This is a genomic window from Streptomyces sp. TRM49041, assembly GCF_008271805.1.
Classification (GTDB): Bacteria; Actinomycetota; Actinomycetes; order Streptomycetales; family Streptomycetaceae; genus Streptomyces.
Map to the genome: position 1 here is coordinate 285,053 of NZ_VSRY01000152.1, position 56,237 is coordinate 341,289.

General features: G+C 71.3%; 61 protein-coding genes (2 of these 61 running past the window's edge). 41 read left to right on the forward strand and 20 right to left on the reverse strand.

The genetic code is table 11. From position 1 onward, the window contains the following. The 7 genes in view from FVS66_RS24350 to FVS66_RS24380 are tightly spaced (at most 16 nt apart) and all read left to right on the forward strand, a layout consistent with a single transcriptional unit that may run on beyond the window. Positions 1–154, forward strand: the final stretch of a protein-coding gene (locus tag FVS66_RS24350) for a hypothetical protein (protein WP_149183320.1). 383 nt of this gene lie to the left of the window's left edge; the window shows 154 of its 537 coding nt (coding positions 384–537); the start codon falls outside the window, past its left edge; its stop codon occupies positions 152–154. Next, positions 85–516 carry a hypothetical protein gene (locus tag FVS66_RS24355; protein ID WP_262387173.1) on the forward strand — a complete coding sequence of 144 codons (432 nt, stop codon included), beginning with the start codon at positions 85–87 and terminating at the stop codon, positions 514–516. Before FVS66_RS24350 ends, FVS66_RS24355 begins: the two co-directional genes overlap by 70 nt. A 9-nt stretch (positions 517–525) precedes the next feature. Next, positions 526–5,583, forward strand: a complete 5,058-nt coding sequence (locus FVS66_RS24360) for a phage tail tape measure protein (RefSeq protein WP_149183321.1) — start codon at positions 526–528, stop codon at positions 5,581–5,583. Next, positions 5,583–6,476: a phage distal tail protein gene (locus FVS66_RS24365; protein ID WP_149183322.1), complete on the forward strand. Its 894-nt coding sequence runs from the start codon at positions 5,583–5,585 to the stop codon at positions 6,474–6,476. Before FVS66_RS24360 ends, FVS66_RS24365 begins: the two co-directional genes overlap by 1 nt. Positions 6,477–6,492: 16 nt before the next feature. Then, the gene (locus FVS66_RS24370; protein ID WP_149183323.1) at positions 6,493–7,422 is read left to right on the forward strand and encodes a hypothetical protein; all 930 of its coding nucleotides are present in this window, start codon (positions 6,493–6,495) and stop codon (positions 7,420–7,422) included. A gap of 3 nt (positions 7,423–7,425) precedes the next feature. Continuing rightward, positions 7,426–8,514, forward strand: a complete 1,089-nt coding sequence (locus FVS66_RS24375) for a hypothetical protein (protein WP_149183324.1) — start codon at positions 7,426–7,428, stop codon at positions 8,512–8,514. A gap of 6 nt (positions 8,515–8,520) precedes the next feature. Then, complete coding sequence (locus tag FVS66_RS24380) at positions 8,521–11,463, forward strand: hypothetical protein (protein WP_149183325.1); 2,943 nt, start codon at positions 8,521–8,523, stop codon at positions 11,461–11,463. Positions 11,464–11,560: 97 nt separating this feature from the next. Here the strand turns inward: FVS66_RS24380 and FVS66_RS24385 are convergent, their stop codons facing one another. Then, positions 11,561–12,313: a hypothetical protein gene (locus FVS66_RS24385; protein WP_149183326.1), complete on the reverse strand. Its 753-nt coding sequence runs from the start codon at positions 12,311–12,313 to the stop codon at positions 11,561–11,563. Positions 12,314–12,736: 423 nt separating this feature from the next. On the opposite strand from FVS66_RS24385, the gene FVS66_RS24390 reads away from it, so the two are divergent. From FVS66_RS24390 to FVS66_RS24410, 5 genes are all read left to right on the forward strand, one after another. Continuing rightward, positions 12,737–13,612, forward strand: coding sequence for a peptidoglycan-binding protein (locus tag FVS66_RS24390; RefSeq protein ID WP_149183327.1), 876 nt, complete (start codon positions 12,737–12,739; stop codon positions 13,610–13,612). Between the two features lie 29 nt (positions 13,613–13,641). After that, entirely contained in the window at positions 13,642–13,908 is a 267-nt protein-coding gene (locus FVS66_RS24395) for a hypothetical protein (protein ID WP_149183328.1), read from the forward strand. 17 nt (positions 13,909–13,925) lie between these two features. Next, positions 13,926–14,171, forward strand: a complete 246-nt coding sequence (locus FVS66_RS24400; RefSeq protein WP_149183329.1) for a hypothetical protein — start codon at positions 13,926–13,928, stop codon at positions 14,169–14,171. 43 nt (positions 14,172–14,214) lie between these two features. After that, positions 14,215–14,421 (forward strand): hypothetical protein, encoded by a 207-nt coding sequence (locus FVS66_RS24405; protein WP_149183330.1) that lies wholly within the window; start codon positions 14,215–14,217, stop codon positions 14,419–14,421. A gap of 456 nt (positions 14,422–14,877) precedes the next feature. After that, positions 14,878–15,528 carry a hypothetical protein gene (locus FVS66_RS24410; RefSeq protein WP_149183331.1) on the forward strand — a complete coding sequence of 217 codons (651 nt, stop codon included), beginning with the start codon at positions 14,878–14,880 and terminating at the stop codon, positions 15,526–15,528. Positions 15,529–15,586: 58 nt separating this feature from the next. Here FVS66_RS24410 and FVS66_RS24415 read toward each other — a convergent pair whose 3' ends face one another. Beyond that, positions 15,587–16,081, reverse strand: coding sequence for a hypothetical protein (locus FVS66_RS24415; protein ID WP_149183332.1), 495 nt, complete (start codon positions 16,079–16,081; stop codon positions 15,587–15,589). A gap of 287 nt (positions 16,082–16,368) precedes the next feature. On the opposite strand from FVS66_RS24415, the gene FVS66_RS24420 reads away from it, so the two are divergent. The 22 genes from FVS66_RS24420 (at position 16,369) to FVS66_RS24525 (ending at position 30,712) form a co-directional block, all read left to right on the forward strand. Then, the gene (locus FVS66_RS24420) at positions 16,369–16,758 is read left to right on the forward strand and encodes a hypothetical protein (RefSeq protein ID WP_262387174.1); all 390 of its coding nucleotides are present in this window, start codon (positions 16,369–16,371) and stop codon (positions 16,756–16,758) included. A gap of 83 nt (positions 16,759–16,841) precedes the next feature. Further along, on the forward strand, positions 16,842–17,969 hold the full coding sequence (locus FVS66_RS24425) for a recombinase RecT (RefSeq protein WP_187645673.1): 1,128 nt from the start codon (positions 16,842–16,844) through the stop codon (positions 17,967–17,969). 49 nt (positions 17,970–18,018) lie between these two features. After that, complete coding sequence (locus tag FVS66_RS24430) at positions 18,019–19,062, forward strand: PD-(D/E)XK nuclease family protein (RefSeq protein ID WP_149183334.1); 1,044 nt, start codon at positions 18,019–18,021, stop codon at positions 19,060–19,062. Between the two features lie 88 nt (positions 19,063–19,150). Further along, positions 19,151–19,804 (forward strand): hypothetical protein, encoded by a 654-nt coding sequence (locus tag FVS66_RS24435; protein WP_149183335.1) that lies wholly within the window; start codon positions 19,151–19,153, stop codon positions 19,802–19,804. 6 nt (positions 19,805–19,810) lie between these two features. Next, a complete protein-coding gene (locus tag FVS66_RS24440) occupies positions 19,811–20,128 on the forward strand; it encodes a helix-turn-helix domain-containing protein (protein WP_149183336.1) in 318 nt (105 codons plus the stop codon). Next, positions 20,125–21,003, forward strand: a complete 879-nt coding sequence (locus FVS66_RS24445) for a helix-turn-helix domain-containing protein (RefSeq protein WP_149183337.1) — start codon at positions 20,125–20,127, stop codon at positions 21,001–21,003. The genes FVS66_RS24440 and FVS66_RS24445 overlap by 4 nt, the downstream gene beginning before the upstream one ends. A gap of 56 nt (positions 21,004–21,059) precedes the next feature. After that, positions 21,060–21,332 (forward strand): hypothetical protein, encoded by a 273-nt coding sequence (locus FVS66_RS24450; RefSeq protein ID WP_149183338.1) that lies wholly within the window; start codon positions 21,060–21,062, stop codon positions 21,330–21,332. A 96-nt stretch (positions 21,333–21,428) separates the two neighbouring features. Next, entirely contained in the window at positions 21,429–21,728 is a 300-nt protein-coding gene (locus FVS66_RS24455) for a hypothetical protein (protein WP_149183339.1), read from the forward strand. A 26-nt stretch (positions 21,729–21,754) separates the two neighbouring features. After that, positions 21,755–22,435: a hypothetical protein gene (locus FVS66_RS24460; RefSeq protein WP_149183340.1), complete on the forward strand. Its 681-nt coding sequence runs from the start codon at positions 21,755–21,757 to the stop codon at positions 22,433–22,435. Positions 22,436–22,532: 97 nt separating this feature from the next. Continuing rightward, positions 22,533–23,216 carry a SpoIIE family protein phosphatase gene (locus FVS66_RS24465; protein ID WP_149183341.1) on the forward strand — a complete coding sequence of 228 codons (684 nt, stop codon included), beginning with the start codon at positions 22,533–22,535 and terminating at the stop codon, positions 23,214–23,216. A 34-nt stretch (positions 23,217–23,250) separates the two neighbouring features. After that, positions 23,251–23,997, forward strand: a complete 747-nt coding sequence (locus tag FVS66_RS24470) for a hypothetical protein (RefSeq protein WP_149183342.1) — start codon at positions 23,251–23,253, stop codon at positions 23,995–23,997. A 21-nt stretch (positions 23,998–24,018) separates the two neighbouring features. Continuing rightward, entirely contained in the window at positions 24,019–24,738 is a 720-nt protein-coding gene (locus FVS66_RS24475) for a hypothetical protein (protein WP_149183343.1), read from the forward strand. Positions 24,739–24,743: 5 nt separating this feature from the next. Next, complete coding sequence (locus tag FVS66_RS24480; protein WP_149183344.1) at positions 24,744–25,286, forward strand: hypothetical protein; 543 nt, start codon at positions 24,744–24,746, stop codon at positions 25,284–25,286. Between the two features lie 77 nt (positions 25,287–25,363). Beyond that, positions 25,364–25,726, forward strand: coding sequence for a hypothetical protein (locus FVS66_RS24485; protein WP_149183345.1), 363 nt, complete (start codon positions 25,364–25,366; stop codon positions 25,724–25,726). Next, complete coding sequence (locus tag FVS66_RS24490; RefSeq protein ID WP_149183346.1) at positions 25,723–26,112, forward strand: hypothetical protein; 390 nt, start codon at positions 25,723–25,725, stop codon at positions 26,110–26,112. Before FVS66_RS24485 ends, FVS66_RS24490 begins: the two co-directional genes overlap by 4 nt. A gap of 95 nt (positions 26,113–26,207) precedes the next feature. Continuing rightward, a complete protein-coding gene (locus tag FVS66_RS24495) occupies positions 26,208–26,855 on the forward strand; it encodes a hypothetical protein (RefSeq protein ID WP_149183347.1) in 648 nt (215 codons plus the stop codon). Next, a complete protein-coding gene (locus tag FVS66_RS24500; RefSeq protein WP_149183348.1) occupies positions 26,852–27,835 on the forward strand; it encodes an N-6 DNA methylase in 984 nt (327 codons plus the stop codon). Before FVS66_RS24495 ends, FVS66_RS24500 begins: the two co-directional genes overlap by 4 nt. Beyond that, entirely contained in the window at positions 27,832–28,626 is a 795-nt protein-coding gene (locus FVS66_RS24505; RefSeq protein ID WP_149183349.1) for a phosphoadenosine phosphosulfate reductase, read from the forward strand. Before FVS66_RS24500 ends, FVS66_RS24505 begins: the two co-directional genes overlap by 4 nt. Before the next feature lie 28 nt (positions 28,627–28,654). After that, complete coding sequence (locus FVS66_RS24510) at positions 28,655–29,080, forward strand: hypothetical protein (protein ID WP_149183350.1); 426 nt, start codon at positions 28,655–28,657, stop codon at positions 29,078–29,080. After that, a complete protein-coding gene (locus FVS66_RS24515) occupies positions 29,077–29,808 on the forward strand; it encodes a hypothetical protein (RefSeq protein WP_149183351.1) in 732 nt (243 codons plus the stop codon). The genes FVS66_RS24510 and FVS66_RS24515 overlap by 4 nt, the downstream gene beginning before the upstream one ends. Before the next feature lie 72 nt (positions 29,809–29,880). After that, the gene (locus FVS66_RS24520; protein ID WP_149183352.1) at positions 29,881–30,381 is read left to right on the forward strand and encodes a hypothetical protein; all 501 of its coding nucleotides are present in this window, start codon (positions 29,881–29,883) and stop codon (positions 30,379–30,381) included. After that, a complete protein-coding gene (locus FVS66_RS24525; RefSeq protein WP_149183353.1) occupies positions 30,368–30,712 on the forward strand; it encodes a hypothetical protein in 345 nt (114 codons plus the stop codon). The genes FVS66_RS24520 and FVS66_RS24525 overlap by 14 nt, the downstream gene beginning before the upstream one ends. 193 nt (positions 30,713–30,905) lie before the next feature. Here FVS66_RS24525 and FVS66_RS24530 read toward each other — a convergent pair whose 3' ends face one another. Both FVS66_RS24530 and FVS66_RS24535 read right to left on the reverse strand, forming a co-directional pair. Continuing rightward, positions 30,906–31,247 (reverse strand): DUF5713 family protein, encoded by a 342-nt coding sequence (locus tag FVS66_RS24530; RefSeq protein ID WP_149183354.1) that lies wholly within the window; start codon positions 31,245–31,247, stop codon positions 30,906–30,908. Positions 31,248–31,914: 667 nt separating this feature from the next. Further along, a complete protein-coding gene (locus tag FVS66_RS24535; protein ID WP_149183355.1) occupies positions 31,915–32,850 on the reverse strand; it encodes an N-acetylmuramoyl-L-alanine amidase in 936 nt (311 codons plus the stop codon). Between the two features lie 927 nt (positions 32,851–33,777). On the opposite strand from FVS66_RS24535, the gene FVS66_RS24540 reads away from it, so the two are divergent. Together FVS66_RS24540 and FVS66_RS36940 are read left to right on the forward strand one after the other, a co-directional pair. Then, positions 33,778–34,173 carry a hypothetical protein gene (locus FVS66_RS24540; protein ID WP_262387175.1) on the forward strand — a complete coding sequence of 132 codons (396 nt, stop codon included), beginning with the start codon at positions 33,778–33,780 and terminating at the stop codon, positions 34,171–34,173. 553 nt (positions 34,174–34,726) lie between these two features. Then, positions 34,727–34,801, forward strand: coding sequence for a 50S ribosomal protein bL37 (locus FVS66_RS36940; RefSeq protein ID WP_099048249.1), 75 nt, complete (start codon positions 34,727–34,729; stop codon positions 34,799–34,801). A gap of 18 nt (positions 34,802–34,819) precedes the next feature. On the opposite strand, the gene FVS66_RS24555 is transcribed toward FVS66_RS36940, so the two are convergent. After that, a complete protein-coding gene (locus FVS66_RS24555) occupies positions 34,820–35,362 on the reverse strand; it encodes a flavoprotein (protein ID WP_149183357.1) in 543 nt (180 codons plus the stop codon). Positions 35,363–35,462: 100 nt separating this feature from the next. Here FVS66_RS24555 and FVS66_RS24560 point away from each other — a divergent pair, with 100 nt between their 5' ends. Further along, on the forward strand, positions 35,463–35,705 hold the full coding sequence (locus FVS66_RS24560; protein WP_149183358.1) for a DUF2277 domain-containing protein: 243 nt from the start codon (positions 35,463–35,465) through the stop codon (positions 35,703–35,705). Here the strand turns inward: FVS66_RS24560 and FVS66_RS24565 are convergent. The 4 genes from FVS66_RS24565 to FVS66_RS24580 form a co-directional block, all read right to left on the reverse strand. Continuing rightward, the gene (locus tag FVS66_RS24565) at positions 35,671–36,282 is read right to left on the reverse strand and encodes a VTT domain-containing protein (protein ID WP_149183359.1); all 612 of its coding nucleotides are present in this window, start codon (positions 36,280–36,282) and stop codon (positions 35,671–35,673) included. The genes FVS66_RS24560 and FVS66_RS24565 overlap by 35 nt on opposite strands. 120 nt (positions 36,283–36,402) lie before the next feature. Then, positions 36,403–36,846: a DoxX family protein gene (locus FVS66_RS24570; RefSeq protein WP_149183441.1), complete on the reverse strand. Its 444-nt coding sequence runs from the start codon at positions 36,844–36,846 to the stop codon at positions 36,403–36,405. A gap of 442 nt (positions 36,847–37,288) precedes the next feature. Next, a complete protein-coding gene (locus tag FVS66_RS24575; protein WP_149183360.1) occupies positions 37,289–39,040 on the reverse strand; it encodes an alkaline phosphatase D family protein in 1,752 nt (583 codons plus the stop codon). A gap of 108 nt (positions 39,041–39,148) precedes the next feature. Beyond that, a complete protein-coding gene (locus tag FVS66_RS24580) occupies positions 39,149–39,805 on the reverse strand; it encodes an HNH endonuclease family protein (protein WP_149183361.1) in 657 nt (218 codons plus the stop codon). Positions 39,806–39,992: 187 nt separating this feature from the next. Here FVS66_RS24580 and FVS66_RS24585 point away from each other — a divergent pair, with 187 nt between their 5' ends. Together FVS66_RS24585 and FVS66_RS24590 are read left to right on the forward strand one after the other, a co-directional pair. Further along, entirely contained in the window at positions 39,993–40,739 is a 747-nt protein-coding gene (locus FVS66_RS24585) for an ABC transporter permease (protein ID WP_149183362.1), read from the forward strand. A gap of 244 nt (positions 40,740–40,983) precedes the next feature. Beyond that, positions 40,984–41,568 (forward strand): TMEM165/GDT1 family protein, encoded by a 585-nt coding sequence (locus tag FVS66_RS24590; RefSeq protein WP_149183363.1) that lies wholly within the window; start codon positions 40,984–40,986, stop codon positions 41,566–41,568. A gap of 28 nt (positions 41,569–41,596) precedes the next feature. Here the strand turns inward: FVS66_RS24590 and FVS66_RS24595 are convergent, their stop codons facing one another. After that, positions 41,597–42,265, reverse strand: a complete 669-nt coding sequence (locus FVS66_RS24595) for an HAD-IA family hydrolase (RefSeq protein ID WP_149183364.1) — start codon at positions 42,263–42,265, stop codon at positions 41,597–41,599. Between the two features lie 426 nt (positions 42,266–42,691). Next, entirely contained in the window at positions 42,692–43,402 is a 711-nt protein-coding gene (locus tag FVS66_RS24600; protein WP_222946976.1) for a peptidoglycan-binding domain-containing protein, read from the reverse strand. Between the two features lie 360 nt (positions 43,403–43,762). Here FVS66_RS24600 and FVS66_RS24605 point away from each other — a divergent pair, with 360 nt between their 5' ends. After that, the gene (locus tag FVS66_RS24605; protein ID WP_149183366.1) at positions 43,763–45,808 is read left to right on the forward strand and encodes an MFS transporter; all 2,046 of its coding nucleotides are present in this window, start codon (positions 43,763–43,765) and stop codon (positions 45,806–45,808) included. Between the two features lie 234 nt (positions 45,809–46,042). On the opposite strand, the gene FVS66_RS24610 is transcribed toward FVS66_RS24605, so the two are convergent. From FVS66_RS24610 to FVS66_RS24620, 3 genes are all read right to left on the reverse strand, one after another. Then, entirely contained in the window at positions 46,043–46,516 is a 474-nt protein-coding gene (locus FVS66_RS24610) for a GNAT family N-acetyltransferase (RefSeq protein WP_149183442.1), read from the reverse strand. Between the two features lie 88 nt (positions 46,517–46,604). Further along, positions 46,605–47,288, reverse strand: a complete 684-nt coding sequence (locus tag FVS66_RS24615) for an O-methyltransferase (protein WP_149183367.1) — start codon at positions 47,286–47,288, stop codon at positions 46,605–46,607. Positions 47,289–47,315: 27 nt separating this feature from the next. Beyond that, positions 47,316–48,590, reverse strand: a complete 1,275-nt coding sequence (locus FVS66_RS24620) for a cytochrome P450 (protein ID WP_149183368.1) — start codon at positions 48,588–48,590, stop codon at positions 47,316–47,318. A gap of 235 nt (positions 48,591–48,825) precedes the next feature. On the opposite strand from FVS66_RS24620, the gene FVS66_RS24625 reads away from it, so the two are divergent. Then, entirely contained in the window at positions 48,826–49,995 is a 1,170-nt protein-coding gene (locus FVS66_RS24625) for a steroid 3-ketoacyl-CoA thiolase (RefSeq protein WP_149183369.1), read from the forward strand. A 77-nt stretch (positions 49,996–50,072) separates the two neighbouring features. Here the strand turns inward: FVS66_RS24625 and FVS66_RS24630 are convergent, their stop codons facing one another. The 6 genes from FVS66_RS24630 to FVS66_RS24655 all read right to left on the reverse strand — a co-directional run. Continuing rightward, the gene (locus FVS66_RS24630; protein WP_149183370.1) at positions 50,073–50,483 is read right to left on the reverse strand and encodes a transglycosylase SLT domain-containing protein; all 411 of its coding nucleotides are present in this window, start codon (positions 50,481–50,483) and stop codon (positions 50,073–50,075) included. Between the two features lie 244 nt (positions 50,484–50,727). Continuing rightward, positions 50,728–51,663 carry an ECF transporter S component gene (locus FVS66_RS24635; protein ID WP_149183371.1) on the reverse strand — a complete coding sequence of 312 codons (936 nt, stop codon included), beginning with the start codon at positions 51,661–51,663 and terminating at the stop codon, positions 50,728–50,730. Further along, positions 51,660–53,462: an ABC transporter ATP-binding protein gene (locus FVS66_RS24640; RefSeq protein WP_149183372.1), complete on the reverse strand. Its 1,803-nt coding sequence runs from the start codon at positions 53,460–53,462 to the stop codon at positions 51,660–51,662. Before FVS66_RS24640 ends, FVS66_RS24635 begins: the two co-directional genes overlap by 4 nt. Positions 53,463–53,472: 10 nt before the next feature. Then, positions 53,473–54,573 (reverse strand): CbiQ family ECF transporter T component, encoded by a 1,101-nt coding sequence (locus FVS66_RS24645; protein WP_149183373.1) that lies wholly within the window; start codon positions 54,571–54,573, stop codon positions 53,473–53,475. Continuing rightward, positions 54,570–55,220: an SCO2322 family protein gene (locus tag FVS66_RS24650; RefSeq protein ID WP_316248211.1), complete on the reverse strand. Its 651-nt coding sequence runs from the start codon at positions 55,218–55,220 to the stop codon at positions 54,570–54,572. The genes FVS66_RS24645 and FVS66_RS24650 overlap by 4 nt, the downstream gene beginning before the upstream one ends. 101 nt (positions 55,221–55,321) lie before the next feature. Next, positions 55,322–56,237, reverse strand: the 3' portion of a protein-coding gene (locus tag FVS66_RS24655; protein ID WP_149183374.1) for a prenyltransferase/squalene oxidase repeat-containing protein. Its footprint extends 377 nt past the window's final position; 916 of the gene's 1,293 nt are visible here — the last part of the coding sequence; its start codon lies beyond the right edge, outside the window; the stop codon is at positions 55,322–55,324.

The following is a 56,237-nucleotide window of genomic DNA, read 5'->3' on the forward strand; positions in this document are numbered from 1 at the left end:
CGCCGCCTCCAGCACGGACGGCATGAGCGAGGCCGAGGCCCGCGAGCTCCTCGACTCCTGGTCGGCGCCGGACGCGAACGCCCTGTGGGAGGCGGCCTGGGAGGTGCAGCAGGAGGGCCGGGCCGACAAGGCCGCCGACCTGGGAAAAGGCTGACGGCCGACCCGCGGCTGCGGGCCGAGCTGGAGCTGTGCGAGCGGTACGGCATCCCGCACTCGCAGTTCCTCGGCGGGGACGGCCGCTGGAGCGACCTGGACCGGGCCAAGGCCCATGCCTGGCAGCAGTGGCAGCGCACGCTGTGCCCGGACTGCCGTACGCGGGCGGAGGAGTGGGATCCGGCCAAGGGCGGCCACCAGCACGCGTACGTCACGGACACCGTGCGCTGCCCGGGCTGCGAGCTGATCGCCCAGGAGCGCGACCACGTACCCGAGGGCCGCCCCGGCTACGGCATCAAGATCACGCTGCTGCCGCGCCAGGCGTACGAGGCGCTGCACCGCGACAACGACACAACAAGGTGAGGCCGGAGAGTGGCGACGTACAACCTCACCGTCCAGCTGACGGCGCAGGCCAACAGCCTGATCTCCGGGCTGCGTTCGGCCGCCGACGCCGCCCGTGACCTGGGCCGCCGCACCCGGGATCTCGACCGTCGCCTCGCCGGTCTCGACGCGTCCAGCCGCCGCACCGCCCGGCAGATCGACCTTCTCGGCGCCCGTGCCCAGGCCACCGCCTCCCGCCTCACCGCCCTCGGTGCCCGGGGCGGCCAGACCGGCGACCGTCTGCGCCGCGCGGGCAGCGACGCCGGCGTCCTGGAACGCTCCCTCAAAGGCGCCGGCCGACAGGCGGGCGCGCTCAGCCGCCTCCTTGCCGGAGGCGCCCTCGTCCTGGGCTCCGGCCAGCTCATCGAAGAGGGCAACCGCTACCAGCGGCAGATGAACATCTTCCAGGCGGTGACCGGGGCCACCGCCGGGCAGATGCAGCGCGCCGCCTGGATGGCCAACCAGCTCGGCAACGACCTGACCCTGCCGACCACCACCGCGGCCGACGCCGCCGAGGCGATGGTGGAGCTGGCGAAGGCCGGTTTCCGTACCGACCAGGCCATCTCCGCGACCCGAGCCTCGCTACAGCTCGCCTCCGCCGCCGGGGTCAACGCGGCCGACTCGGCCCGCTACCTCGGCGACATCATGGACCAGTTCGGCCTTGGCGCCGACCAGGCCGCCCGCGCCGCCGACATCCTCGCCGCCACCGCGAACAACGCCTCCGGCGGCATCATCGACATCTACTACGCCATGCGGTACGCCGGTCCGGTCGCCGCTGGCCTCGGCGTGAGCATGGAGGACGCCGCCTCCGCGGTCGGCATGCTCGGCAAGGCCGGCATCCTCGGCCAGACCGCCGGCACCGCGCTGCGCGGCATGATGGCCAACCTCGCCGCACCCACCAAGGACATGCGCCGGGGGCTGAAGGCCCTCGGCATCGAGGCATGGGACACCCAGGGCCGGTTCAAGGGCCTGCGGTACGTCATCGGAGAACTGTCCCGCGCCCAGCACGAGATGTCGCAGCAGGACTTCACCGCCGCGGTGAAGAGAGCGATGGGCAAGCCCGCCATGTCCGGCGCCATCGCGCTCGCCCACCAGGGCACCGAGTCCTTCGACGCGCTCAACCTCGCCGTGCGCCAGACGGGGGCGGCCGCGCAGATCACCGCCGCCCGCGGCCAGGGCCTGGCGGGCGCGATGACGCTGCTGCGGAAGCAGACGCGGCAGACCGGGCTGGCGCTATACGACGCGATGGCGCCGGGCCTGGAGTACGTGACCCGGCTCATGACGAGTGGGCTGTCCGGCGCGACGCCGTATCTCGTCGCCGCGATCGAATACGGGCGCGACCTGGCCACCCTCTACGGGCCGGAGCTCAAGCAGCGGGCCCGGGAGGGTCTGGGCGGCCTGATCGACGAGGCGGAGCAGCTCCTCGGCCCACTGAAGGTGATCGGCGAGGACGCCTTGGCATCCGGGCTGAACCTGCTGATCAACGCGGGCCGCGCCCTGGGCGACGTCCTGGACAACCTCACCCAGGGCGCGGAGCCCATCGCCGACGCCCTCGGGGAGCTCGCGGACGGTTCCGATGGTGTGGCGAACGCCCTGGACGTCCTGGTCATCGCCGGGAACCTCGCCCTGTCTGCTGTGGCCGGTCTGTCGGCCGTCCTGGTGCCGGTGGGAGAGGTCGTCGGGGGTCTGGTGCGTGCCTTCGGCGCGCTGCCCGGGCCGGTGCAGAGCGCGATTGCCGCGATGTTCCTGGCCCGGCGGGTCGGGCCGATCCTGGGTGGGCTCGCCTCGACCGTGGGTGGCCGGCTGACCGGGGCGTGGCAGAGCTTCAACGGGCAGATGAGGGTTCAGCAGAGCCTCGCCGCCATGAGCAGCGCGCACATCGGAAGGCTCGGTGCGGCCTTCGCGGTGCTCCAGACCCGCGTCCCGATCGTCGGCCAGATGGGGGCCGCCTTCCGCAGCGCGCAGGGCCCGGCCGCAGGCTTCACCAGCACGCTCACGGGAATGGCCCGCGCGGCCGGTGTCGGACTGCGGGGCGCGATGTCCGGGCTGGTGGGATTCATGGGCGGCCCGTGGGGCGCCGCGCTGGTCGGCGTCACCCTCGGACTCGGGCTCCTCGCCTCGCACCAGGAGAAGGCCGCCCGCGCGGCTGCCGAGCACGAGCAGCGGGTGAGCACGCTGACCGACGCTCTGCGCGAGTCCGGCGGCGTGATCGACGACAACGTACGCCGAGCCGCCGCCCAGACCCTGCTGGACACCAAGGTCCGCGACGGCAAGGAGAAGCTCGTCGACGTCATGGAACGCGCCGGCGTCTCCATGACTGAGCTCACCGACGTCTACCTCGGCCAGGGCCGGTCGCTGGAAAGCCTCCAAGCGGAGCTGAACGCGACGGCCGAGGCGAACGTCAGGTGGATCGCGACGCAGGGCGGCGCCGCCAAGGCGTACACGGACACCGGGCTCAAGGCCGCGCAGGCCGCTGACGCGCTCGGAGAGGTCAAGGGCGAGATGGCGGAGAGCATCAAGAACGCCAAGCGCCTCGCCGACGCCAGCAGCGACACGAAGAGCGGGGCGAGCGCGTACGACCGGCTCAAGACCGCCGTCGGAGCACTCGCGGACAAGACCGCCGACGCCGACACCCGCACCCGCGCGCTCAGGGACGCCCTCGACCTGCTCTCCGGCGGCAGCATCTCCCTCCAGGCCGCTGAGGCGCGCGTGAACAGCGCCATCCTCAACGTGAACGAGGCCCTGGACGACGGGATCGACAAGGCCGACGGCTTCGGCGAAGCCCTGTTGAACAGCAACGGGACGCTGAACACCACGAGCCGCAACGGCCAGCAGCTCTACCAGTCCCTCACGTCCCTGAGCGATGCCGCCGCCGACGCCGCGGTCTCGGCGTACGCGCTCGCCCAGCAGAACGGCAAGTCGCTGCCCGAGTCCCTGGCCGCCGCCCGCGAGCAGATGGACAAGGCGCGCACGGCCGCGGTCAAGGCCGCCCAGGGCTACGGGCTGGTGCCCGAGCAGGCGGAGGCGGTCGCGGACAGTCTCGGCCTGCTGCCGTCCAAGGTGTCGCTGCTGCTGGAGACCGAGGGCATGGACTCCACGCTTGCGGATCTCCTCGCCGTGCAGGCCGAGTTCGACCGGCTGCCGAAGGCGACCACGATCCGTGTGGACTCGCTCAGCGAGGCGGCCCAGAAGAAGCTGAAGGACCTCGGCTTCACCGTGAAGACCGTCCCCGGCACCCGGGAAATCAAGATCACGGCTCCGACAAAGGGTGCTCGCGGCGACCTGAAGGCCCTCATCGACCAGCTCGGCACCGTCCCCGGCAGCAAGAACGTCAGGGTCAGCGCCGCCACACTGGGTGCCCTTGCCGCCCTGCAGGCCGTGCAGGACAAGCTGCGCAGCACACCGAACGCGAAGACGGTCACAATCAGCGCGCCGACCGAGGCAGCACGACAGCAGATGGAGGCCCTCGGTTTCAAGATCCGCACTCTGCCTGATGGCAAGGCCGAGGTCACCGTGCCCGTTCAGCCGCCGCTGAGCGCCCTCGGCACCATCCAGGGAGCGATCGACAGCCTGCGCGGAAAGACGGTCACGATCACGACACGCCGTGTCGAGCAGTACCTCGTCTCGCCCACTGGCGAGACCCGCAACCTCAAGAGGCGCACGCCGGGTTCCTACGCGGACGGCGCTGTCGTCTCGTACTACGCCGTCGGCGGCGTCCGGGAGAACCACGTCGCGCAGATCGCCCCGGCCGGCTCCTGGCGGGTGTGGGCGGAGCCGGAGACCCAGGGCGAGGCGTACGTGCCGCTCGCCGTGAGCAAGCGCCCCCGCAGCAAGGCGATCGTCGAGGAGGTCGTCCGGCGCTTCGGCGGCGACGTCACCTGGTACGCGGGCGGCGGCCTGTCCGGTTGGTCCTACGACCCCTCCGGCGGCGGGAGCGAGCTGGTGTCGGTGTCGTCGATCCGGTCGGACTCCATGCGCACCGTGAAGCGGAAGGGCAAGGAGGTCGAGGTCTTCGACCTGTCGAGGTTCGAGAAGAACCTCGACACGGCGGTGCGACGGACGGAGCGGTGGCGCAAGGACTTGCGCACCGTCGCCCGGCGCGCCGGCCAGGACGTGGCCGACGCGCTCGAAGCCATGGGCGAGGACGGCATCGAGCTGACTCACAAGATGGCCACCGGCTCGTCGAAGTACCTCAAGGAGATGGCCTCCGACCTTCAGCGGCTGGGCCTGGTCGCGAAGGCGACCCTCGGCGACTTCACCGCCCAGCTCCGCCAGGCCGTGAAGGACCAAAGCGCCTTCGAGCAGAACCTGGCCAAGCTCGCCGCCCTCGGCTACGGCGACCTCGCCGCGCGACTCGCCGAACAGGGCGACGAGGCGGCAGAGAAGCTGGCCGCCGAGGCCGTGAAAAACCCGAAGAGGGCGCGGCAGGCCAACGACGTGGCGAGGGCGGCCGCCAGGACCCTCGCGGCCGAGGACCTCACCGACCTGCTGACCATCATCAGCGCGATCAGGACGAGCACCACCGGCATCCACAAGGTCGCCGACGCGACCGGCCTGGAGGAGGACCGGATCATCGAGGTCGCCAACCGCGCCCAGTCCCGCATCAGGTCCGCGCTCGGCACCCGCGCGACCAGGTTCCTCTCCGACCTCGCGAAGGCCAACAAGGGCCTGGCGTACGCCAACGGCGGCATCTGGGAGCCCGGCATCTACTCCTCGCGCTCCGCCCTGATCAAGTTCGCCGAGGCGAGCACCGGGGGAGAGGCGTTCATCCCGCTCGCACCGGCCAAACGCGCTGCGTCGACTGCAGTCCTCACGGACGTCGCTCAGCGCTTCGGGTTCCAACTCGCCCCGGCGGACGTGGCTCCCACCCCCGTCCACACAGTCGACGCCTGCCCGGCAGAAACCGTTCAAGTCGTCGTCGTACGCGAGCGGCAGCCGCTGATCGGCACCATGCCCGTCACCGTCACTTCGACGCAGGCCACCCCGCAGCAGATCGGAGCCGAGGTCATGCGTCGCCTCCGCAATGCCCAGAGAGGAGGCCGACTTTGATGCTCGAGCTCGCCGATTGGCAGATCGAGGTCGCCGGTGTCGTTATCGGTCCTGGAACCGACATCCCAGTCGGAGATGTCGAGGGGCTGGGCGTCCCCGAACTCCGTACACAGGATGTGGACAACCCTGCCGGGGATGGCTCCTTCCCCGGCGTCGACCTGTACGGGCCGCGTGCGGTCCGCATCGAGGCGGGCATCCGTACGCCGGGGGATCCGGCACGCGCTCTCGATCTGCTCGCCCGCCTCCACCGCGCGGCCGACGACACGGCGGTGCGTACGGGCCCCGGAGCGCAGACGGTACTGCGGCTGCGCTGGCCGGGCCGGACGACGCGCCGCCTGTACGGTCGGCTGCGCCGCGTGGAGGCCGGCAGCACGTCGAGCACGCTGCACGGCTGGATCCCCCTGGACATCGAGTTCGCCGCGCTCGACCCGCGCTTCCACGCCGACGACGCCTCGGCGCTGACGCTGGCCCTGTCCGCCGACGGACTGGGCGGTCTCCGCGCGCCATTGGTCGCCCCGCTGACGACCGGCGTGGCAATCCCCGACGAGCGGCGCGGCCGGGTCCACAACGACGGAGACCTGCCGGCCTGGCCGTCGATCCGTATCACCGGCCCGTGCACCAACCCCCGCATCCGCCACGTGCAGTCCGGCCGCGTGCTCGAACTGGCCGTCTCCCTCAAGATCGGCGAGCACATCGACATCGAGACCCGTCCCGGCACCCGCTGGGCGCTGAAGAACGGCACCGGCAACCTCGCCCCCACCCTGTCCCCGGCCTCCCGCCTCGACACGTTCACCATCCCGCCCGGCAGCAGCGAGCTGTGGTGGACCGCCCGCAACTACACCAACGCCACCCGCCTGGCCGTGACCTGGCGCGCCGCCTACGCCGCCCTGTGAAACCGGAGAATCCCTCATGACGCTGATCAACCCGCCCCTGCTCACCCACGGGGGCACCCACGAGGCCAGGGCCTTCCGCATGATGGTCCGCGACCTGGCCCGCGGCTCCCAGGGCGTGACCGAGGGCGACGACCTCAAGGTCCGGCAGCTGTCCACTCCGGCGGCCGGTGTGCGCGTCGTGGACGGTTCAGCCGTCATCCGCGGTGCCGCATGGGGCCAAGGCTCCTACACGCAGTACAACGTCGGCGACGCCGTCGTACCCGTCGCGCCGACCGCCGCCAGCACCCGCTCCGACCTGGTTTGCCTGCGCGTGGAGGACCCGGAGTACGAGGGCACCCGCAGCCCGGAGACCGACGAGATCGGCTACTTCCACGTCGTTAGCAACGTCTCCGCGTCCACCACCACCGTGCCGGCCGGGATGACGGCGATCCCGCTCGCCCGCATCGACATTCCGGCCAACACGGCCGTCATCACCGACTCGATGATCAAGGATGTGCGGCGAATCGCGAACCCGCGCCGCGACCGCAAGCTGTACACGGCCTTTCCCAACACCCACTCCACCCTCAACTACAGCGACAACACGTGGCACGTCTGGCCGCCGGCCAGCCGCTGGAACGTCGCCGTACCACCGTGGGCGACGAGCGCCAAGCTCGTCACAACGATCACCGGTCTCGCACTGCGCCGGGCCGATGTCTTCGCCTGGATGAGGCAGATCATCGGCGGTACGACGGGCCAGCACATCTCCATCGACGACGACCAGGGCAACAACACCCGGCGGAACACGGTCGTCTTGGCCGACAGCATCCCAATCTCTGCCGCACAGCGTGGCACCACGGTGCCCATCCACACCGAGACGTACATGCACCGATCGGAGACAGGCGATCTGGTCACCGACGGCGCAACGACCTTCATCCTCGATGTCGAGTTCACCGAGGGCCCGGTGTGAGTCGTGCCCGCCTACCGCTACCGCACCTGGCACGCCCTGACCGGCACCGTGCTCGCCGCGGACCTGCCGCTGTCCGACGTGGAGTTCGGTCAGGCCCTCAACGGGGCCGGGGACCTCTCCGGCCGCCTCTCGCCGCGCTTCGCGCACCTCCTGCCCGCCCAGGCCGACCCGGGCAACACCCTGCTGACCTGCGAGCGGGACAACGCCCTGCTGTGGGGCGGCCTCATCTGGCGCGCGGAGCCCGAAGGCCCCGCGTACCCGATCGAGGCCGCGGGCTGGGGCAGCTACCTGCACCGCCGCCATGACGTCCACGGCAACCTGAACGGGCGCGGTCCGTACGTCAACGCCGACCCGTGCCAGGTCATCCGCGACACGTGGACCTACGCCCAGTCTCAGCCCGACGGGAACCTCGGCGTCACCGTGGACCCGGTCACCAGCCGGGCGAAGGCCGGCACCCCGGCCGAGCCGTACAGCACGGACTGGTGGGAGGCGCCGGTCCTCGGCTCCGTCATCGACGACATGACACAGATCGAGGGCGGTCCGGAGTGGACCGAGGCCACCGACTGGTCCAACGGCCGGCCCGTGGGGCGGATCCGGCTCGGCTGGCCCCGCCTGGGCACCCGCCGCACCGACATCGGCTTCGCCAGCGGCGTCAACGTGGCCGCCACCGTCCCGGTGACCTACGACGCCGATGCCTACGCCCAGGTCGTCATCGCCCTCGGCGCCGGAGAAGGCCGCGGACGTCGCCGCGCCATCGACGCCATCCGCAACGGACGCCTCCGCCTGGAGCACGTCCTGGAAGTGCCCGCGGAGAAGGGCAACGACCGGCTCGCCGCCCGCGCCCGCACCGAGCGCATCGCCCGCCAGGTCCTCGGCGAGGTCACGGAGATCGAGGTGATCGACCACCCAGCGGCCCCGGTCGGCTCCTGGCAGATCGGCGACGACGTCCGCGTCACCCTCCACGACCAGTGGACCGACTACGACGGCTGGTGCCGTGTCACCGGCTGGACCCTGCGCCCGCCGCAGGGCGACGACCCCGAGCGCATCACCCTCGCCCTGGCCCGCGCCGACCGCTTCACCGACGGGAGCTGACCCCGCATGGCCAACGACCTGACACGCCTGGCGGCCCGCATCGCCGACCTCGAGCGCCGCTTCGCCCAGCAGACCCGAACCTCCCAACTCGCCTACTCCTCCATCGAGAACGGCGCGCTCGACGTGTACGACGAGACCGGCTCCCTGCGCGCCGTCATCGGCCAGCAGCCGGACGGCACCACCGCGGTCAACATCGTCAACGCCCCACCGCCACCCACCCCAAGCCAGCCCACCGTCACCCCGGTCCTCGGAGGCGTGTCGGCAACATGGGAAGGGGTCTTCACCGACGCACCCGCGCCGCCACTGGACTTCGCCCGCATCGAGGTCCATGCCGCGACGCTCGACAACTTCATCCCCACGCCGGCCACCCTGCGCGGCACGTTCGAGTCCCCGCTCGGCAGCACCCTGACCATCCCCACCGACCAGCCGCTGTACGTCCGCCTCCTGGCCCGCAACACCTCCGGCACCGCCTCCGCCCCGTCCGCCCAGAGCGGACCGGTCGGCCCAGCACCGGTCGTCGCCCAGGAGGTCCTCGACGGCGTCGTCGACGAGACCGCGCTCGCCGACAACGCCGTCTCCCAGGCCAAGCTGCGGATCGGCGCGGTCGGCCACAACCAGCTCGCCATCGGCACCGGCAACCTCATGCCCGACCCCTCCTTCGAGGGCGCCTTCACCGAACAGCTCGTATCCGCCTCCGCCGAGTGGCGGCTCGCCGAGGGCAACGGCTCCCCTCGCGGCCTGCAAGTCGACGGCGCCAGCAGTGAGCCGACATCCCGGAGCCTGCTGATCACCGAGCTGGCCGTCTCCCCGGGAGACCGGTTCTTCCTCGCCTTCGACTACCGCGCCTCAGCCGACTGGGCCGGGGACTCCCTCCGCCTCTACCTGCGCTGGCAGGACGCGGCCGGCACGGTGCTCGGCTACGGCACGGCGATCGCCACCCCCACCCCGGGCGCCGACTGGGCCACCGCCAGCCAGCAGGTCCAGGCCCCGGCCGGGACCGTGGCCGCCACCGTATGGCTGCAGAACCACCAGGCCACCGCTGGCACCGCGGACTTCGACAACGCCCAGGTCCGCACCGTCATCGGCGCGGGCATGGTGCTCGCCGAGTCCATCGGCACCCTGGAACTGGCCGCGGAGTCCGTGACCGCCGAGAAGATCGTGGCGAACACCATCACGGCCCGGGAGATCAAGGCACTGTCCCTGACAGGCGACGAGATCGCCACCAACACCCTCACCGCCCGCCACATCGCCGCAGGCTCGCTCACGGCCTCTCGGCTCGCGATCGGCACCAACGGAAACCTGGTCGCCGACCCCTCGTACGAGAGCGGCATCATCGCCGCCGCCATCGAGGGGAAGCCCGAATACGCGGTCGAGGACGGTGGCAACAACTCGGCGAAGTGCCTGCGCATCACCCCCGGCCCGAACACCTACCGATGGCTGCAGCACGCCACCTCACCCGTCCTCCCCGGCGAGCGCTACTGGCTCGCCGCCGACTACAAGACCTCCGCCGACTTCGCAGGCGCCAAGGTGATGCTGTACGCCGGCTTCTACGACGAGGCGGGCACCCGAGTGAGCTCCGACGGCATCGCTCTCTCGACCCCCATCACCGACGGCAGCTGGCAGCGCATATCCAAGATCGTCACCATCCCCGCGAACATCACCAAGGCCAACGTCCGGGTCGGGATCGACGCCAACGGAAGCGAGACCACCACCGGCATCGCCTACTTCGACAACCTCGAATGCCGCGCCGTGCTCTCCACACCCGGCGGCGGGGCCCGCGCCGAACTGTCTCCGCAGGGTCTGCGCCTGTACGACGAGGCCGGCGACGAAGCCGTCTCGCTGACCACCGGCACACCCAACTACCTGACGCTCACGAACAACGGCACCGCTGTCGCCACCATCGACCAGGACGGCAACACCGGTGTTGGGGACCTCTCCGTCGCTGGCAGGCTCACGATCGCCGGCGACCCGATCGAGACCTACCTGTCCGGCTTCGCCCGCGGCCTGGTCGCCATCGACTACCAGGCGACCTCCGTCACCGCGGGCACCACGGACTACGGCTTCGTCGAGCTGTCCTTCGACGCCGACACCAGCCGCATGTACCGCGTCGTCCTGGACTGCTACGCCGACCCGTCCGCGTCCGGCGGCGAGCTCGTCCTCGCCCTGAAGGACGGCGGAGCGAACACCCCGTCGATCTCCTCGCCGCAGATCCAGTCCGCGATCTACCCGATGCCCACGGCCGGCTACCGGCGCATCCACCTGGAGGCCATCCGCTCCGGCGCGGCCTTCGGCGCCGGACTGCGCCGCCTGCTGGTCACCTTCCGCTGCCAGAACGGCCCCAGCGGCCAGACCGTGCGCCTGTTCGGCGGCGGCAACCATCCGGGCCTGATGTACATCGAGGACCTGGGCCCGCACATCCCGGAGACCGGCCAGTACAACACGGGCGGCGGAACGACGACTCCGCCGAAGAAGACCTACACCAAGACCTACGCGGCTTCCTGGTCCGGCTCGTACGCAAACCGCGGCTCGTACAACTCGTACTACGGCAGCAAGTGCCTGCAGGGCTACTACAGCTCGACCAACGGCATGCAGGCGAGCCTGATCGGCTTCCCTTCCGCACTCGCCACCGACCTGTCCGGCGCCACCATCCAGAAGGCCGAGGTGTACCTCTACTTCGACCACTGGTACTACAACAGCGGAGGTAAGGCGATCATCAAGGCCCACAAGCACACGTCCCGCCCGTCGACGTTCAGCTCCGACAGCGAGGCGAAGACGATCAGCTGGGGCAAGAACGTCGGCAAGTGGGTCGACATCACCTCGGTCTTCGACTCGACGAGCTGGCGCGGCATCGCCCTGGACCCGAACAACTCCGACAAGACCTACTACGGCCGCGCCCAGGGCGTCGGTCAGAGCTACCCACCCAAGCTCCGGGTCACGTACACGAAGTGACCACCCTCCATGCCGTCGATGGGTGCTGTGCCCGGGTCCCTCTGGCCACCACGCGCCCTCTCCGATCTCGGCGCTAAAAGCCTGGCTCCGTCTTCCGTCAACTGCCTGCCTCTGAGGCATCCTCCCCGCCGAGTTGAGCAAGCTGCTTCCGTAGCTTCTCGGCTTCGGCCTCAGCCTGACGGAGACGGCGTTGAAGCCCCGTACGAGACGGTGGTTTCGGTCGCTTCGGCTCTGGCTGTCGCGGAACGAGCCAGCCGATGCGCTGGTAGGCCACGATCCACCGGGCCCAAGTGCAGGTGTGGCAGAGGTTCTCAGGACTTGGGCACGGCCAGCCGTCCGCGAGCATTCGTCTCGTGTGCTCGCGCTCGCTCTCGGCCTGAGCGTCGGGGTCCGATGCCCACAGCTCCTCGTACGCCGCCTTCATCCTCCGCAAGCTCATTTTGCTGGCCCGTTGGGGGCCGTCAGCGGGTTTCCACTCAAGGTCCGGGGCCATCACCTCCGTGGCGTGGCCGCAGGAGAGCGTCACGGTCCAGAACGCCGAAGTGCGCGGCTCTTCGTAGCGGATCAGGGCCCACGCCTTCGCATCCATCCAGTCGGGTGGTTCGACGGGATCGGCGGGGAAGGACACTTCCTTGCGCTCTCCCCACTCGACAATTTCCCGGTACGGCTCGGGTGGCGAGTCGTCGTGGAAGCAGAGCACTTGCCCGGCCGGAAGGCGTACCTTATGCACCAGATCGTGCCACTGTTGCTCGACTGGCAGCTTTTCCTTGCCGTACGTCAGGACTTCCTCGACGCAGCCGCACTCGAGTTGGACCCGCCAGCGGTAGAACTTCTCCGGGGTCGGCGCCAAGAACGGCCACAGTGCCCTCGGGATGTGGCTACGGCGCTCGGTGTTGAGATCCTGGTACTCCTGGAGAGCTTCCGCGCGGGGTCGCGCCCTTCCAGGAAGCCGTCGCAACACCGCTGCCGGTGCCGTGAGCCTGTCCCTCTGGGGCCGCGCTCCGTCACAGTCAGCTGAGTTCCCCATCGATCCGCCCCTCGTTCCACCCACGGGTGCGCCTGCCTACCGGAGACGATCCCAGCAACACAGCCATCGGAGATCCGTTCGTCTCATACGTGGGACACAGCAACGCCCGATGCATTAGGCTCCGCCCGCTGGGCGACCCTCCGTCCTCCACGCTTCACCAGCACCAGACGGTGCAGCCCCCGAGGGACCACCAGGTGGCGCCTGGCGGACGAAGCAACGGAGGCGCGGGGGAGAAGGCGTCCCACCGTGGCACAGCCCCTGTCCGCAGACCAGTTCCTCGCCGTCCTGAAGAAGTCCGGCGTCCGCGTCGTCGAGCACGGCAACTGGCGCACCCACAACCGCAACCACAAGGGCGCCTGGGGCCCGGTCCACGGCGTCATGATTCACCACACCGGTCCGTACTCCACCGAGGCCGGCATGGTGGAGCTCTGCCGCACCGGGTACACCTCGCTCCCCGGTCCGCTGTGCCACGGGGTGATCGACCGCTCGGGCACCGTGCACCTCGTCGGCTACGGCCGGACCAACCACGCCGGGGCCGGCGACGACGACGTCCTGAGGGCCGTCATCGCCGAGGAGCCCCTGCCGCCGGACAACGAGGCCAACACGGACGGAAACGCGCGCTTCTATGGCTTCGAGTGCGTCAACACCGGCGGCGGCCAGGCGTGGCCGCAGGCCCAGCTGGAGGCCATGCACAAGGTCAGCGCTGCCCTGTGCCGGGCGCACGGCTGGACCGCGCCCTCGGTCATCGCCCACAAGGAGTGGCAGCCCGGCAAGCCGGACCCCGCCGGCATCGCGATGGACGAGTTCCGCGACGCCGTCGCCGACCTCCTCGGCGGTAAGCCGACGAGCTCGAAGCCCGCGGACGACAAGCCGACGTACGCCCCGTTCCCCGGTCCCGCCTACTTCCGCGCCGGCCGGCGCTCCGCCCTGATCACGGCGATGGGCAAGCGGCTCGTGGCCGAAGGATGCAGCAGGTACGCCAAGGGCCCCGGCCCGCGCTGGACCGACGCCGACCGCCGCTCGTACGCCGCGTGGCAGCGCAAGCTCGGCTTCTCCGGCGACGACGCCGACGGCATCCCGGGCCCGACCAGCTGGGCCAAGCTCGGCGTCCCCAAGCCCTGATCCGCCACGTTGAGAGGTTCCTCCGCCCCATGGCCACTTCCAGCCGCACCCCCAAGCTCCTCGCCGACATCGGCGAGCGCGCCGTCCTCACGTATGTCGAGGCGTTCCTCGGCCTGCTCCTCGCGTCCGGCACGACCAACGTCGTAACCCTGTCGGCGCTCGAGTCAGCGGCCATCGCCGCGATCCCCGCGGGCCTCGCCGTGCTCAAGGGTGCCGTCGGCTCCATCCTTGGCCGCCCCGGGACGGCCTCGTGGCTCCCCGCCAAGACCGACTCCGCCTCCCCCACCATCCGCTGATCACAGGAGCAGCCGCCATGCCCGACGGAGAGATCGCCCTGGAGCTCGCCGAACTCCGCCGCGCCCTCGAAGTCGGGCTGGCGCGCATCGACAGCCAACTCGCCCTCCTGGTCCAGCGCTCCGACCAGATCGACAAGGACGTCGAGGAGCTCGACGCCCGCGTCACCGCCCTCGAACGAACCCGCTGGCCGCTCCCCGCCATCAGCACCGTCACGGGCCTCGCCGCTCTGGGCGTCGCCCTCTGGTCGGCGGCAGGCCGCTGACGGCTCCGGATCACAGAGCAGCGCGGAGAAGAAGGAGAACGGATTGACCACGCCCGACCTGATCTGGGCTGCCCTGCTCGTGCTCGGCGCCGCCTACGAACTGCTCACCCTGGTCGACGCCGAGGACGGCAACACCCTGTCCGAGCGCGTCCGCGCGTGGTTCCGCGTCCACACCCGCCCGGGCCGCGCGATCTTCGCGGTCGCTTGGACCGGCTTCGCCGTCTGGTTCCTCGTCCACATCCTGGGGTGACGCGGCCTGAACGCGGCAGCGCCCCGGGCAGAGTGCGAGTCAGATCCCGGGGCGCTGTTCCACAAATGGAAAGAGGGAGCCAGGTTAAGTGGCTGCTCTCTGCACCGCAAGTGTCTCCTGCGCTTCTGCGCCCGCAGTGCTGGCGGGACAGAGCTACGAGCGGAGGGACATGCCGTGCCGCTCACAACTCTGTGCCGGATTACGCGATCGGGACTCCCATTCCCCCGTGGTCAGGCAGCTCATGCGCCGATAGGACTGACGAGCAGGTTCGTTTCCGTCGATGACCGTCAGCGACAAAGACATGGCCCCCCGGCTGCGGGCCCAGGCCCCAGCAGCGTCGACCAGGGCGGCACCGTCCGCGATTGACCTGCCGAGGGCGGTGAGTAACGACAGGGGGACTTGAATTAGACTTGATGCATCAAGTTACGTTTATGATGCATGGGTGAAGGTGGCGACGTGGCAGCGAAGCGGTTCCCCTATCTCCTGGGGCACGGGGAGATCGCGTTCCTCTTCGGAGTTGAGCGGCAGACCTCCCAGCTGTGGAAGACGCGCGGCGTGCTGGGCGAACCGGACGTGGTGATCTCCGGCAACCCGTACTGGCTGCTGCCCACGGTTCTCAGTCTCGCCGAGGACGGAGCCCGCGACGTCTCGCCGGAACGGCTCAAGGAGTACAAGGCTGGCATCGCCGGCGGCTACGAGGTCGGCGACGCGGCGGACCTGCCGGACGTCGTCGGGCTCAAGGAGATCCCCTGGATCTTCGGCAAGAAGTACATGGACATCTATCAGTGGCGGGTGCGCGGCAGCTTCGTCACCGAGGACGCCTCGATCTCCGGATCGCCGCTTTGGCTGCTGGACACGGTCCTTCATGGCGCGGAGCAGCGAGGCAGGGCCGTCGTTCAGGAGGGCATCGACCGGATCAAGGCTGGCGAACGGGAGCAGATCAAGCCCCGCGGCCGCAAGCCCTCGTCCGAGCCCAAGCCAACCCCGCCGCCGCTGCCGGAGGCGCGGACGTTCCGGCCGGGGGAGCATTCCGCGGAGGACGTTGCCGCGTTCGCAGCGGAACTGTTGAAGGGCGGCTTTGCACTGACCGTACGCCCGAAGCGATAGCCAGCACCGCTGCGGACAGACCGGGGGCTGCCTGCTCAAGGCAGCCCCGGCATGCGCATCACTGCCCGGCGCGAACTTCCTTCCAGCGCTCGGCGATGGTCTCGCTCACCGTGTAGAAGAACTCAGACTTGTACTCGGGATTTTCGCCAGCCCCTTCCTCCCAGGTCATGGGCCAGTTCCTTCGCCGGTGTCGCTTGTGGACTACCCGGGTGAAGGCGGCCAGGGAACCGCGCAGTTGGTTCCTTTCGACGGCGAGCCTGTCCACTAGAAACGTGTAGCTCACCGGGTTTCCCGGCTGCTCGGCCAGGATGTCCAGCAGGCCGACGACCGCCTGGACTGAAGGCAACTGGGCCACAGTCAGTTCGCGCAGGTCTTCCACGCTCCACTCGACATAGGGGTACTTGCCGTCTTCCTCTACTCCCGCGTCGCCGTCGACGGGAGACTCCGACGGCGAAGGTGCCGTGCCCGAGAGTTGGGCCAGGTAGGCGTACACCTTCGTGACGTACTCGCGCGGCACCGGTACAGAGATGAACTCCTGTGCTTGCTGCGTCATGGATCCCCACCCCTTCATATGGCCGCCCTGTGGCGACGACGAGTGAGATGTTGGCATGCCCTGACGTGCCGCGTCTATCGGTTGTCTTGAAGCAGTGAGGTTCTGTCTGGGAGACATAGGTATACGTCTTCTAGATGTGTCGTGTGCTCCAGCGTCGCTCCCTGTGTGGCCGGCGGCCGGTGCACCCCGATTGGTGATGGGTCAGCTCGCGCGAATCCCGGGCAATGCCTCTAAGGTGTGACTCTGACATGTGTTCAGACGGTACGCAGTCGTTGTGGGGGTGAAGTGTGTACCAACAAGTTGAACTCCCGCTGGGGATCGATGGGCGACAGTCCCCGCCGGATGAGAACGCGTCAACGCTGGACGACCGGTTTGAGGATTTTCACGCCGAGCACCCCTGGGTGTACGAGGCGCTGGAGCGGCTCACGGCTCAGTGGGTCGAGGCGGGTGGCGGTCAGATCGGCGTCAAGGCGCTGTTCGAGCAGCTGCGCTGGCTCGCGCCGGATCTCGCTCATGGTGAGCCGTTCCAGCTGAACAATAACTTCACCTCGCGCTATGCGCGCCTGCTGCGTGCGCGTCATCCGGAATGGCGCGACGTGTTCGAGCTGCGCCGCCTGCGTGGCGGTGGCTCCGGCAGGCGACAGTCCGCACTTGACGCCAGGCGTCAAGTGAAATAGATTTATATCAGCTTCAATTGTTCTCAACATGTGTTGCGACAGTTGAACGTCGATAAAGGGGAACGAGGTTGCTTGGAGGGGATGTGGCCGATGCTCCGGTCACCTGGCTCGCGATCCGCGATGACCAGAAGGCGTTCGAGGACCAGCAGTTGCGCGCTCTTCGCGCGGCGTTCCCGGACCTGGTGGAAGCCAGTCCGGCGCAGCTGGGGATCTTTTTCCACTACTGCAAGGCGTCCGGGCTCGACCCGTTCGGCCGGCAGATCTACATGATCAAGCGCAAGTCCCGCGGCGAGATCCGCTGGACCATCCAGACTGGCATCGACGGCTACCGGCTCATCGCACGCCGGGCCGCCGACCGGGCCGGGCAGCCCATCGCGTACGAGGACTTCGTCTGGTACGACGCCGAGGGCGGCGAGCACAGCGTGTGGCTGCGCGACGAGCCCCCGGCCGCGTGCCGGTCCGTCCTGTGGCGCGGGGACTCCCGCTTCCCCGCCGTCGCGCACTGGCGCGAGTACGCGCCGAAGGTCTGGGACTACGAAGCGCAGGAGTACAAGCTCGGCGGACTGTGGCCGCAGATGCCCGCCAGCCAGCTCAGCAAGGTCGCCGAGGCCCTTGCCCTGCGCCGCGCCTGCCCGGCGGACTTGTCCGGGCTGCACGTGGACGAGGAAATGCACGCCGCGGATGCGGCCGAGTCCCGCGAGCGCGTCCAGGCCGCCGCGGCCCGGCTGCGCACCCCCGGCGAGAAACTGGAGACGCCAGGCACTTCGGAGTCTCCCGTGGTGGACGCCGAAGTCGTCGAACCGGCCGGCACGCAGGACAAGCAGGACCAGCGCAGCGGGCAGGTGGAGGAAGCCGAGACGCCCGCGCCTGTCGATCCGCAGGGCGCGATGGAGGAGGCGCGCGGCACTGTACGCGACGTCGCGAAGCGGCTCGGCATCAGCTTCGACGTGGTCAACGAACGCTGCTTTGACGACTTCGGCGTCTCCTTCCAGGACGCCAGCCCCGAACAGCTCCAGGAGCTCGCCGAGGCGCTCACCGCGGACACCGAATCGGCGAAGGCAGTGAAGGCTGACGCTCCGAGCGGACGCGGATCCGCGGGCTCCCGTACGCGCACCCCCGAGAAGAAGACCGCCACGAAGAAGGCCGTAGCGAAGAAGACGACCGCCCGCACGCCGTCACGCACCAAGTCGACCCGCAGCAAAGCGAAGTAGCCACCAGCCACCCCGCTGGGTGGCCAACCCACCAGAGTGCGAGAAGACCATGTCCATCGACCCCGGAACGATCACCGTCCCCGACCTATGGAAGGGCGCCCACCGCGACGACCGCGCCCGGCCCCGCGCCCGGCAACGCCTCCTCGGCCCGTCCTCGATCGGTCTGTGCAGACGCCGCGCCGCCTACGAAGTACACGGCACCTGGCCGACCGACCTCGACGACAACATGCACGCCGCGATCCTCGGCACCTGGCTGCACGAGGGAATCCTGCGTGTGCTGGCGGAGCAGTACGGTGCGCACACCGAACTGGAGCTCACCAACGGCGTCATCCTCGGGCACGCCGACGCCTACTGGACCCCGAGCGGACAGGACCCCGGCGTCGTCGAGGATGTCAAGACCAAGTCCACCCGCGCCCTGGACGTCGTCGTACGCCAGGGCCCCAGCCAGCATGAGTGGTTCCAAGTCCACTTGTACGCACACCTGTTGCGCACCGGCGGGCTCAGCGAGCACCCTCACCTGCCGACCGGGAAGCCGCTGGAGGCCGACGTCGTACGACTGCGCTACGTCGGCCGCGAGTACGGCCAGGTCGTCGTCCACCAGCGCATGTACGACGAGGGCGTCACTCAGCAGGCCCTGGCCTGGGCCGAGGATGTCCTCGAGAGTGCCGAGCCGGAGGCCATGCCCCGCGACCTCGACGGACCCGGTCTGTCGGTCATTTGCGACAACTGCCCGTTCAAGACAGCCTGCTGGAACCTCGACCAGCTCGCCGACGACGGCCGCGCCCCGCAGACCATCCTCGCCGAGGACGAAGCGGGCATCACCGACGCGCTGCGCGCCTACGCGGACGCCTCGGAGATCGAGAGCGCCGCGAAGAAGCGCAAGGTCAAGGCACGCAAGATGCTCGACGCCGCGGACCCCGGTACGTACGGCGACTTCAAGCTCTCTTGGTCTGGCGGCAACCCCCGCCCGCCCGAGCCCGACCCCCAGGCGATGATCCGCATCCTTGAGGGCCTCAGCGTCGACATCCCGATGAAGTCCGGCGGCCGCACCTCGCGCACCATCGGCGTCACCCGCGTCCCTGACGCGACCTGACCCACCCCGCTCGCCACCGGGGCCCGCACCACGCCGGCCCCGGTGCTCGGCGATCCCGCACACCCAACCCTTGGAGGGGAAGTTCCTCATGTTCACACCCACGCTGCGCGAGCGCATCGCCGACGTGCTGTCCCAGGCGTACGGCGACCAGCCCGCCCTCACCGCATCCGATCCCGCCCCGCACCACCGCGCGGCGAACGCGGTTCTCACCGTCCTGCCGCAGTACGGACAGGACGCCGACCCGCAGCTGCGCGGCACCTTCGCCCGCATCGAGGAGGCGAAGCATGCGCTCGCCTCGTACGAAGGCGACGACGTCCTCGGCCTGATGCTGCACCTGGTGGCGATCCTCGACGGACCGCCGCTGCCCGCAGACACCTTCGAGACGACACCCCCGCTCACCGCGGACCGCATCCGGCAGCGGCTCGTCGAGCGCCTGATCGCCTGCTGGCCGCGCATGGCCTACGCCGACCACGCCGGCGACATCGCCGCCTCGCTCATGGACGTCATCATGCCGATCGTCACCCAGCTGCAGAACCAGGCATCCTCCTGGCGCAGCCAGGCAGACAGAGCGCTCACGCAGCGCGACCGGGCACGGTCCACCGCCACCACCCTGGAGCAGATCGTCGCCGAAGCGACGCGCCTTCTCCTGGCCGGCGAACCGGGCCCGGCGCTCGCCGTCCTCCGGAGCGACGGGCAGCCGCTTGGGCCCTGCGCAACCGCGTCCTGCATCGGCGAGGAGTGATCCGTCGTGCCCAGCACCCACGCACCCCGGCCGCACAGCAGCTCCGCGCCGTTCTTGCTCCTCGGCAGCGACCCCACCCGCCAGCCCCGCCACGTCTACGTCAGCACTACCGACACCGGCATCGTCGGCGTGGACTTCATGGCCGTCGAGCGCGTCGTCAACGGCGGACTCCCGGCGCCCGAACTCAATGAAGCCGAGCAGGAGCTCGCCGCCCGGATCATGACCCGCGCCGGGCACCCGGCGCGCGACATCGCCGAGCGCGTCGGTGTGGAGACCCGCACGGTCACCCGCTGGCGGGCGGCCTGGAGGAAGGAAGAAGCGTGAGTATCGAGGCGATGGCCTGGGCGTTCAAGCAGAAGATCCCCAATCCGGGCGCGAAGCTGGTGCTGCTCGCGCTGTGCGACTTCGCGGACGAGTCCTGGTCCTGCTTCCCCGGGCAGGAAACCCTCTCGACGAAGACCAGTCAGAGTCTGAGCACCGTGCGCCGGCATCTCAAGTGGCTTGAGCAGCAGGGCTATATGTCCCGCAGCCCTCGCTTCGTCGAAGGCCGCAGGACCAGCAACCGCTACGTCCTGCGCACCCCCCGGCCCGTTGGTCCGCCACCGCACCCGCAGGACCCCGGCGGCCCCGGGGGCGCCGCCGAACAGGCCGACGACGAGGACGTCAACCAGGAGCCCGCGCCGGAAGACACCGGGGCGAAACAGGCGGTCAAAATGACCGCTGGTCACAATGACCTGAGGTCAAATTCCACGGGTGTACCGGTCAAAATGACGGGGGAACCGTCAGAGAACCACCAGAGAAACAACCCCCTACCCCCGGCGGAGGGTGACGGCCGCGGCGGGGCCGGCAGCACTGGGGAAGCCGGTGCCGAGAACGGCGGTGGTTCGAGCGGAGGCTGCACCGCTCACCCGAGCGCCCCTGCTGCCAACTGCCGCGGCTGCGGCACCAATCCGCGCAGCCGCCAAGCCGCCGCAGCAGCCCAGGAGAAGCAGGCGAAGGCCGCCCGTGCCCGGGACAGAGACCGCCGATGGTTCCAGGAGGACGGCGCGCGCCGCGCCCAAGTGCAGGCGCTGGAAGCTCAAGGAGTCCTCGAAGGCCCCCGCAAAGCCGCCCGGGAAGCGCTCCAGCGCGGCCGCCAGCGCGAAGGGATCCCGCTCACCAGCAGTAAAGAATACTTGACGCAAAATGATCAAGAATGATAAAATAGTATCAGATCCACTGGAAAACACCCCCCCAACTTCGGAGGTTCCGAGCAGTGTTCAGCTTCCTCGCCCCAGCTCAACGCGCCGCCCTGAGCGTCGGCCTCGCTGCCCGCGGCGTCGATGGCGTCCAGTTCGGCCAGGCTCAGAAGCTGGCCAAGGAAATGGGCGAGCGGCTGGCCCGCGCCTACGGTGACGCCCTCGGTCGCCCCGTTGAGCCGCTCGACTTCGTGCGCGACGTCCTCGGCGTCGAGGCGTCCGGCCGGCTGTTGGTGTGCTCCCTGCGTGAGGTCACGGGCCGCCCGGACCTCTACCGCGATGCCTTCTGACCTACGCGTCCGTATCCACGCCTCCTACATGTGTGGAGGCAATTGCAAGCCTCCCCGGTGCGTGCCGGGTGAGACCACCAGAGTGCGAGGAACCCGATGAACATCGCCCACATTGCCGCCATAGTCGTCGCCGCCCGCGTCCTCGGTGCACCCACCGAGCGCAGGGAGACCGGCGGCCCCGCCGTCCGCGTACTGAGCCTGCACGGCCAGCAAAAGGGCCAGATCTGCGACTTCACCCTCGACGACGGCTTCCGCCGGTGGCGGCTGGAGTCGGTCACCGACAACCACGGCGTCGACATGGTGGGCCGCACCCTCGGCAAGCGTCTCTCCGCGCGCCTCGACGCCCTGCACGCCCAGGCCACCGAGCACTTCACCCCGCGCCCGACCACCGAATAGCCCAGCGCCCACAAAGGGAGAGAGAAGTGGACCAGCCCACACGCGAACAGCTCCTGTACGCGGAGGCCGCCATGTACGGCGTCAGCCCGGACCAGATCCACCGCGCCGTCGACATCATCGCCGCCGTACAACGCCGCGACCGCGAGGACTTCCGGACCAAGTTCGGCGGGGAGCTGACACCCGATCGGTGGCTCGCCGCCTACGGCGTCTCCGGCTTCAGGGAGCTGTGCACCCGCGCGGCCGACCGCGCCGGGCTCCCGGACGGCGACGTGATCATGCGCATCGTTTTTGCCATCGCCCCCGCACCCGAGACTCGCGAGGACGACCGGCCCGTCGAGTTCTGGGCCCGCCCCCTCACCGACCCCGCCGAGGCGACGTTCCCCGCCTACCGCGTGACGTACGAGGACCCGCCGGCGGACGACAGCACCGGCTTCGACTGGTCCGGGACGCTGCTGCGCCGCACCCTGCGCCAGGCCACCGAACACGGCCAGGGCGCGGCGAGCCTCGAGAAGGCCACCGGCGTCGTCGTCTTTACCGACGGCGACCTGCACGGCGCGTACATCGCCCGGCCCGCGCCGGGACGAGTCCGGCCCGTCTGTGTCCGCTGCGGCCAGTGGGAGCAGGAACACACGCTGCACGAACGCTTCGGCTCCTGCCCGCAGTTCGTCACCGCCGTCGCTCAGCTCACCGCGGCCACCGTGCCGTAACACGAAGGCCCCCGCTCGGGGCCGCGCCGGTGCGAGCGGTTCCCGGCCCCGAGCGGGCCCATCCCCGATCCCTCGTCGTACGCGAAGGAGTCCAGCCATGCCCCAAACGCCCTGGCGCGTGGGCGGAGCCCAGCGGAAAGGCCGCCGCGAGGTCCAGGCCGACGCGTTCAACGTCGGCGGCGACTTGGCCACCGGCCGTATCGCGGTGGCCGTCGCCGACGGCATCGGTGACACCGCCGAGGCCGCCGAAGCGGCCCGGCTGGCCACCGAGGAGGCGGCCGCCGTCGCCCTCACCACGACGCCCGAAGTCGGCTGCATGACGGCCCGAGAACGCCTCGCCGCCAGCGGCATCACGGCGGACGCGTCCATCGTCACCGCGCTCCTCGATCCCGCCCACAGCCGCGTCCAGATCACCTGGGCCGGACTGTGCCGCGCCTACGTCCTCACCACCGATGGACAGCTGCGGCGTGCCACGTACGACCACTCCCTCGGCGAGCGCATCCGCCGCCACACCTCACAGCGCGGACCGCTGCTGGCGTACGACCGCAAGGTCACTCGCACCATCGCCCGCCACGGGTTCGTGACCACGTCCCTGCCCGCGCGCGGCATCACAAGCGTCCTGCTCAGCACGGACGGCATCGCTCGGTGCCTGGACGACAGCGCGATCCGCCGCGCCCTCGAGGAGAGCGACCCGCAGAAGGCCGCCGACTTCCTCGCCGACGCCGCCGACCTCGGCGGTTCGGACAACGTGACCGCTGTCGTCCTGCGCCGCGCCGGCTAACCCCACCACCACACATGACGAGGAGCCAATCCCCATGGAAAACCAGCCATTTCGACTGACCCAGCTCCCGCTCGACGACCTCGCCGCGGCCTTCGTCCAGGCAGGCGAGATGCTCTTCCTCGCGATCCACGACGACATCTCCGCCCGCGTGCGGATGGCCCACCCCGAAGCCGAGTACCTGGAGGTCAGCGTCGACTCCGACGGCGACGTCGAGCTGCATGGCATCTGGAGCGCCCAGGAATCCGGGCTCGGCAGCTGCCGCCTCCTGTACGACCCCCACGGCGACGCGGAGGAGGACTGGCGGGACGGCCCGCTGGACGTCGACGAACTCATCAGCGATCTCGGCCGTGTTCTGAGCAGCTCCTTCCTCTACCACTGGGGCGTGGTCGAGCCGCACCCCGTCCACGAGTACCGCGACCGCCGCTGGATCAGCCTCCCGCCGGCCGACCGTGCCGCCGCCGTCGCCGACATCGTGCGCCGCCACGTCCCCGACGCCGTCTCCCTGATCTGCCGCTTCGAAGCACGCGACCGGGGCATCGCCGTCGGCTTCGAGAAGATCACGCTCAGCAGCGGCGAAACGGTCCCCATCCCGTGCCCCCGCTGCTCGCCGGACACAGAGGACAGCCCGTGGCCGCACGACGTCTCCCACGAGCTCGCCCACCCTCTCGGCCAGCTCTACGCCCTGCCGCACCTGCGCAGCCGTCACCTCACCCCGTGCATGGACCTCGCCTCCGAGCACGAGGGCCAGATGTGGCAGCTCGTCTTCCCGTACCCGTCCTGACCCGCACAAGGAGCTTCCCAAATGACCGACAACGACGCGCCACGGACCACCGACGCACGGCGCCATCTCGACCACGCGGTCCGCGCCCTGGACCACGTCCAGGCACGCTACGAGGTCGCGATGCTCGACTACATCACCGCGCGCATCGTCGAGGCGCACCCCCAGACCACGCATCTCACCTTTGTCCACGCCACCGCCGACGGCCTGATCGAGCTGGACGGCCTGTGGGCCACCCACGACGGCGGCACGGAGGAGCTGCTCCACGACCTCCGCGGCGGCGGAAGCGCCACCGTCGGGTTCGACCCCGGCGAGATCGGCGACGACCTCACGTACGCCCTCGACCGGCTGAACTCGGTCGCGTGGAGCGCCGTACGCCCCCAGACGTTGCCGGGCAAGCGCTGGGTGCTCGACCTCCCACCCGCCGACCGCGCCGCGAGGATCGCTGCGCTCGTTCGCGTGCACCACCCGGACGCGGGCCTCCTGACTGTCGACCTCTCCGCCATGCGGCCCCGCGTCGCCGGCGTGACCACGCGCGGCACCACGGGAGTCGGACCCACGGTCCACGCCGAACCCGACCGGCCGCTGTGGCCCGAGGAGACCGGGCGGATCATCCGCGGGCTGATCTGGCAGATCCGCTCCCTGCCCCACCTGCGCGCTCGATACGTGACGCGGGTCGGCGGCCCGGCGGAGGAGACCGCGCTTCTGCTGCTCCCGCAGACCGAGACCGGCTCGGGGGAGTGAATGTCATGTCCCTGACTATCGAACACGCGCCCGCACCCGCCGTGCCTGCCGTCCACGCCCAGACGATCGCCGCGAACGTCCTCCAGACCTGGCCCATGGCCATCGGCCTGACCATCGAATACGTCGCCCACCATGACCAGGGCCCGCGCGGCGCCGTCACCTTCGCGGTCGTGCGAGCCCGCGAGCCGTGGCCGAGCCCGGTCCTGATCCGCTGCGACGGATACGGCCACATCGCCCGGGGCTGCGAGCACCCCCGCCCCGACGGGCAGCCCTGCTGGCATCCCTCGGCCCCGCACCTCTCCCTGCGCGACCAGGGCCTTTGCCCGCGCCACCTGCCGCCCCTCGCCGTCCACGACTGGGTGAGGCACCCCGAGCAGCCGCTCTACGGCCGCGTCACCCGCGTCGAGCCCGACGGCACTGTCGCCGTCGACTTCGTGAGCGGTGAACTCACCCTCCACGCCGCCCAGGTGCCCCGCGTTCCCCCACACATCGCGAATGAGCTCGACCGAGGGCCGCTCAACAGCCCCGTGTACCTGATCGAGGACTGACACCTCCGGCGCGCCGTGTGCGAGACGGCACCGGGGCCGACCACCACCCCTTCTACGAGCGGAAAGAGAGCTGCACCATGAGCAATCACGCCGTGATCACCCTCGGCTTCACCAGGACTGTGTACGCCCACGAACTGCAACCGGGCGACGTGTTCACCTTCCCCGACGCGCCGACCACCCCCCTGCTCATCACCAGCGTCGGCAAGGTCACCGTCTCCTCCGAGCTGGCGCTCCTGCGCTTCACCCTCCCCGGCCCGGGCACTCAGCTTCACCTGCCCGCCAACACCCCGGTCCGCCCCCGCCGCATGATCCGCACCGTCACCCTGAGATGCCTGCTGTGCAAGAAGGCCGAGGACATCGAGCTCGATCTCCCGCACGACGGCGAGCCCCTGTCCTTCGTCTGCGGCAAGCACACCCCGGACAGCGAGGCCACGTCATGAGCCTCACCTACCTCAGCGCCGTCAACCTGCTGCGCCGCGCAGACGAGGAGAAGGCCCGCTCCCTGTACGCCGACGTCATCGAAGCCCTCGAACAGCACGTCACCGACGTCGGCGTGGACTTCTGCGGCAACGAGCTGAACATCACCGTCCAGCTCGCCGAGGACCAGTACGTCGCCATCGCCGGCCGGTACTCCCTGCCCTGGCACGACGACCGCAGCGAACTCGGCGGCTGGATGGCCGTCCACATCGACGACGTGTACGGCAGCCGCAAGGTCATCTACGACACCACGACGCCCGAAGGCGAACCGCCCGGCGACCTGTCCCCTGGACCACTGGCCGAGGAAGTCGGCGCGTACGTGAGCGGCTGGCACGCCGAACACGGATAACCCATCCCACCCGCACCACCACCCGGGGGCCGTGCAGTGCGAGCAGCCGCGGCCCCCGGCTCCCACCCATGCCCCCACGAATGAAGAGAGAGATCATGCCCAGCTTCACCGTCGGCAGCGGTCCCGCCCTCGAGGCGTCCGCGTACGCCGACTTCGGCACCGGCCAGGTGGTCTACCGCATCACCGATATCGGCGCGTTCACCCTCGGCTGGGACCCGGACCACCACCCCGAAGCCGACCAGGACCCGATGGAGGAGATCCTCCACGTCGCCTACGGCACCGGCCCGTTCGGTTTCCAGATGGACGAAGCCCCCGTCCTGTTCGGCATCACGATCGCCGGCACCGAGTCCTTCACCCGCGCCACCCTTACCGCAGGCACCCTCCGACTCCGCCCCTACCGCCTGATCATCAGCGCCCCTGTCCGCGTCCCGAAGGGCACAGCCCGCCGGGCTTCCGCCATCGTCTCCGCCCTGGCCCGCCACTGGCTCGCCCAGCCCTGGACACCGGACCTGCGCCGCGCCCACGAACACCACTGCGCGCCCCGCTCCCTGAGCCGGTACGGCGGACTCATCGCGCAGCACGAGGAGCGGATGCGGCGCCTCCGCGAGGACCATGCCTACTACATCCAGCGCGCGGACCGCGCCACGGCGATCCTCCAGGCGGGTCCCGTACCCGCTCCCGCGGGCGCCCCACCACACCCGTTCGCGTCGGCGGACGCGTCGGCCGAGACGACGGGGCGGTGAACGGCGTGGTCCAGTTCGACCTGTTCGGCGAGGTGGAGCAGAAGCTCGATGGGCGCGCCAAGCAACGCGAGGAGGAAGCCGCCAAGCCCACTCCACGAGCGGCTCCGGCCTCGCGCCGCACGCGCCGCGCTTTCCCGGGCGACCCGCACCGGCACGCCGGCGAAGTCGCCGAGAACGTCATCGCCGCATGGTTCAGCCACTACGGCGGAAGCCGTATGGACGTCCCGATCGGCACCGTTGCCGCGCTGTCCTTCTTCCGGGAACCCCTCGTCGGCGACTGGCTCCTCACCCTCGAACCCGCCCAGCTCCCGCCGCTTCTGCGGGAGATCTGGGGTGTCCAGTGGATGGCCCGCCCCGACCTCATCGAGGTCGCGCGCCCTCTGCACGACTGGGTCGAGGAGAGCCCCGACGAGTATCAGCTGCGAGCCGTCCAAGCGGTCATCCACACCGCCATCTACAACGGGCTGTTGGACCTCACCGCACGGGACGATCCCTACGACCGGTCCCAGGCGGACGTGCTCAGCCCGCTGCTGACAGGACTGCGGCACAAGAGCGACAAGAAGTGGCGCGGCGAGTACCACACACCACCCTGCGTGTCCGACCTGATGGCGCACATCCTCGTCGACACCGACCACGGGTCGTCGATCCGCGAACCGGCCATCGGCAGCGGCGGCATGTTCCGCTCCGTCGCCCAACGCCTACGGGAACACAGCCTCAACCCACACGACTACACCTGGTTCGGCAACGACATCGACCGCCTCTCGACCGCCTGTGCCGCCGTCAACGCGATCTTGTGGGACCTCGGCCCCCGGACCGTGATCTGGTGCGGCGACTCCCTCGCCTCACGAGACGGCGGCGTATCCCAGGCTCTCGCCGAACGCGCGGCCGTCATCGAGCACCGCAACAACGTCGTCGGCAAGGCACGCATGGTCGCCGCAATCCGCCAGGCCGAGCGACTCCTGACAGGAACAGCCGAGTGAACGTCTTCTCCTTCGGCGGAGGTGTGCAGTCCACAGCGGCTCTGGTGCTGGCAGCCAAGGGCGAAATCCCGTACGACACCTTCCTGTTCGCCAACGTCGGCGACGACAGCGAACACCCCGCCACCCTCCACTATGTCCGCACCGTCGCCATCCCGTACGCCCACCGCAACGGCATCGACCTGCACACCCTCAACCACAGACGGCGGGACGGCCACATCGAGACCCTCTGGGACCGGCTGATGCGCCCCGGGTCCAAGTCCCTGCCCATCCCCGTCCGGATGAGCAACGGAGCCCCCGGCACCCGCAGCTGCACCGCCGACTTCAAGATCCGCGTCATCGAGAAACACCTGCGCCGCAACGGCGCCACCCGCACCTGGCCGGCCACGGTCGGAGTCGGCATCTCCCTCGACGAGATCCACCGCGCCAACAACCGCCGCCCCGGCCCGTACGAGAAGGTCACCTACCCCCTCCTCGATCTCGGTCTGCGGCGCACCGACTGCATGCGGGTCATCGCCGGTGCCGGGCTGCCCGTACCGCCGAAGAGCGCCTGCTTCTTCTGCCCGCTGAAACCCCTCACCGCATGGCAGCGACTCCGCGAAGACGAACCACAACTCTTCGACGTGGCCTGCCGACTCGAGACCACCCTCATCCAACGCCGCGCACAGCTCGGCAAAGACCCCGTCTTCCTGACCCGACTGGCCCGGCCCCTCGCGCAAGCAGTCCCCGAGGGCACCGAACCGCTGCCCTTCGACGACGACAGCCTGTGCGAGTCCGGCTGGTGCATGACCTGACCCAACAAGACCGAAAGGCCGAAACGAAGTGACCGGACAACCCCACGCGATCCGTATCGACACCGCCGGAGCGCTACGAGAGATCCCACTCGGCGACACGCCCCGCGACCAGGCCCGAGCAGTCAGCCGAGCACTCCTCGACGCACCCGCCGTGATCCGCAGGATTGACCACCCGGACGGCTCCATCGTGGTCATCGGCGGCAAGAACCGCGAGCAGCACCCGCCGAACCTCCACGCCAGCCTGCTCGCCCACGCCCTCGGCGGCCCCGCCGAAGACCTCCGCGGCTCCGTGGTCTTCGCGGGCCTGGCCCCCTCCGACCGCCTGATCCCACTGCCCGGCCCGGCTCTGACCGAAGCCCGGGAGATCTGCACCACGGCCCCGGGCCAGCTCCCTGAAGCCGGACCAACCACCCCCATCGCATCACACCGCACGACCGAGAAGGGCAACTCGTGAGCCCAGCGAAGCCGACCACGCCGAAGGACTCCAGGGTCCCGAAGAAGCAGCGCGTCTTCCCCGCGGACTTCGCCGCATTTGTCACCGCAACCGCCGCCGCGCTCGGCGACGGCTGGGCCGTCGACACCGACGACAAACCCCACCCCGGGCCGTCCGCGTACCTCGCCCACCCCGACGGCCGTCGCATCGGCATCAAGCACCTCTGGCGAGGCGAGGCCGTCCAGACCTGGGCGCTCGACGTGCCGCCCCGCGAGTTCGAGGAGGGTGACCGCGACGCCGAGTCGTACGCCGACAGCCTCAAGCACCTCTCCCCTAGCATCCGCTACAACGTCGGCGTCCACTTCACTGACAACCCGCCCGCCGCGACCGTGGCACGGAACATCCGCACCCGACTGCTGCCGGCATTCGACGGCGAGCGCCCACCGCTGCGTGCCTTCCCCAAGAAGCCTTCCCGCCGTGCTCCAGGCGCCGAGAAGAACCCGGCAGCCGCCAACGCGTCGACGAGCGGCGACAACCTCCAGCCAGAGCAAGCGACCGCCACCAAGGCCCCGGTGAAGACCCCACGCCGCACAGCCAAGAAGACGCAGACGCCCGTGAAGGCCACCGAGCCGAAGAAGCGGACACCAGCGCCCCGGTCACGCCGCGCCACGACGACGGCGAAGGCGACGAATGCGCGGGGCACCAAGGCGCAGAAGTCGAAGCCGCCCGAAGCCGCCACCAGTAACTGATCAGCCCCCGGGTGCGGGACGGCCCAATGGCCGCCCCGCACTCACATCCCATTGGAGAATCTGAGGACTGCCATGACACAACTTGACCTATTCGGAGAGAAGCAGGCCGCCACGGACCGCAGATCCGCCCGCGAGGCGGAACGCGACGCCCGAGCCGCCCGCCACGCCGCCTACCGCGAATCCCTGAAGACCGACTGCTGCACCGGCCAGCCCATCCCGCCCGACGAGCGCGGCCTCCCGCAGTACCGCTGCGGACGCTGCGGCGCCCTCGCCTTCGCCGGCACCTTCGCCTTCAACCACGACTGCGGCTGGGCCGGCTGCTGGGCCGACAGCGAACCCACCCGCGGCACCGGCAAGACGATCCACGACGTCGGCCTCTCCGCCTACCGGCACGACAACCAGCACCACCCCCACTGCGCCCGCCCCGGCTGCGGCCACGCGCGCGGCATCCACCAGAGCGTCCCGCGCACCGCGCCCGAGAGCGCCAGCTGCTACGAGTACTGCGGCTGCCGCGGATACGTCGCACCCGCCATGTCCGGCACCGGCGAGGAGGCCGACCATGCTCACCACTGAACAGCTCGCCGCCATCGCCACCCTGCGAGACAAGATCATCCCGGGCCCCTGGGGCGTCATCAGGATCGACATCGAGGAAGGCGTGACCAGCTTCCTCATCACCGACAGCAACGACGACCGCGTCGCCTCCGTCGACATCGCACACGAGGGAGAGGCCGAGGCGCTGGCCGGAGCCGAGGCGGACGCCCAGTTCATCGCCGAAGCCCGCGCCATCGTCGACCTCCTGCTGGACGAGGTGACCGAGCTCCGCGCCCAGCTCGCCCGTACGCCGACTCCCCGGCGCCGGGCCTGGGGCGACCGGCTTCGCCCCAGGAACCGGGCGGGCACCTGATGTCCACCACGAGATCCGGTTCTCACCGTCCGCGCGGGACATCGCGGGCGCCCTCAAGAATGGCCGGATTCGAGCGACCTCGAGATCATCCCAAACTGGGCGCACTGGACACCTGACGGTGCGCCCAGACCAAGAAGACACCTGACCACAAGGGCGGCCCAGACTCATGTCCGGGCCGCCCTTCGGCCGTTGCTCACCAATCCCGGGTGGCGATCAGCTCCTCCACGTCCGCATCCGCGAACCCGTAGGTCGACGCAACGAACCAGAAGTCCTCAGCGATCTCCTCGCGCGCTACCGTCTCGATCTCGCTGCCGGCCGCCTCGAACTCCGCCTCCAGCAGGTTGAACTCATTCGTTGCGGCCTGCGTGAGCGCGTACAGTGCCGCCAGGTCCGACGGCTGCTCAGCTTCGATCCGCTCGCACAGCCGACCCAGAATCGCTCTGCCCTTGTCAAGGACGTGATCGGGGAAGTACGTGTCCGCGTAAAGCGGCTGCAGAAACGCACGTTCCGCTACCTGCTGGTTTGTGATCGGCATAGCGCCCCCACCCCTGTCGAAGAACTGACGCGCCGATCATGCACCAGGCGACTGACAGCAGCCCTGCCGGCGCAACCCCGCCCACCGAGGCTGAGGCCCACCGCTCATTGAGGCAAAGAAGGAAGCGAACCCGCGCCGCGAAGGGCAAGCAGTGCTCACGGAACCGAAGCAGGCGTCCGATCAGGGCATCGAAGCAGTGCTGGTCAGCGGCCATCCCCGGCGCCTCCCCGCGGGGACAAGGTGGGGACAAGCGGGAGTCGTGGGGACGCTGTGGGGACGTAGTGATCGTCAAGATCGGGGAGATGCCAGGACGGTTTGGGACTCGTCGGAACGGCATCGCGCCAGGTCAGGCAGGGTGGACGTCGGCGAACGGCGATCAAGCGCAGGTCAGCTGATCATGGCGATTCTGACGATGATCATACTTACAAAGCAGATGTCGGCGGTTCGAAACCGTCCGCGCCCACCACCGAGAAGACCCCCGGCCGATGACGGCCGGGGGTCTTCCGTGTTCGCGTGTGCGCCGCGGCGCGGTCCGTGCGGTGACGGTTACAGGCTGAGGGCGTCTACACCTTCACAGGTTCGTGACGGTTGTTCCCGGCTGCGGCGGCGCGAACCGGTTGGCGCGTGCGAGGGCCGGGTGTCCGGACCGACCGTGCCGCCGCGGGGGTCACAGGGTCCAGAACGGGCCCGACACCGAGCGGTGCAGGAGCTGTACGGAGCGGTGGTCGGGGGTCCTCACGCGGACCATGAAGCGCAGGTGGCGGTTGGACCTGACGTCCGCCGCGCAGGTGAACTGGTGGCCGCCGGCCCCGTACGCCCTGACCGGCAGGTGGAGTGAACGGTCGCCGCCGTTCCTGTCCGTCGTGTAGAAGCAGCCCTCGACGACCGTGTCCGCGTGGGTGTCGTCGGCGAGCAGCAGATGGACGACCGTGTGGTGGCGGACCGGGCCGACGAGCAGGACCGCGGTACGGAACGACAGCCCCACCCAGTGGCCGGACCTGAGCTTCATGTCGGTCGCGCTCGACTCGTGCAGGATCTTCGGCACCGGGTCCTCCTCGGGTGGTGTGGGGGCCGACTGGCCCTTGGCGCGGTTCACGATCCCGGGGAAGACGACCTTGCGGAACTGCGCCACGCGCGCGTCCCCCGGGCAGGACGTGCCCGACGACGACCAGGCCGAGTGCAGCCGGTGATAGCCGTAGCCGGGGTCGGACGCGGTGCGGCAGATCCGCAGCGGGACACCGTGCCGCTGGTGCAGCCACACCCCCACCCGGATCAGCTTCTCGACCTGCTTGTCCGTCCACGGGTCGGTGTGCTTCAGGTTCGAGGCCGTCTCGATGGACACCGCGCCCGTGCCGTCCGGGCGCCGGTTCGCTCCGTAGTTGGCGTCGGCGCGCGTCTCCGTGCCGATGTACTGGGCCAGGTCGCCCTCGTAACCCAGACCGAAGTGCGACTCGAGGGGGCTGGTCTTCCAGTACTCGTAGAGCCGCTGCGCGTCCCATGGTGCGGCAAGGCTGTGCAGGATGAACTGCGTAGGCCTGATGGCGGGTTGCTGATCACTCTCGGGCTGGAGCTCCAGTTTTTTCGCGAACGGGCACCAAGCCATCAGGGTGCCTCCTTCTGATTCGGGAGACGTCTCCTCGGGGGAAACATCGGCATGGACGAGCTCACCTGCACTGTCGAGGGCTGCGGCCGCCCCGTACGCGTGCGCTCCCGGGGGTGGTGCGCCATGCACTACCGGCGGTGGCAGCGCCACGGAAACACCGGCCCTGGGACCGCCCATCGTGTGCGCGGCAGCACGGCAATGGAGAGCCGACGGTGCGAGTTCCCCGGCCGCACGCGGAAGTACGTCAGCAAGGGGCTGCGCGCGAGCCACAATTGGCGGCGCGACGCAGGACGCGAATTGACTGCGCTGCCGGACCGGCGGCACGCCAAGCCTCATGACCGGAACCCGCAGGGCGAGAAGCAGTGCCGCACCTGCCTCCTCTGGCTCCATCCGGACATCCGTGACAGCCCGGAACTCCTGCGCGCCGCAGTACATCCGGCGCGCGGTCCACGGGGCGGCGATGCCGTGCAGGATGAACCGCGTCGGCCGGTCACCGGCCGGCCGTCCGACTCCGGCTGTAATGCCATGCGCGTAGCCCCTGAGTACCAGGCCATGCATCTCCTCCCTGGGGCGTGCGGTGGCCCTTGTGCCAGGGCGGGTTCCAAGAAAGGGGGATCTGTTAGTGAGTTGCCCGGGACCGGCGATCGTCACGCGGGACGGTGAACAGTTGCCAACCAGTCATGGCCCGGGGCTGTGCCGAGCGGCGCTCCGACGGTGCGTTCAGCGGTGACCGGCCCGGGACGCGCGCGTCGTCGCCGGCCCCACGCGGCCGGCTCGTGGGCGTGGCCGTACTCCTGCTTCGCCTCCAACCCGCTCGTACGACCCGCGCGTACGGAACGGCCTGCCACCGTCGCCGATCCGCGGCGTGCCACGCCGGTGCCGCGCGGCATGGGGGCGGGACGGGCGGACCGTCACCGTCGAGCCCACGTGGCACGCACCGCACACCACCTCACGCACGTACGTGCACACCGCGACCTGTGGACCGACGCCCCGCCGCGAGCCCCGTGGCACTCGGTGGTGCTCCACGGCCTCCGGTACAGCGCCGCGACCCTCGCCGACGCCGCGCGTGCCGGGCGCCGCCCCCGCCCGCAGCGCGTACGCCCGCAGGTCACCGTCCGCCGCTTCGCCCGCTACCGCTGGGACCGCTCCGTCTCCCGCTGGGCGGCCGAAGGAGAACGCCGCGCCCGCCAGGACCTGCGCGGTCGGCTCCGCGCACTCGAACTTCTCGTCGACGACGGCACCGGCCACCTCGACTTGTCCCCCACGGAGGACGTCGACGTGCCCCCGACCCGCCACCGCCACACCGCCCGGTGGCTGGCCTGACCCACCGGTCTCCTGGGACTGACATAACCGCGGTCCTTCGCCTGGGACGTGGCGTCGGCGGGGTCCGTGCCGTGCGAGCTGGTGAGGAGACGCCGCGTGACGGCGGAGCGGACACCCGCCTGCGCCGCGCCCAGCCCGGCCCAGCCGTGCCGGGGCCGGGCCGTGCCGCGCCCCGCCCAAGGGCTCCCCCGGCCGCTCCGGAGCGCTTCCGGTCGGCTGTCGTGCGCCTTCCGGCTCCCCGGTTTCGGGCGTCAGGCTGTTGCCGAGCGGCGCGGGGGTGAGCGGGAGAGGCGGTGCGGGATGGCTCGCACGCAGGGTATGTGTGGGGCGGTTACCGAGCAGGGGTCGCGGTGTCGGCGGCTGGCCATGGTGGGGGCCGCCCGGTGTCATCTGCACCGGGCGGACTGGGCCACCTACGCGACCGACCGGGTGAGGAAGGGGGCGGGGGCGGAGAGCGGTGCCGATGCGGGGTGGACCGGGCGGATCTAGACTGGCCCATGGCCGGAATGCACCAGAACATCCCGGGGTCGACCGGAGATCGGAGTTGCGTGCCATGTCCAAGCGAGGTAACAAGCGCCGCGCCCGCAAGGGTAAGAAGGCCAACCACGGCAAGCGGCCCAACGCCTGAGGGCGGCGGGCGCGCCCGTCAGCCGGAGCGGCGTACGGCGGAATCCACCGCGTCCAGGGCCAGACCCCACGGGTACCGGTCCGGCCAGTCCTGGCCGGGCCGGTCCGGTGTGTAGCCGCCCTCGCCGTACAGCACCGTCACCCCTGTCTCCCGTAGCGTCGCCACCGACCGGTCGAACTGCGGATGGCGGACGTACGCGGCGTTCGCGCACGGCATCGTGACGATGGGGGTCCCCTTGCCGATGGCCTCCGCCGCCACGCCCACCACGAACTTGCCGGTCAGGCCCAGCGCCCACTGGTTGATCGTGTTGAAGGTCGCCGGTGCGAAGAGGATCGCGTCGGCCGGTGGCCAGACGTCGGGTTCACCGGGGCGTTTGTACTGGCCGCGGACCGGGTGGCCGGTGAGGGCGGCCAGGCCGTCCAGGCTTGCCTCCAGCCAGCGGGCGGCCGGCGGGGTCAGGCCGAGGCAGACGTCCCAGCCGCGCGCCTGGGCGTCCTCGACCACGCTCGCCACGTCGAACACCGGGGGAGCGGCCGAGCAGAACAGGTACAGCGTCCTCATGTTGTTGATCATGGAGATCATCTGATCACATGCCGGACGGTGCATCCTGGGCGGTGAGGAACCGCTCGGCCGCCCCGAGACCCGAGACGCGAGGAACGGTATGTGCCGCAGTATCAAGACCCTCCGCCCGCCCGCGCTGCCCGAGGAGGCCACCGAGGACGACATCCACGCCGCCGCCCTCCAGTACGTACGCAAGGTCTCCGGCTTCCGCGCGCCGGCCGCGCACAACCGGGAGGTGTTCGAGCGTGCCGTGGCGGAGGTCGCCGAGGCGATCCGGCAGCTCCTCGAGGGGCCGGAGGTGCGAGGGATCAGGAAGCCGGTGCCGGGGTCGGGCGGCGCATGACGTACGCCGCGAGGCTCCCGGCCAGGAACAGTGCCAGCACCGACACCGCCGCGCTGAACCACGTCGCGCCCAGCCACTGGCCCCCGAAGTAGCCCAGGCCCACGCTGTACGAGGCCCAGGCCACCCCCGCCAGGACCGACCACGGGACGAACTCCCGGGCCCTGCGCCGTGCCGCCCCGGCGCCCAGCGACACCACGGACCGCCCCGCCGGGGCGAACCGGGCGATGATCACGAGCGCGCCGCCCCCGCGGCCCAGGGCCGTGCCGAGACGTTCCTGCGCGGTGGTCAGGCGGCGCGAGCGGGCGATGGCCCGGTCCAGGCGGGCGCCGCCGCGCCAGGCCAGGCGGTACGCGACCAGATCGCCGAGCACCGAGGCGGAGGCCGCACACAGGGCCAGCGTGACGAGCGAGACGCTGCCCGGCGTGGCCGTCGCCGTCGCCGCGGTCACCGCCGTGGCGGCCGTGATCACCAGGACGCCGCTGGGCAGGACCGGGACGAACACATCCAGCACCACCGAGACGGCCACCGCGGCATAGATCCAGGGGCTCCCGGCCAGCCACCCCACGCTCTCCAGCACCTTGACTCCCCGTTTCGCCCCTGAGAACGCGGAACAGCGTACGCCTCACGCGCCTTCGGGGAACACGGAGGGCACGAGGCCGGTCGCCTCGTGCCCTCCCGTGCGGGGTGTGCGGACCGATTACGCCGCCACTGTCGTGCGGCTCCGGGCGGTCTCCGGCTCACGCGACTTGAACAGGCCGTCCAGCGCCAGTGCGCCCGGGCCGGTGAAGATCAGCAACAGCATCGCCCAGCTGAACAGGGCCGCCGCCTCGCCGCCGTTCTGTATCGGGAAGAGACCCTCCGGCTGGTGCATCTTGAAGTACGCGTACGCCATGGCGCCGGACGAGACGAACGCGGCGGTGCGGGTGCCCAGGCCGACCAGGACGAGCGCCCCGCCGACGAGCTCGATCACGGCCGCGTACCAGAACGGCCAGGTGCCCGACGGGACCGTGGCCCCGCTGCCGTCGGCACCGCCGAGCACTCCGAACAGCTTCGCGGCGCCGTGGCTGAGGAACAGCAGGCCGACGACGACACGGAACAGGCCCAGCGCGTAGGGCTGGGACTGCTGGAGGCGACTGGTGATTCCGGACATGTGGGGGCTCTCCTTCGGCTGGGGACGGAACCGATGAGGCTCCACGTTAGGCATGCCTTCTAGATGCTTGCAAGTTCAACATTCGGCCGTTCGAGGGAAAACGGAGGGTGTCGCCGCCCCTCTTGAACCCGCCGTCCACCCCCGGGCGGGGTGCGGGCAGGCGTGACTCAGTGGAACCTCTGGGTCGGCACACGGAAAGCGAACAACCCTGATTGAGAGGTAACTTGACGGGCCGTCAGATGGCAAGGGGCGGGGCATGGCGTCCAGGCCCCGGTGTCGACAGGAAGTCGGCCATGGTGCCTGGGCCTCGGCTCCACGACGCAGCGGCGCCTCGTAGGAGACCGTCTCCACCCTTAGGCCACGAGTGGCCGGATCTCGCTCTGGAAGTCCGGTGGATGGCCGAACCTCTGGCCGAAGCCCTGGGAGAAGAACCCTATATTTCGTTCACAAGGCCGCAGTCGGTCCGCTCAAGGGGCGGTTCATCGGTCCACGTCCGCTCATGTGCGGTCACCAGCACGCCACCCCTCCGTGCCTGTTCGAGGCGCAGGCGCGCCGAGCGCCCGTGCAGGGTCAGCGTCATCAGCTGGTTGCCGAACCACGGCCCGCCCGTCCTGGCCCACCCGCTCTCCGGCGCCTCCACGCGCGCGTGCCGGGCCAGTGCGCGGCCCAGCCACCGGCCCGCGCGGCTCCAGCCGAACCGGAAGCCGAGCCTCAGGGCGTACGGGATGCGCTGGTGCACGGGGGAGCAGGTCAGTTGGAGGACCCGCCCGGCGCGCCCGGCGCGGCCTCCCCATCGGTCCCGGGCCACGTCCGGTTCCGCTACGTACGCGTGGTGTACGTCCCCCGACAGCACCGACACCGTCGCCGGGGCGTCCGGGCCCTCCGCCGCGTCCGTCAGCAGTCGGGTCAGCCACGCGAACGACGCCGGGAAGGCCGCCCAGTGCTCCAGGTCCGAGCCGCGCCGCAGCACCTCGCCCACCCGGGCCCAGCGGTCGCCCCGGTCGCCCCGGCACAGCGAGGCGTTCCACTGTTCGGCGTCGTGCACGAGGGGCGGCAGCAGCCAGGGCAGTGAGCTGCCGATCAGCAGGTGATCCCGGTCCGCGCGGCCGGTCAGCGCCTGTTCGCGGACCCAGAACGCGTCCTCCTCGCCGAGGATGGCGCGCTTCTGCTCGTCCAGCACACGGCCCGCCCGGGTGTCCACCATCAGCAGCCGGGTCCGCCCCAGGTCCCGCCGGTAACTCCACCGTGTCCGGGACGGGTCGGCGTCGGCCTCGGCGGCGAACCGGCGCAGTGCCTCCGTGCCGTCCGGGCCGGCGCACACGCGCGCGTACAGCGGGTCGGCGGCCAGCTCGGCGGGGGAGAGGTTGCCCAGGTGCTGGTGGACCCAGTACGACATCAGGCCGCTGAGCAGGCGTTCGCGCCACCACGGGGTGGCGCGCATCTCGGACAGCCAGGCCGCGCTCGTGTTCCAGTCGTCGATGACGTCGTGGTCGTCGAAGATCATCAGGCTGGGCACCGTGGAGAGCAGCCAGCGGACCTCGGGGTCGAGCCACGATTCGTAGTAGAGGCGGGTGTACTCCTCGTAGTCCCCGACCTGTGCTCCCGGAGGGTCGCTCAGGTCGCGGCGGGCTGCCAGCCAGCGCCTGGTCTCCCTGGACGTCTTGTCCGCGTACACCTGGTCGCCCAGCAGGAGCAGTACGTCGGGGCGTACGGCCCCGGGGTCGGCGGCCAGCCGGGCCGCGAGCGCGCCGAGGGCGTCGGGCCCGGCCGGTCGTCTGCCGTCCGCGCCGGTGGCGGCCCAGCGGCAGGAGCCGAAGGTGACGTGGAGCGGGGGGTGGGGCGTGCCGGGGGCCGGGGTGCCGGGTGCGGTGATGGTGCTCGGCGGGTGGGGCGAATCCGGGAGCGGCCACACGCCACGGCCGTCGAGCAGCACCTCGTACGCCGTGGCCGTGCCGGGTGTCAGGCCGGTGACCGTGACCAGCGCGTAGTGATGGCCGGCGATCTGGAACGTGCGGGCCCGGCCGCCGGACCCGTCGGCGCAGCGCACCTCGGCGGTGGCGGGCCGGTCCGCCTCGATCCAGACGGTCGCCGCCGGGGCGTACGTACCCCCGCCGGCGGCGGTCTCGGTGCCGTCCGGCCACGCCACGTACCTCAGCAGCGGCCCCAGTCGCAGTCCGGCGCCCATCAGTCGGTCCCCCTCCGTCGCCCCGCTCGTACCGTACGAGACCCGTACGGTACGGAACGCCGGAGGGGGGTGCGACGGTTCCGCGGTCGGTGGCGGTTCGGCGGTCGTTCAGCAGCCGTTCAGGACGGACTGCAGGGCGCTCTTCTCGGCCGAGTCGACCGACAGGTCCCAGTGGTACTTCACATGCACCCACATGCGGGCGTACGTGCAGCGGTACGCGGTGCGCGGGGGCAGCCACTCGGCCGGGTCCTTGTCGCCCTTGGACTGGTTGACGTTGTCGGTGACCGCGATGAGCTGAGGCCGGGTCAGGTCGTTGGCGAACGAGCGCCGGTCCGTCGTCGTCCAGGAGTCCGCGCCCGAGCGCCAGGCCTCGGCCAGCGGGACGACGTGGTCGATGTCGACGTCGGACGCCGCGTACCAGGTGGCGCCGTCGAACTCGGAGTACCAGCTGCCGCTCACCGCGCGGCAGTAGCCGTCCTGGACGACGTCGGCACCGTCGCGCTCCAGCACCACCTCGCGGGTGTTGCACTGGCCGGACTGGGTGATCCAGTGCGGGAACAGGTCCCGGCTGTAGCCGGTGGAGGAACCTTCCGCCTCGACCGTGAGCCCGCTCAGGTACGACCGGGCGGTGGCGGCGCTGACCGGGGTGGGCGGGGACGCCTGGGCCGCCGGGGCGGTGACCAGCAGGCCGGTCACCGTCAGAGCCGCGGTCGCGGCGAGTGCGGCGATACGGCGCGCCGGTCGACGCGTGTAGACACGGGACATGCGAACTCCCTGGAGAGGTGGGGGTGGTGGCCGGACCGCCCCTGCGGGCGCCCGGCCATCGTGGTGGCGCGAAGTTGCCTGGGGATGGGCGCCAGGTAACAGAGTGACGACATGGACACGTCACATCAAGGGTTGTGTCCGTCCCTGACATCCCGGCAGGCGGCGTGCGGCGCCCTAGGGTTGGCGTGTGCTGCTGCCGGTCGACATCACCTTCGGTGCCGTTCTCGCCGTCCTGCTCGCCGCCGCGGCGACCGTCGCCGCCGTCGCCCGGCTGCGCCCGCCGCGCGAGATCGTCGTCGCCGGGCTGCGTGCCGCGGTGCAACTCGCGGCCGTGTCGCTGGTCATCGGGTGGGTGGTCCGCGCCGTACCGCTGCTGCTGCTGTTCCTGCTGCTGATGTACGGGGTGGCGGTACGGACCGCCGGGCGCCGCATCACCCGCAACCGGACGTGGTGGTGGGCCGCCGCGCCCATCGCCGCCGGGGTCGTCCCGGTCGTCGCCGCGCTGGTGCTCACCGGACTCGTACCGGTCAAGGGAATCGCGCTGATCCCGGTCACGGGCATCCTCATCGGCGGGGCGCTCACCGCGACGGTGCTCGGCGGGCGGCGCGCCCTGGACGAGCTCGCCACCCGGCACGGCGAGGTCGAGGCCGGGCTCGCACTCGGGCTGCTCGACCGGGACGCCCGGCTCGAGGTGGCCCGGGAGGCGGCGGCGGACGCGCTGCTGCCGGGGCTCGACCAGACCAGGACCGTGGGGCTCGTCACACTGCCGGGCGCGTTCGTGGGGATGCTGCTGGGCGGGGCGTCACCGCTGCAGGCCGGGGCGGTGCAGCTGTTCGTGCTGGTCGCGCTGATGGCGGTGCAGGGGGTCGCGGTGGCGGTGGTGCTGGAGCTGGTGGCGCGGGGGCGGCTGCACCGGGAGGGGGCCGGCGGCTGAGGTCGCGTACCCTGGACGGAGCAGAAGGGGAGTAGCTCTTCGCCGGACCGTCGACATACTGCTGGGCCTCGTGCCCGGCCGGCGCCCGGAGGCGGAACCCGCTCGTAGGGAGCCGCCGGCGAGACCTTCGGCAGCAGCAGAGTCCATGTATCCATGGCCCTGCCGTGCCGAAGCGACCCCCGAAGCGCGTCGAGCGAAGGTCTCTCGGTACCGGCGGAGCCCGACCGATTGAGGAATCCACCCCGTGCTCAGCTTGACCATCACGGCGATCACCTTCGGTGTCGTCTTCCTCGCCGAACTTCCCGACAAGACCGCCCTCGCCGGCCTGATGCTGGGCACCCGCTACCGCGCGTCCTACGTCTTCGCGGGCGTCGCCGCGGCTTTCGCCGTCCATGTCGCGCTCGCCGTCGCCGCGGGCAGCGTGCTGACGCTGCTGCCGCACCGGCTGGTGCAGGCGTTCGTGGGCGTGCTGTTCCTGGCCGGGGCGGCGATGCTGCTGCTGAAGAAGACCGACGAGGACGACGAGAAGCTGAAGGCCCCGGCCGGCGAGTCGTTCTGGAAGGTCTCCGGAGCGGGCTTCATGCTCATCCTCGTCGCCGAGTTCGGCGATCTGACGCAGATCATGACCGCGAACCTCGCCGCCCGCTACGACGACCCGCTGTCCGTCGGCCTCGGCGCGGTCCTCGCGCTCTGGACTGTCGCCGGCCTGGGAATCCTGGGCGGGCGGACGCTGATGAAGTACGTGCCGCTCCGGCTCATCACCAAGGTCGCGGCCGGTCTGATGCTGGCGCTTGCCGGGTTCAGCCTGTACGAGGCGCTGGCCGGGTGACGGTGGGGTGAGAACGGGGCGCCGCGCGTCAGGGTGTTACGCGGAGGCGGACCGTGCCGTCGGGCGCCGTCTCCACACGGAGCCGCGTCAGGTCCGGTATGTGCACGTCCGGCGCGAACGCCGCCGCGCGCGGGCCGACGCCCACGACGCGCATCCCGGCGGCCCGGCCGGCCGCGATACCCGCCTCGGAGTCCTCGAACACCACGCAGTCCGCCGGGGCATGGCCCAGCTCGGCCGCGCCCTTCAGGAACCCCTCCGGGTCCGGCTTGCTGGCGCTCACGCACTCGGCGGTCACCCGTATCGCCGGCATCCTCAGCCCGGCCGCGCCCATTCGCGCCCGCGCGAGGGCGGCGTCCGCCGAGGTGACGAGGGCGTGCGGGAGTGCGGCCAGCGCCGCCAGGAATTCAGGGGCGCCCGGGATCGCGACGACGCCGTCGAGGTCGGCGGTCTCCTCGGCGAGGAGCTCGCGGTTCTCGGCGAGGTTCCGCTCCATGGGGCGGTCGGGGAGGAGGGCGGCCATCGTGGCGTAGCCCTGGCGGCCGTGCACCACCTTGAGTGCCGCCTCCGGGTCGAGGCCGTGCCGCACCGCCCACCGGCGCCAGCAGCGCTCCACCACCGCGTCGGAGTTCACGAGCGTGCCGTCCATGTCGAGGAGCAGCGCGGTCGCGGTGAGGGTGGATGGGGCGGTGGCCGTCATGGGCGCTCCAGGGGATGGGGGTACGAAGTGGGCCCGCCCGCCGGTCAGGGAGTACGGGCGGGACCACTTTGTTTCTGCACGATACAAAACGAAGGGGGTGCAGCGCCACCCGGCCCTCGCCGGATCGGGTGGCGTCGTACTCGCGGGGACCCCCGGCGGCGGGGCGGCCGCCGTCCGGACGGGGCTCGCGCCGGGACCCCGTGCCCACCACCACCGGCCGGTGACCGCTGTGATGCCGTTCATGGCCGCCTCGGGGGGACCTCCGGAGCAGGGGACCCGCCACCGCCCCAGCGGAACGACTGCCCACAACGGGACGGGGTGGGGTGGGATGGGGCGTGCGGCCCGGCGGCGGGGCCGCCCGGAACGGGCCGGCGCCGGTGGAGGGTGGCCCGCAGTGGGGCATGAGGCGGCGGGCCCGGCCCGTGGTCAGCGGCCGACGGTTTCGGATTCCAGGGAGGCTCGGGTCGTGGTGCCGTAGGTGCCTCGGGGGTCGCCGGTGATGGATCGGTCGGCCTGGTAGGTGGCTACGGACTGCTCGACGTTCTTGTCGTAGCGGCCGTGCATGGGGCCGCTGTACAGGCCCAGTTCGCGGAGGCGGTGCTGGAGGTCCGACACGGGCTGGCCGCGGTCGCCTCGGGTGAGGGTCGGGCCGTTGGCCGTGAGGGGCTCCGACTTGAAGGTGCGGGTGGGCTGCTGGCCCGGGGGAGCGGGGGTCGTTGCCGCCGGCTCCCGGGACTCGGAGGCGGAGGCGCTCGCGGGGGCCGAGGAGGAGGGGGAGGACGAGGGCGAGGGGGGCTGGGACGGGGCGTCGGTGGTTGTCGCGGTCGGCGGTGCGGTGGCGCTCGGCCACGGGGGTGCCGTCAGGTTCGGGTCCGGGGCGAGCCGGTCCGCCGAGCCGTCGGTGTCGAACAGGCCGCTCGCCAACGCCGCCGTGCCGACCACCGCCACGACCGCCGCCGCGACGCCGATCACGGCGCCCGGCCTGCGTGCGGCCGCCGGGCGCCGCACGTCCTCGCGGCGGCGGGAGCGGCGCGGCCCGAGTGTGACGTCCGGGGGCGGCGGGCCGGCCAGGTCCGTGGCGTCCGCCACGTGCAGGCGCACCGTGGACTCGGCCTCCGCCTCCGGGGGCAGCGGCATCCCCTGGACCGGGGCCGGTACCGGTGGCGCGGGGGGCATGGGCGGCGTACCGCCCGGGGCCTGGAGGTTCACGTACGGGCGTATCCGTAGTGGCTCGAAACCGCCGGTTGCCGACCCGGCGCCCCCGGCGCAGGCGCAGCCCGCGCCTTGCGGCGTCGCGGGCGTGCCGCACTCAGGACAGACCATTCCGGCCACTGTGGGTCCCTCCCCTTGGAGTCTTGCTGACTTGTTTCCGCCCCCATGAACTCGCAGCGATTATGCAGGCCCGGCGTGACCTTCCCAACAGCTCGAATCTCGCTCAGCAGGCCATAACGGTCCAGACCACCCACGATGGATGGGGAAACAGCGAGGGAGGCGCCCATGACACGGCCAGTCAGTGCCCCGGCCACCAGTCCCGCCCCCGGCACGGGGCACAACCGGCGCACCGTCCTCGTGGCCATCGGGGCGCTGCTGCTCGGCATGCTGCTCGCGGCGCTCGACCAGACCATCGTCTCGACCGCCCTGCCGACCATCGTCAGTGAGCTCGGCGGCATGGACCACCTCTCCTGGGTCGTCACGGCGTACCTACTCGCCTCCACCGCGGCCACCCCCCTCTGGGGCAAGCTCGGTGACCAGTACGGGCGCAAGAAGCTGTTCCAGGCCGCCATCGTGATCTTCCTGCTCGGCTCGGCGCTCTGCGGCGTCGCGCAGGACATGCCGCAGCTCATCGCCTACCGCGCTGTCCAGGGCCTGGGCGGCGGCGGGCTCATCGTCCTGTCCATGGCGATCGTCGGCGACCTCGTCCCGCCCCGTGACCGGGGCAGGTACCAGGGAATCTTCGGCGCCGTATTCGGCGCGACCAGCGTCCTCGGCCCACTCCTCGGCGGTGTCTTCACCGAGCACCTCTCCTGGCGCTGGGTCTTCTACATCAATCTGCCCGTCGGCATCGTCGCGCTCTTCGTGATCGCCGCCGTTCTGCACATCCCGGCCCACGGCACCCGCCACACCATCGACTACCTCGGCACGTTGCTCATCGCCTCGGTCGCCACCTGCCTCGTCCTCGTCGCGTCCCTCGGCGGCACCACCTGGCCCTGGGGCTCCGCCCGCATCATCGGCCTCGCCGTCCTCGGTGCCGTCCTGCTCGTGGCGTTCGTGTACGCCGAGCGGCGCGCCGCCGAGCCGGTGCTGCCGCTGAAGCTGTTCCGGGTCCGCACCTTCACGCTGGTCTCCGTCATCAGCTTCGTCATCGGCTTCGCCATGTTCGGCGCCATGACCTACCTGCCGACGTTCCTCCAGGTGGTGCAGCGCGTCACCCCCACCATGTCCGGTGTGCACATGCTGCCGATGGTGCTGGGCATGCTGCTCACCTCCACCGCGTCCGGGCAGATCGTCAGCCGTACCGGCCGGTGGAAGGTCTTCCCCATCGCGGGCACCGCCGTCACCACCGTGGGGCTGCTGCTCCTCCACCGGATGGAGCAGACCAGCCCGACCTGGGAGATGAGTCTGTCCTTCTTCGTCTTCGGTGCCGGCCTCGGCCTGGTCATGCAGGTCCTCGTCCTCGTCGCGCAGAACTCCGTCGGATACGAGGACCTGGGCGTCGCCACCTCCGGCGCCACCTTCTTCCGCTCGATCGGCGCGTCGTTCGGCGTCGCCGTCTTCGGCACGATCTTCACCAGCCGCCTCACCGGCGAACTGACCGAGGCCCTCGCCGGTCAGGGCGTCCCCCCGGGCGCCGACGCCCAGGCCGTCGCGGCCGATCCGCGCGCCATCGCCGAGCTGCCGCCGGACCTGCGCCCGGCCGCGCTCTCCGCGTACTCCACCTCCATCACGGACGTCTTCCTGTACGCGTCGCCCGTCGTCGTACTGGCCTTCGTCATCGCCTGGTTCCTGCGCGAGGACCCCCTGCGCGGCTCCGTCACCGCGCCCGACACCAGCGAGACCCTGGCCTCCAACCCGGTCCAGCGTTCCTCTTACGACGAATGCGTCCGCGCTCTGTCCGTGCTGGGGTCCCGCGAGGGCCGCAAGGCCGTGTACGAGAAGATCACCGCCCTGGCCGGGCTCGACCTGCTGCCCGCCTCCAGCTGGCTGCTGCTGCGCATCCGGCGGCACGGCACCGTGGAGCCCGGGCTGCTCGCCGACGTCACACCCGTGCCGCTCAGAGCGATCACTGAGGCGACCCGGCAGGTGGAGGGTCGGGGTCTGGCCCGCCGGGAGGGCCTCCAGCTGATGCTCACCGACGAGGGCGTGGAGGCGGTGACCCGGCTGGCGCACGCCCGCGAGGAGTCGCTGGCCGAGCTGCTCGGCGACTGGTGGGGGCCGGACCGGCCGACCGACCTGATCAAACTGGTGGAGGAGCTGACCGCCGAGCTGAGCGGCTCGGACCGGGAGCGCCCGACGTCCGAGCCGCCGCCGGACCACCGCCTGTAGGGAGTATCCGGCGGATCATGCCGACATCCGAGCTGGGTGCCCTCGTCCTGCTGGTGAGCGGGGTCTGGTGCGTGCAGGTGCAAGGCGGAGGAGGGCGTCGATGCGTGGGGGTCCCCCCTGCTCGAGCGGAGTCGAGAGCTTGGGGGAGTCGGCAACCGACGACAACGCCGCAGATGCGCGTGCCAGACCCCGCGGTCCAGACATGATCCGCCGGACACGACCTAGGGGCGGGGATCAAGGGCCGGCCAGCTCCTTGCCGTACCAGATCTCCATGTACGGGCCCGTGCAGTAGGCCGGGATCTCCCGGTAGCCGTGCCGCGTGTACAGCGCGCGGGCCTCGACCAGGTCCAGGCGCGTGTTGAGCACCGTGCGCCGGGCGCCCAGCTCCCGGGCCGCCTCCTCCAGGGCGGCGAGCAGCCGCCCGGCGCCGCCGCTGCCGCGGAACGCGGGGCGGACGTAGACCCGGGTCAGCTCGGCGCGCCCGGCGTCCAGGAGCAGCACGCCGCCGCACGCGGCCGCCTTCCCGTCGTACCTGCCGACGAGGAACCGCCCGGTCGGCGGCGTCAGGGCCTCGACACCGTCGCCCGCCAGCCCCTCGTCGATCTCGGCGGCGGTGGCGGGGCGCCGCCAGTACCGGCTCGCCACCTCGTCGTAGTAGTCGCGGCGCAGGGCGGTCGCGTCGGCGGTGTCGTACGGCTCGGGGCGTATGTCCCAGACCGCGTCCCAGCCCGCGTCCCGGCCGGTGTCCCGGGCCGTGTGCCCGCTGTCCGAGCCCCGGTCCGCCGTCGTCATGCCCTCAGGACACCACCCGGGCGACGAGCATCCCGTCGTAGCCCTTCGCACCGACGGTCTGGAACGCCGTCGCGTCCAGCCGCGGGTCGCGGGCGACGAGGTCGAACATCTCACGGGTGCCGACGGTCGCCTCGTCGGCGGTGTCCGTGTCGAGTACCGTGCCGCCGCGCACCACGTTGTCCACGATGATCACGCTGCCGGGCCGGGTCAGGCGCAGCGCCCACTCCACGTAACGCGGGTTGTTCCGCTTGTCCGCGTCGATGAAGACGAGGTCGAAGGGGCCCGAGCCCTCGGCCTCCAGTTTCGGCAGGGTGTCGAGCGCGGCGCCGGTGCGCACCTCGGCGACGGTGTCGAGGCCCGCCCGGGCGAGGTTGAGGCGGGCGATCTCGGCGTGCGCGGGGTCGTACTCCAGCGAGACCAGCCTGCCGTCCTCCGGCAGGGCCCGGGCCAGCCAGATGGAGCTGTAGCCGCCGAGCGTGCCGATCTCCAGGATGGCGCGGGCGCCCTGGATGCGGGCCAGCAGGTGCAGCAGCTTGCCCTGGTTGGGGGCCACGGCGATCTGCGGCAGCCCGGCCTCGTCGCTGGCGGCGAGCGCGGCGGTCAGCGCCTCGTCGGCGGGGGCCAGCAGGTCGGTGACGTACGCGTCGACGGCGTCCCAACGGTTCTGGTTCTGGGTGTCCTGAGTCATGGTCAGGAACGTAGTCGACATTCGCCGTCAACGTGCGGCGCGGCTGACCCGAAGTTCCTTGATGCCGTTGATCCATGCCGAGCGGAGGCGGCGCGGCTCCTCCGCCAGCCGCAGATCGGGAAGGGCGTCGGCGATCGCCTGGAAGATCAGGTCGATCTCCAGGACGGCGAGGGACTTGCCGAGGCAGAAGTGCGGTCCGCCGCCGCCGAATCCGAGGTGCGGGTTGGGGTCGCGGGTGATGTCGAACCGCTCGGGGTCGGTGAAGACGGCCGGGTCGTGGTTGGCGGAGGAGTAGAAGACGCCGACGCGGTCGCCGGCGCTGATCCGCTGCCCGGCCAGCTCCAGGTCGCGGGTCGCGGTGCGCTGGAAGGAGACGATCGGGGTGGCCCAGCGGACGATCTCCTCGGCGGCGGTGCCGGGGCGTTCCCGTTTGTACAGCTCCCACTGGTCGGGATGGGTGAGGAAGGCGTGCATGCCGTGGCTGATGGCGTTGCGGGTGGTCTCGTTGCCCGCGACGGCCAGCAGGATCACGAAGAAGCCGAACTCGTCGTTGGAGAGGTTCCCCTCGTCCTCGGCGGCGACCAGCTGCGACACGATGTCCTGGGCGGGGCACCGCTTGCGCGCGTCGGCGAGGTTCATCGCGTAGGCGACGATCTCCATGGCCGCCTCGGTGCTGACCTCCTCGGTGAGCGCGTACTCGGGGTCGTCGTACGCGGCCATCTTGTTGGACCAGTCGAAGATCTTCGCCCGGTCGTGCTGGGGGACGCCGACGAGTTCGGCGATGGCCTGGAGGGGGAGTTCGACGGAGATGTTCGTGACGAAGTCGAAGGTGCCGTCGCCGTCCGCCCGGTCCGACGCTTCGACGGCCGCCTCCACGATCGCGCGGGCCCGGCTGCGCAGGGCGCCCTCCAGGGACCGTATCGCCCGGGGGGTGAAGCCGCGCTGGACGATCTGGCGGACCCGGGTGTGTTCGGGCGGGTCCATGTTGAGCATGATCATCCGCTGGGCGTCGATCTGGTCGCGGTGGATGGACTCGTTGAAGCGGATGATCGCGGTGTTGGCGGACGACGAGAACAGCTCCGGGTGCGTCGACACGTACTTGACGTCGGCGTGCCGGGTCACCGCCCAGTACCCCTCGTCCTCGAACCCGGCGATGCCGCGCGGCTGCGGGCACCACTGGACCGGCGCGGTCCGCCGCGCCTCGGCGAACTCCGGGTGGGGGACCCGGGCCTGGAGGAGGTCGGGGTCGGTGAAGTCGAAGTCCGTGGGCAGGTGGCCCTGGGGGAGACGGGGGCAGGACATCGGCGGCTCCATGGCTGGCTCGGGCTCCGACGGGGTCACCCGCGCTCTGACGGCCCGTCAGGAGTTGCCCGCAAGGTAGTGAGGGCCGCCGCAACGTGCAAGGCCCTTGCGTACCACGGGTAATGGTCCGCAGACTGAAAGGTAACTAGAACGCGTACCAGTTCCGGTTATCCCCCCAGTGCCGCTCCCGCCCGGGCGCCGGGACGCCCCGCGGGCGCGAGGAGAGGACCAGCCCATGGCCGCGGAACCCGTGATCGTCGAAGCCGTACGCACCCCCATCGGCAAGCGCGGCGGCGCGCTCGCCAACCTCCACCCGGCCTACCTGCTGGGCGAGACGTACCGCGAAATCCTGGGCCGCGCGGGCATCCCCGCCGACTGTGTCGAACAGATCGTCGGCGGCACGGTCACCCACGCCGGCGAGCAGTCCATGAACCCCGCCCGCACCGCCTGGCTCGCCATGGGACTCCCGTACGAGACCGCCGCCACCAGCGTCGACTGCCAGTGCGGCTCCTCGCAGCAGGCCGCCCATATGGTCGCCAACATGATCTCCTCGGGCGTCATCGACGTCGGCATCAGCTGCGGCGTCGAGTCCATGTCGCGCGTACCGCTCGGCAGCGGCTCCAAGCACGGCCCCGGCAAACCCTTCCCCGACGAGTGGAACGTCGACCTGCCCAACCAGTTCCAGGCCGCCGAGCGCATCGCCCGCCACCGCGGCCTCACCCGCGAACACGTCGACGCCCTCGGGCTGCTCTCCCAGCAGCGCGCCGCCACCGCCTGGGCCGAGGAGCGCTTCAAGCGTGAGACGTTCGCGGTGCAGGTCCCGACGACCGAGGCCGAGCAGGAAGCCGGTCAGGGTATGTGGCGGCTCGTCGACCGCGACGAGGGGTTCCGCGACACCGGCATGGACGCCCTCGCCGGGCTCAAGCCGGTCATGCCGACCGCCGTCCACACCGCCGGCAACTCCTCCCAGATCTCCGACGGCGCCGCCGCCCTCATGTGGGCGTCCAAGCGCATGGCACGCGCCCTGAAACTCAGGCCGCGCGCCCGGATCGTCGCCCAGGCCCTCGTCGGCACAGACCCGCACTTCCACCTCGACGGGCCCGTCGACGCCACCCGGGCGGTCCTCGGCAAGGCCGGGATGTCGCTGCGGGACATCGACGTCGTGGAGGTCAACGAGGCGTTCGGGGCGGTCGTCCTCAGCTGGGCGCAGGTCTTCGACCAGGACCTCGACAAGGTGAACGTGAACGGCGGCGCCATCGCGCTCGGCCACCCCGTCGGTGCGACCGGCGCGCGGCTCATCGCCACGGCGCTGCACGAGCTGGAGCGGCGGGACGGGGAGTTCGCCCTGATCACCATGTGCGCGGGCGGGGCGCTGGCGACGGGGACGATCATCCAGCGGCTGTAGGGGGCTGCGAGGGACCCGGGCACGGTGAAGGGCCCCGGGGAGTGAACCTCCCGGGGCCCTTCACCTCATGGTTCGGCTCAGTACCAGTGGTTGGCCTGCCAGAACGACCAGGCCTCGCACGGGCTGCCGTAGCGGTCGTTCATGTAGTCCAGGCCCCACTCGATCTGGGTGGCCGGGTTGGTCTTCCAGTCCGAGCCCGCCGACGACATCTTCGAGGCCGGCAGGGCCTGCACCAGGCCGTACGCGCCGGACGAGGCGTTGGTGGCGGTGTGGTCCCAGCCCGACTCGCGCTCGATGATGTTGCTGAAGCACTTGAACTGGCCTGCCGGGACCATCTTCTTGGCGACGGCCCGCGCGTCGTTCGGCGCGGCCGAGGCCGGGGCCGTCACGGCCATCACCGCACCGGAGGCGCCCAGCAGCACGGCTGCGGCGGCGACGGCGGACTTGTTGCGGCGGACGGACAGACGGCTGGAGATGGAGCGGAACACGTAAGAGCACCTCACGTCGGGAACAAGGGGGCGTCGCAGGCATGCCGGAACCAAGGCCCGGGGTCACCCGGGGTCTCGGGAAGTGGCGCACCAGGGGCACTTCGGCGGAACCGCGAGGCGGTCGCTTCCGTCGTTGCCCTGCGACGTCGTCCACAAAAGCAGGGCACCGCCGCCCTGGCAACGCCCCCTTGTACGAGGCGAGGCCGGAGAAAGGGGCGTGGCGGCGGCGTCCGGCGGGCTTGGGTCAGTGCAGGTCGCCACGGGGAGACCGGTCGGTCCCGCACAGGCCCCGGCGCCCACTATGCGGCTTCGTATGTGACCTGCGTCCTGTGGGGCGCCTCACCAGCGAATGGGGCTTATGCGGCTTTTGGGTGCCTTCGAATGTGACCTGGGCCTCGAACGCGGCCCGCCGAGTCGCGCGCCGAAGCGCCTTCAGAACCGTCGATCCGATGGTCAGCGTCAGCACCACGGTGAGGGCCGCACGGCCCAGGTCCCAGCCCATCGACGTGGCCAGGCAGTACGCCGCGAACCGGACGAGGTTCTCGGGCAGGGGGTCGCCGGGGTGGAACGCGATACCGCTGCTCAGGCCCTGCAGCGTCACCCAGCCCTGGAGGTTCATGGCCGTCCCGTACGCGAGCGCCGCCACCGCTCCGTACGCCGCCAGCATCAGCAGCTCACCACGGCCCCGGAGCCTCTCCGGCCCCGGCAGCAGCCCAGCGCCCAGCGAGAACCAGCCCATCGACAGCATCTGGAACGGCATCCACGGGCCCACCCCGCCCGTCAGCAGCGCCGACGCGAAGATCGTCACCGCCCCGAGGACGAAACCGAAGCCCGGGCCGAGGACCCGGCCGCTCAATACCATCAGGAAGAACATCGGCTCCAGGCCCGCCGTCCCCGCACCCAGCGGCCGCAGCGCCGCGCCGACGGCGGCCAGCACGCCCAGCATCGCCACCGCCTTGGCGTCCATGCCCGAGTCGGCGATCGTCGCCACGACCACGCCCACGAGCAGTGGCAGCAGCGCCGCGAACAGCCACGGCGCGACGCCCGCGTGCGCCTCCGCCAGACCGGACGCGCTGTCCGCCAGCAGCGGCCAGCCGAACGCGACCACCCCGATCGCGGTGACGAGGACCAGGGCGGTGACCGACCGGGGGCCCAGCCGTATCGGGCGGGCCGCCGTCACAGCGCCGCCTCCACCTGCGCGACGGTCAGCCACGGCTGGGGCGCCAGCACCTTCGCCACCTGCGGGGCGAACGCCGGGGACGACACCACGACCTCGTGCGTCGGGCCGTCCGCGACGACCTCCCCGTCGGCCAGGATCACCACCCGGTGCGCCAGCTCCGCCGCCAGCTCCACGTCGTGCGTGGCCATGACGATGGCGTGGCCCTCCGCCGCGAGGCCCCGCAGCACCTCGACGAGCCGGGCCTTCGCCGCGTAGTCCAGGCCCCGGGTCGGCTCGTCGAGCAGGAGCAGCCTCGGGCGTCCGGTCAGCACGACGGCCAGGGCGAGGGCGAGGCGCTGGCCCTCCGACAGGTCCCGGGGGTGTGTGTCGTCCGGTACGCCCGGGAGCAGAGCGGCGACCAGGGCGCGGCAGGTGCCGGGGGTGGCGGACGCGTCGGTGTCGGCGGCGGTGCACTCGGTGGCGACGGTGTCGGCGTAGAGGAGGTCGCGCGGCTCCTGGGGGACCAGGCCCACCTGGCGGATCAGGTCACCCGGCGCCGTGCGGGCCGGGGGACGGCCGCCGACGAGGACCCGGCCGGACGCCGGCTCGACCATGCCGACCAGCGCGCCGAGCAGAGTGGACTTGCCGGCGCCGTTCCGCCCCATGAGCGCGACGGTCTCCCCGCCCCGCACGGTGAGGTCGACGCCCCGCAGAGCCTCCACCCGGCCGCGCCGCACGGCGAGCCCGCTGACGTCGACAACCTGCCCGCCGCCATGGTGCGCCGCGTCCCGGACGGGGTCCCGTTCCGCCGCCCCCGGCCTCGGCTGCCCGGACAGGCCCCTCCAGCTCCCGTCCCGCCGCCCGAACGGCCACCACGATCGCCGCGCGCCGGTGGACTCGTTGTGGGCCGAGTCACCGCTGGTCTCGTCGGAGGGCGAGGAGCCATGCCGGTCTCTTTCTGCCTCCCCCGCCCCCGTCCGCACCCCCGCGGGGGCCGGTGCGCGGTCCGCCAGCCGTTCCCGCAGCGGGGCCGCCAAGCGGCGGGCGTCCCGGACCGTGAGGGCCGGTGGGGTCCAGCCGGCCAGGCGGGAGAGGGCCACCACCGGCGGGTGGACCGGGGAGACCCGCATCACCTCCGCCGGGGGGCCCACCAGCAGGGGAACGCCCGAGGCGGGTAGCAGGGCCACGCGGTCGGCGTACTGGACCACGCGTTCCAGGCGGTGCTCGGCCAGCAGGATCGTCGTGCCCAGGTCGTGGACCAGGCGCTGCAGCACGGCCAGGACCTCCTCGGCGGCCGCCGGGTCCAGGGCGGACGTGGGCTCGTCCAGGACGAGGACCTTCGGGTGCGGGGTGAGGACCGAGCCGATGGCGACGCGCTGGCGCTGGCCGCCGGACAGGGTCGCGATGGGGCGGTCGCGCAGGTCGGCGAGGCCCAGGAGGTCCAGGGTCTCCTCGACACGGCGCCGCATCACCTCGGGCGGCAGGCCCAGGGACTCCATGCCGTAGGCGAGTTCGTCCTCCACCACGTCCGTGACGAAGTGCGCCGACGGGTCCTGGCCCACCGTCCCCACCACGTCCGCCAGTTCACGCGGTCGGTGCGTGCGCGTGTCGCGCCCGTCGACCGTCACGCGGCCCCGCAGCGTGCCGCCCGTGAAGTGCGGCACGAGCCCCGACACCGCGCCCAGCAGAGTCGACTTGCCGACCCCGGACGGGCCGACCAGCAGGACCAGTTCGCCCTCCGGGACCGTCAGGTCCACATCGCGCACGGTCGGCGCGGCGGCGTCCTCGTACGTCACCGTGACGTTCTCGAACCGGATCACCAGTCACTCCTCAACGGCCATGGGACGGGGGTACGGGGGCGACGAACGCCGGTGCCAGGCCCAGCAGGACGGACAGCGCAGGCCACACGGGAAGTTCCGGCGCCACCAGGGGCGTCACCCCGGGGCGCAGGGCCTCCGCGGCCGGACCGGTCGACGCCCAGACCATCAGCGCCGCCACCGCGACCCCGGACCCCGCCACCAGCCATGTCCGCGTCCCCCACCGGTCGGGCCGGTGCCGGGTACGCGGCGTCCGCCGGCCGCCCAGCCACAGCCCCGCCAGCGCCGCCACGAGCCCGGCGGCCAGCAGCGGCACGCCGTACGCCGCGCCCTCCACCGCCAGCAGCCCGTATGTACCGGCGCACACGCCCAGCAGCCCGCCCAGGGTCAGGACCGTCGTCGTGTGCCGCACCCCGGCGGGTACGGCCGCCGTACGCCCGTACCCGCGCGCGTCCATGGACGCGGCCACCGCGACCGATCTCTCCAACGCGCCCTCCAGGACCGGCAGCCCGATCTGCAGCACCGCCCGCACCCCGCCCGTCGGCCGCCCCCGCAGCCGTCGCGCGGTCCGCAGCCGCGCCACGTCGGCGACCAGGTTCGGCGCGAACGTCATGGCCACCACCACGGCCACACCGGCCTCGTACAGCGCGCCCGGCAGCGACTTGAGCAGCCGCGCCGGGTTGGCGAGCGCGTTCGCGGCGCCCACGCACGCCAGCAGCGTGGCCAGCTTCAACCCGTCGTACAGCGCGAACACCAGCTGTTCGACCGTCACCCGGCCGCCGATCCGTACCCCCCGCGCCCACTCCGGCAGCGGCACCTCGGGCAGCGTGAACAGCGGGTGCGTACCGGGGATCGGCGAGCCCAGCACCGTCGAGAACACCAGCCGGATCACCAGCACGGCCAGCCCCAGCTTCAGGAACGCGCCGTACGAGCGGGCCCACGGCGCGTCCGTCCGGCGCGCCGCCACCACGTACCCGGCGACCCCGACGACCAGGCCGAGCAGCAGCGGGTTGGTGGTGCGGGACGCGGCGACGGCCAGGCCCAGGGCCCACAGCCACCAGGCGCCCGCGTGCACGGCGTTGGAGCGGTGCGCCTCGGGGGCGCGCAGCCTCATCGGTTTCCGCGCCGGCGGGCGACCTGGACCAGTGCGGCGGCGCCCAGGGCGAGCACGGCGGCGGCTCCGCCCAGGAGACCCAGGGACGGGCCGCCCCCCTCGTCCGTACCGGAGCCCGCCCGGGCCGTCGCCTGGTTCGGCGGCTCGGACGGCTGCGGCTCCGCCGTCCTCTTCTCCTCCGCCTGCTCCCCGCAGCCCTTCTCCGGGTAGCCCGCGATCGCGCACAGCAGAGCCTGGCTGTTGTAGCGCAGCGGCGCCGCGACGGCGGCGAGTGCCTCCGCGCCCGTCGCGTCGGGACGTACCCGGGCGCACGCGGTGCGCTGCGCGGGCGGGGTCTCGCCGTCGGGCGCGTCGGACGGGGTGCCGAAGTCCAGGACGACCGCGACCCGCTTGGTGCCGTCCTTCGCGGGCGTGTCCGCGCAGACCGCGGCGAAGTCGGGCGCCCGGCGGGGCCGGTCGGCGTCCTGGCTGTCGGTGCTCACCGCGAAGCGGTAGCCGTGGACGTCGCCGTCGGCGGGCCGGGCGGTGGCGGGGCCCTGTGTGGCGTAGGTCCAGGTGTCGCCGCTCCCGCCGCTCTCCCAGAAGGACCAGTAGCGGTATCCGGCCGCGTGTGCGGGAGCGGCGGCACCCAGGGCGGTGAACACCACGACGAAGGCCCCGACCAGCGACCGGAGAGCGCGCGGACGGGTGCGCGGACGAGTGCGCGGACGGATGCGCGGACGAGTGCGCGCACCAGGACCCGGACGCGTCACGGCCGCTGCTTCTTGCCGCGGCCGCTCAGCAGGAAGCCGATGCCCATGCCGGCGACCAGGAACACGGCGACGATCAGCCACACGGGGAAGCCGGAGTCCTCCTGCGCCTCCTGCTGCTCCGCCTTCTCCTTCTCCCGGGACTCCGGCGTCGACGCGGGCTCCGGCCCGGTCGCGTTGAGCTGCTCGACGAGGTCGGCGCCGCCGAAGTCGCGGGTGTCGATCCCCGCGGTGTGGCCGGCGAGGACCAGCTGGGCGTACGCGGCGGGGCCGCCCTCCTTGGCCCAGGCGGCGGAGTTGTCGCGCAGCCACGCCACGGCTCCGGCCGCCTCCTCGCCGTGGCCGGCGGCCGAGAGGGCGAGGACGGCGTCCGCGGTGTTGCCGATGTCGGGCTGGTCGGCGGGCGCGGCGGAGCCGGGCATGGGCGGCAGGTTGAGGTGGCCGGTCTTCGCCAGGGCGGCGGCCAGATGGGCGGCGCCGTTGCGGGCGGCCCGCTCGGCGGTCGGCTTGGGAGTGTCCTCGCAGGTGGGCTTCTGGTTCGGGGTGACGCCGCGGACGAGCATGTGCTTGCCGAGCCCGGCGAGTACGGCGGCCGCGGTGGCGTCGTCGTTGGCCCGGAGGGTGCCGTCCTTCTCGGGCTGGTAGGCGAAGGCGCCGCCGCCGACGGGGGCGGAGCAGGGCAGCGCGAACGTGAGCAGCGCGTCGTACGGGCTCTTTCCGCCGGCCGTCGTCACCGAGCCGGGCTCCTCGCCGACGCCGGCGAGGGAGCTGATGACGAGGGACGTGGAGTTGGCGTCGCTGGGGGAGCCTGGGTTGTAGCCCCAGCCGCCGTCCTCGTTCTGTGCTCCCTTGAGCCAGTCCAGGGCGTCCTCCCTGGCCTTGTCGGTGCGCTCCTCGTGGCTGTCGACGCCCTTG

Coding starts and splice junctions, on each gene's coding strand:
- FVS66_RS24365 (WP_149183322.1), top strand. CDS start 5,583: ATGCTCGAGCTCGCCGATTGGCAGATCGAGGTCGCCGGTGTCGTTATC.
- FVS66_RS24370 (WP_149183323.1), top strand. CDS start 6,493: ATGACGCTGATCAACCCGCCCCTGCTCACCCACGGGGGCACCCACGAG.
- FVS66_RS24380 (WP_149183325.1), top strand. CDS start 8,521: ATGGCCAACGACCTGACACGCCTGGCGGCCCGCATCGCCGACCTCGAG.
- FVS66_RS24395 (WP_149183328.1), top strand. CDS start 13,642: ATGGCCACTTCCAGCCGCACCCCCAAGCTCCTCGCCGACATCGGCGAG.
- FVS66_RS24400 (WP_149183329.1), top strand. CDS start 13,926: ATGCCCGACGGAGAGATCGCCCTGGAGCTCGCCGAACTCCGCCGCGCC.
- FVS66_RS24415 (WP_149183332.1), bottom strand. CDS start 16,081: ATGACGCAGCAAGCACAGGAGTTCATCTCTGTACCGGTGCCGCGCGAG.
- FVS66_RS24430 (WP_149183334.1), top strand. CDS start 18,019: ATGTCCATCGACCCCGGAACGATCACCGTCCCCGACCTATGGAAGGGC.
- FVS66_RS24435 (WP_149183335.1), top strand. CDS start 19,151: ATGTTCACACCCACGCTGCGCGAGCGCATCGCCGACGTGCTGTCCCAG.
- FVS66_RS24455 (WP_149183339.1), top strand. CDS start 21,429: ATGAACATCGCCCACATTGCCGCCATAGTCGTCGCCGCCCGCGTCCTC.
- FVS66_RS24465 (WP_149183341.1), top strand. CDS start 22,533: ATGCCCCAAACGCCCTGGCGCGTGGGCGGAGCCCAGCGGAAAGGCCGC.
- FVS66_RS24470 (WP_149183342.1), top strand. CDS start 23,251: ATGGAAAACCAGCCATTTCGACTGACCCAGCTCCCGCTCGACGACCTC.
- FVS66_RS24475 (WP_149183343.1), top strand. CDS start 24,019: ATGACCGACAACGACGCGCCACGGACCACCGACGCACGGCGCCATCTC.
- FVS66_RS24480 (WP_149183344.1), top strand. CDS start 24,744: ATGTCCCTGACTATCGAACACGCGCCCGCACCCGCCGTGCCTGCCGTC.
- FVS66_RS24485 (WP_149183345.1), top strand. CDS start 25,364: ATGAGCAATCACGCCGTGATCACCCTCGGCTTCACCAGGACTGTGTAC.
- FVS66_RS24490 (WP_149183346.1), top strand. CDS start 25,723: ATGAGCCTCACCTACCTCAGCGCCGTCAACCTGCTGCGCCGCGCAGAC.
- FVS66_RS24495 (WP_149183347.1), top strand. CDS start 26,208: ATGCCCAGCTTCACCGTCGGCAGCGGTCCCGCCCTCGAGGCGTCCGCG.
- FVS66_RS24520 (WP_149183352.1), top strand. CDS start 29,881: ATGACACAACTTGACCTATTCGGAGAGAAGCAGGCCGCCACGGACCGC.
- FVS66_RS24525 (WP_149183353.1), top strand. CDS start 30,368: ATGCTCACCACTGAACAGCTCGCCGCCATCGCCACCCTGCGAGACAAG.
- FVS66_RS24530 (WP_149183354.1), bottom strand. CDS start 31,247: ATGCCGATCACAAACCAGCAGGTAGCGGAACGTGCGTTTCTGCAGCCG.
- FVS66_RS24535 (WP_149183355.1), bottom strand. CDS start 32,850: ATGGCTTGGTGCCCGTTCGCGAAAAAACTGGAGCTCCAGCCCGAGAGT.
- FVS66_RS24555 (WP_149183357.1), bottom strand. CDS start 35,362: ATGAGGACGCTGTACCTGTTCTGCTCGGCCGCTCCCCCGGTGTTCGAC.
- FVS66_RS24560 (WP_149183358.1), top strand. CDS start 35,463: ATGTGCCGCAGTATCAAGACCCTCCGCCCGCCCGCGCTGCCCGAGGAG.
- FVS66_RS24575 (WP_149183360.1), bottom strand. CDS start 39,040: ATGGGCGCCGGACTGCGACTGGGGCCGCTGCTGAGGTACGTGGCGTGG.
- FVS66_RS24580 (WP_149183361.1), bottom strand. CDS start 39,805: ATGTCCCGTGTCTACACGCGTCGACCGGCGCGCCGTATCGCCGCACTC.
- FVS66_RS24595 (WP_149183364.1), bottom strand. CDS start 42,265: ATGACGGCCACCGCCCCATCCACCCTCACCGCGACCGCGCTGCTCCTC.
- FVS66_RS24600 (WP_222946976.1), bottom strand. CDS start 43,402: ATGCCGCTGCCCCCGGAGGCGGAGGCCGAGTCCACGGTGCGCCTGCAC.
- FVS66_RS24605 (WP_149183366.1), top strand. CDS start 43,763: ATGACACGGCCAGTCAGTGCCCCGGCCACCAGTCCCGCCCCCGGCACG.
- FVS66_RS24615 (WP_149183367.1), bottom strand. CDS start 47,288: ATGACTCAGGACACCCAGAACCAGAACCGTTGGGACGCCGTCGACGCG.
- FVS66_RS24620 (WP_149183368.1), bottom strand. CDS start 48,590: ATGTCCTGCCCCCGTCTCCCCCAGGGCCACCTGCCCACGGACTTCGAC.
- FVS66_RS24625 (WP_149183369.1), top strand. CDS start 48,826: ATGGCCGCGGAACCCGTGATCGTCGAAGCCGTACGCACCCCCATCGGC.
- FVS66_RS24645 (WP_149183373.1), bottom strand. CDS start 54,573: ATGAGGCTGCGCGCCCCCGAGGCGCACCGCTCCAACGCCGTGCACGCG.